The organism is Bacteroides sp. AF25-5LB (genome assembly GCF_003602965.1).
Taxonomy (GTDB): domain Bacteria; phylum Bacteroidota; class Bacteroidia; order Bacteroidales; family Bacteroidaceae; genus Bacteroides; species Bacteroides uniformis.
This window is the reverse complement of sequence record NZ_QTMC01000001.1, coordinates 432,648-489,942: the sequence shown is the minus strand read 5'-3', so window position 1 is coordinate 489,942 and position 57,295 is coordinate 432,648. Positions and strand designations below refer to the sequence as shown.

Sequence of the window (57,295 nt, the reverse complement as noted above, 5' to 3'; positions counted from 1 at the left end):
AGTTCCAGTATGACAAGATGTCCGCCGGCCGTCAGTACGCGGCACATTTCGGACAGTCCTTTATCCAGCCCTTCGAAGTTGCGGATGCCGAACGCTACGGTTACAGCATCGAAACTCTCATCGGCAAACGAGAGAGAGGTGCAGTCCTCCCGGGCAAATGAAATCTTGTCCGAGAGGTGCGCCCGTTTTACTTTTTCGCGCCCCACATTCATCATGCCTTCCGAGATGTCGGTACCAATCAAAGCATCGGGTTGCAGTTCGCGGCATGCAAGGATGGCGAAATCACCGGTGCCGGTAGCTACGTCCATGATACGTCGGGGGTGGAAAGGAAGGAGGTATTTGATTGCCTTCCTGCGCCAGCTGCGGTCAATACCCATGGATAGGGTGTGATTCAGCTTGTCGTAGGCGGGAGCGATGTTGTCGAACATTTCTTCCACTTGTTCGCTCTTCTTACCGTCAGCGCCGTAGGGCTTGATGTGTTCTTGGGGGTAATCCATGATTTTTTTATGTGCTAATGTGCTGATACGCCAATGTGCTAATTGGCTGCGCTATTATGCCGCAAGGTCATTAGCACATTGGCATATTATCACATTAAGTAATTAGTTACATTCTTTTCAATGCGTTCGGCAATGTTGTCGGTATCTTCCTTTACGAACTTCTCGCCAGTGATGTGTTCGTACAGTTCGATGTAACGTTCGCTGATTGAAGTAACGATTTCGTCTGTCATTTCCGGTACCTGCTGTCCTTCCTTACCCTGAAAACCGTTGTCCATCAGCCATTCGCGTACAAATTCCTTGGAAAGTTGTTTCTGCGGTTCGCCTTTGGCAAAACGTTCTTCGTAGCCTTCGGAGTAGAAATAACGGCTGGAGTCCGGGGTATGGATTTCGTCCATCAGATAAATCTTGCCGTCGTGCTTACCGAATTCGTATTTGGTGTCTACCAGAATCAATCCGCGTTCCGCTGCAATCTCTGTACCGCGTTTGAAGAGAGCCATTGTGTATTTTTCCAATACGGCATATTCTTCGGGCGTGGCAAGTCCTTGTGCTAGGATTTCTTCTTTGGAGATGTCGGCATCGTGTTCGCCAATTTCGGCTTTGGTAGTCGGGGTGATGATGGGTTCGGGGAACTTCTGGTTCTCCTTCATTCCTTCGGGCAGTTTCACACCGCAGATTTCACGGACACCGCTTTTGTAAGCGCGCCATGCACTGCCGCAGAGGTAACCGCGTACAATCATTTCTACGGGGAATCCTTCACACATCACGCCTACCGTCACCATCGGGTCGGGAGTAGCCATTTTCCAGTTGGGGCAGATGTCGGTGGTGGCATCCAGAAACTTGGCTGCAATCTGGTTCAGCATTTGTCCCTTGAAAGGAATGCCTTTGGGCAATACTACGTCGAAGGCTGAGATACGGTCGGTAGCTACCATGACCAACTTCTCGCCATTGATGTTGTACACATCACGAACCTTCCCATGATAGACACTTTTCTGTCCGGGAAAGTTGAAATCTGTTTTTGTTAATGCTTTCATCTTTGTAATATTTACGATTTGAGAATTTACTGTTTCTGTTCAATCTTGCTATTGGCTTGTTCGGCCTTGCGTCTTTCGCGCTCCGCTTTCGCTTCTTTGTCAAACTTTTCGTAGGCCTCCACAATTTGGGTGACAAGCTTATGCCTTACGATGTCTTTCTTGTTCAGTTCCACGAAGCTGATGCCTTTCACTCCTTTCAGAATACGGAGTGCCTGCACCAGACCGGATGTCTGGGAGGAAGGCAAGTCAATCTGCGTCATGTCTCCCGTGACAATCATCTTGGTGTTCATTCCCATGCGGGTGAGGAACATTTTGATTTGCTGGGTGGTGGTGTTCTGCGCTTCGTCCAGAATGACGACGGCATCGTTCAGTGTGCGTCCGCGCATAAAGGCGAGGGGGGCAATCTGGATGATGTTCAGCTCCATGTACTCTTTCAGCTTGGCAGCAGGTATCATGTCCTGCAGGGCGTCATAGAGCGGTTGCAGATACGGGTCTATCTTGTCCTTCATGTCGCCGGGCAGGAAACCGAGCTTTTCTCCGGCTTCTACAGCGGGGCGGCTGAGGATGATTTTCTTGATTTCTTTGTTTTTCAGTGCCCGCACAGCAAGCGCGATGGCAGTATAAGTCTTTCCGGAACCGGCAGGACCGATGGCAAACAGCATGTCGTTCTTGGCAAAAGCCTCCACCAGTTTCAGCTGGTTCTCGCTGCGCGGGATAATCGGCTTTCCGGTTACGCTGAATACAATGACATTGCCCGATTTCTCTGCTTGCGGGGCATTGCCTTTGATGATGTCTATAATGACCTCTTCTTTCAAAGAGTTGTACTCGGCACAGTGTTTTTCCAGTTTGGTGATGTTCTCCTCGAATGCACACATTTCCTCCTCATCACCCAATACTTTGATGACATTGCCACGGGCGATGATACGAAGCTTGGGATACAGGGCTTTTATCAGTTGCATGTTGGCGTTGTTTACGCCGTAGAATATTACCGGATCAATATCTTCAAGAACAATCAGTTTTTCTATCATTGATATGCTTTAAAGTTCAATTCGTTCTTTTAGTGAAACGTTTTGCAAATGTAGTGAAACGTTTGGATACTTAAATGGTTCTATCGGGTATTTTTTTTGCAGAGGCTTCGGGTAGATTGCCGGCAATTGTTGCACGACGATGCCGTTTCCTTTTTTTGAGCATCCGATGCGTTGCCGGTTCAGCGTCTGCTCCTTCATGTTGAAGATGATATTGGGGTCGAAGTGCTGGCCGTTGACTCGTGTCTCAAAGTGGAGATGCTCGGTAGAGGCGCGTCCGGTACGTCCGGTCAGTGCGATGGGCTGTCCGGCTTTGACCGTGTCGCCACAATGTACAAGGTTTTTGAAGTTGTGGCTGTATATCGTTTCCAGTCCGAAGTCATGGCGTACGACAACGACATTGCCGTAGGCGCTGTAAGGCTTGGACATCCGTACTACGCCGTTGAAGGCACTCCGTATGGTGTCTTTGGCGCAGGTCTTGATGTCTATGCCGCTGTGGCGTCCCCGCCCCCGTCCGTAAGGGGAGATGACTTTTCCTCCGGGCAGAGGAAAGGAGTATTCCGTGTCCGGAATGTCCTCCAAAGGTAGCTCTATCAGTTCTCTTTGCGAAAACAGTCCTGGAGTGGCAACGCGGATATGGTTGGTTTCCATGGCGGAAAAGACCGCTTTTTTCCCTTGTGCCGTGGCACCAAGGGCTATGAGTAGGAGAGGGACAAGAACGCGTATTCTCATTTATTCAAAATATTGTATGGTCCCACCGGTAGAGGAAGCATATTTCTCCAACAGTCCCAATATCATTTCGGCTGCTTCTTTCAGGCCTTCCTGCCCGTTGTAGCCGTTGACAATGGCAAGGATATGGCGGGTTTCCAGTTTCATCTTGGTGCGTTCGTGGTCACTGGTCGGGGTACCGATACCGCCTATACGGTCGCGGTAGACGGGTAGCCCTTCTATGTTCAGCATGCCACGGCCTATACCCTCGAACGATTCCTCTGCACGTCCTATGCCCAGTTCAAGGTCGGTTCCTTGTATCTCGTCGGCATCAAATCCGCCGATAGAGTGACCCGTACGTAAGGAAACAAGGTTGATAAGGTCTACCAATGTATCTATCTGATAGAGTTCCAATCCGCGTAGCAGTCGTCGTCTCAGTGCTTCGGCCGAGGGACGGTAGCGGCTGGGGTCTTTGCCGCAACGTTTGTAGGCTTCACGGGTGGCGGCAATGACAGGTTGGTACTTGATGCTGTCCGTGGTTTCACGGGCTCTTAGCTCTTGGGTGAAAGTTGCGATTTCCTGCCACAACCCTTCGCTATATGCGGTATTTGTCACTTCGGCAAATACGGCCGCACCACGGAATTCGGAGCAATTCTGTTTGATTTCTTTAGAAAGTGTGATATGATACATTATAATATGCTTGAATATGTTCTTTATCTCAATTTCATTTTAACATGATTCCTGACAGTAATCTTCCGGATTTGATACCCAGCCTGCGTGCGGAGAAGAATTCTTCGTGTCGGGTGTATGTGCAGATGCCTGCCGTCTCCACTTGTGCGGAAGGTACTCCGAAGTCCAGCAGTTGCAGTCGGTTGGCAGCCCATAGGTCGATATGGTATTTGTGGGTGTCGGGTTTCCATTCGGAGATGTAATCCATCTGGAAACCGTTCTTGCGGAATGTTTCATAGACTTCGTCGCCTACCTCGAAGGCAGAAAGGGAGATGCCGGGGCCGATGCAGGCTATCACTTCTTTACCCTCTGTGCCATAGCAGGCACTCATCTTGTCGAGTGTGTGGCCGAGGATGTAATTCACAGTGCCACGCCATCCGGCATGAACAGCGGCTATCACGGCATTCTTCCGGTCGTAGAGCAGGATGGGAATGCAGTCTGCCGTAGAGATGCAGATGCAGCAGCCCGGTTCACGGGTTATCAGTGCATCAATGCCCTGCAACATGGAGTGGCGTTCTTCTGCTGTTGCATGCAGATAAGTTCCGTCAATGACAAGTGCCTTTGTCCCGTGGGTCTGAAACGGGATGACCAGTTCTTGGGGGCGTTGGGGCAGGGAAGAACATACTATTTCCTGGTTGCGGCGTACAGCTTCGGCTTCGTCTCCCGTGTAAGGTGTACAGTTGAGGGAGGCATAGTTACCTTGGCTGCATCCACCGTGGCGGGTGGTTACAAAACAAGAAATGCCGGGATATGAGGCAAGCAGCTCATATCCCAACATTTTCCTATCTTCTGTAAGAGGAATCATTTTTTATCTTCCTCCCAATCTTCTTCGTATTCAAAGTCCTCGAGGTCCTCTATGTCCTTGTCGTCATTGACGTATTCATAGCTGAGGTCCTCGTCCTCACCCTCTTCTTTCAATTCTTCCTGCAGGTGGCTGAGGTCTTTGGCGCGATGGGCAATGCTGTCCACTTTGCCTTCTATCTTATTACTTTCCTTGTTCAGCTCTTCCCAAAGGATGTCTTTCAGCGTAGAGATGCCCATGCCGGAGACAGCAGAGATGAATATATGCGGAATCCCTTCGGGCAGTGTCGGCTCTATCTCGTCCATCAGTTCCTGGTCGAGCATGTCGCATTTGGTGACGGCAAGCACTCTCTGTTTGTCCAGCATTTCGGGGTTGAAAGTGCGAAGCTCGTTCAACAGGATTTCGTATTCCTTACGGATGTCGTTACTGTCGGCAGGCACCATGAACAGCAACAATGAGTTGCGCTCGATGTGGCGCAGGAAACGCAATCCTAAGCCTTTGCCGGCACTGGCTCCTTCGATGATGCCGGGAATGTCCGCCATCACAAACGATTTGCTGTCGCGATAGGACACGATGCCCAGATTGGGTTCCAGCGTTGTAAACGGATAATTGGCGATTTTGGGCTTCGCCGCAGAAACGGATGCCAGTAAAGTGGATTTTCCTGCATTGGGGAAACCTACCAGACCGACGTCTGCCAGCAGCTTCAGTTCCATGATTACCGTCAACTCCTGCATCGGTTCGCCCGGTTGTGCAAAGCGGGGAGCCTGGCGTGTGGCGGTTTTGAAGTGCCAGTTACCCAGACCTCCGCGTCCGCCTTTCAGCAAGATGACTTCTTGTTCGTGCTCGGTGACGTCGCAGATATATTCACCCGTTTCGGCGTTGTACACCACCGTGCCGCAGGGCACTTCAATCACCTTGTCCGCTCCGTCTTTTCCGAAACTGCGGTTTTTGGAACCGGATTCTCCGTGACCTGCCAGGATGTGGCGATCGTACTTCAGATGGAGTAGCGTCCAGTAGTTGCGGTTACCCCGCAGGATGACATGGCCTCCTCGTCCTCCGTCACCTCCGTCGGGGCCTCCGTTGGGTATGTATTTCTCACGCCGCATATGCGTAGAACCTCGTCCGCCCTTTCCGGAGCGGCAATATATTTTTACGTAGTCAACAAAATTCGATTCAGCCATATTCTGTTTTATTGTTATTTCACTGCGTCAATAGCCTTGCAAACATCGGCAAAGATTTCTTCCAATACGCCGAAGCCCTGGATGTGTTGGTATTTGCCGTCCTGCTTGTACCAGTCAATCAGCGGAGCTGTCTGTGAGTGGTAAACCACCAGACGCTTCTTGATTGTCTCTTCATTGTCGTCTGCACGTCCTGATTCTTGTCCGCGCTTGATGAGGCGCTTCATCAGTTCTTCTTCGGGCACGTCGAGGTCGAGCATCACGCTGACTTCCTGTCCGCGTTCGGCGAGCATCTTCTTTAATGCTTCAGCCTGGGCGATTGTTCTGGGGAAGCCGTCGAAAATCACGCCTTTGCTATCCTTGAAGCTGTCGAATACGCTTGCCAGAATATCAATCATCAACTCATCGGGAATCAACTGGCCCTGGTCGATATAACCTTTAGCAGTCTTGCCCAGTTCTGTACCGTTTTTCATTTCAGCACGGAGCACGTCTCCGGTAGAGATGTGGTTAATGCCATACTTTTCTACAATCTTTTCACTTTGTGTTCCCTTACCTGAACCGGGAGCACCAAAAATTACAATGTTCAACATTTGCTTAGTTATTATTTAATGATTTACTATATTATGTCTGTATCAGTCTACTACAGTATAAATGTCGGGATAGTTGCGCCCGAAGCCGTCATAATCCAACCCGTAGCCCACAATGAAGTCGTTCGGAATATTCATGGCCACATATTCTATGTTTAAATCAACTTTCAGCTTATCAGGTTTCACCAGTAGGGAGGCAATATGAATCTCCCTGGGACCGCGAGTGCCGAGGGTGTCCAGTAAGCGTTGCATGGTGAGTCCCGTATCTACTATGTCCTCTACAATGACCACTGTACGGTCTGTGAGGTCTTCATTGATGCCTATTACTTCCTTGATTACCCCGGTAGAGGATACTCCTTGATAAGATGCTAATTTGACAAACGAAATTTCGCAGGGAATCGTGATTCGTTTCAGCAAATCGGCGGTAAACATGAACGAACCGTTCAGTACGCTGAGGAATAGAGGATTCTTTCCTGCCAGGTCGCGGTTGATTTCGTTCGCTACACGGGTTACTTCTTTCAGTATGTCCTGCTCCTTGATGGAGACTGTGAACATCTTGTCTTTTATTTGTATGGTATCCATAGATGGGATGTTTTTAGAAAGTTGCCGCAAAAATACGATTTTTATTCCACTCCATGCATCATCTTCTGTAATTTCTTTGAAAGCAGGAAGAGGATAAGCGATGCCGTGGCAGACATGACGACGAACACCATGAAGAAATCGTACATCGTCTCGATGCGATAACCCAGCAGCGTCTTTACTTTTCCGGCTTCGGGGTAGAGCCCGCTCAGCGTGCCTGCAAACTTATTGGCAGTGGCGGTGGAGAGGTACCATATCCCCATCATCAGCGAGGCGAAGCGGATGGGCGTGAGCTTGTTCACCATGGAGAGCCCGATGGGCGAGAGGCAGATTTCGCCCATGGTATGGATGAAGTAGAGCCCCGTCAGCCAGATGAGACTCACCTTGATGCCCGGCTGAACATCTTTCACCCCAAAGCAGATGACGAGATAGCCCAGTGAAAGCAGTAGCAGGCCGATGGCTTGCTTGGTGGGCGAGGCGGGCTCCATGCCCCGTTTGCCCAGGGCGCCCCATACGCCCGGCATGATGGCGGCAAGTATCACCACAAAGAAGGGGTTGAAGGACTGAATCCAGGAGGCGGGCATTTCCCACCCCAGGATGACGCGGTCGGTCTGCTCGGAGGCGAAAAGCGTGAGCGAGGCGCCTGCCTGCTCGTAGGCCGCCCAGAAGAAAATGACGAAGAAGGCGATGATGTAGATGACGAAGATGCGGTCGCGCTCCGTCTTGGTGAGTGAGCCTTCCAGCAGGATGCTGACGGGAAACACGATGCAGGCGGTGAAGATGCCGATGCTTATCCAATCGCTCCCGAAACACCAGTAGAAGAAACCGGCAAGCGCGATGGCGAGCAGGACGAGCAGCAGGTAGTTGCGCATGGGCCGTCCGTTGGCGTGGGCACTCTTCCGGGCGGTGTTGTCTGCCTGGGGCCGTTCCTTGTGGGCGTCGGGGATGATGCCGAGGGGCTTGCCGTCGGGGCCGATGAGGTACTTGTTCTTCTGGGTTTCGAAGAGGACGACCGTCAGCACGGTGACGATGGCGGCAATGAGGAAGCCCCATCGGAAGTCGTGAGGGTTGCCCGTCTCGCCAAAATAGCCGCAGACCAGCGGGGCGAGGAAGGAACCCACGTTGACACCCATATAGAAGATGGTGTAGGCGGAATCCAGCCGTTTGTCACCCGGCTCGTAGAGCTGCCCCACCAGGGAGGAGACGGTGGGCTTGAAGCAGCCGTTGCCCAATATAAGGAAAGTCAGTCCGCCGTACATCAGCCAATGCGAAAGCTCACGCGCCTCCAGCATCGAGGCACTGGCAAACATCAGGAACTGGCCGACTGCCATCATCATGGCCCCCCAGAAGACGGAACGGCGGATGCCCCAGTATTTGTCGGCGATGTAGCCGCCGATTAAGGGTGTCAGGTACACCAGTCCGGTGTAGCTGCCGTAGATGGAGGCGGCGTGCTCCTTGTCGAAAAGGAGTGCCTGGGTGAGGAACAGAATGAAGATGGCACGCATGCCGTAGTAGCTGAAACGCTCTGCCGTGCTGGTGGCGAAGATGAGGTAAAGACCTTTCGGGTGTCGGGATGTACTCATTGAATATGCTTTTATTGTTTTGGCTTTTATTATATGTTGAGGGTACAAAATTAGTCATTATTTTGCGTAAGTTAATGGGTATAATTAGAAACTTGCCGACAAGCCTGCGGGAACTTGCCGACAAGCTTGTGCAAACTTATCCGTAAGCCTACGCAAACTTAAAACAGAATTTCTGTTTCTGTAAATAAAGCTTTTGTTTATAGAAATAGAGCTTTTGTTTCTAAGAATAAAGGCTTTGTTCTAAGAATCCTTTGCATTGAAGACAACTTTTCCTTACAGAGCAGATATTTTTTCCCGGGGGACAAAGCAACTTGATAAAAAACGTCTTCTCTTTGTACAGTTGAAATCAAAGCCCTATCTTTGCTCTACGATTTTAAGATAATCCTATTATGAAGATATTTCCTACTACAAGCATCAAGCAACTGGATGCAGATACCATAGAGAATGAACCGATTGCCTCCATTGACTTGATGGAACGTGCCTCACGCGCATTGGCCCGTGCCATTGCCGAGCGTTGGGAGCCGGACACGCCGCTCACCGTTTTTGCCGGACCGGGGAACAACGGTGGCGATGCGCTTGCCCTGGCGCGACTGCTGGCCGGGAAGGGCTACCGGCTCGAGGTGTATCTCTTCAATACGAAAGGGACGCTTTCGCCGGACTGCGAGACGAACAAGGAGCGGCTGGCCGACGTGCCGGGCGTGGACTTCCACGAAGTGACCACTCAGTTTGTGCCTCCTGTGCTGACGGCGGACCATGTGGTGATAGACGGCCTCTTCGGCAGCGGTCTGAACAAGGCTCTGAGCGGCGGTTTTGCAGCCGTAGTGAAGTACATCAATGCTTCGCCCGCCACGGTGGTGTCCATCGATATCCCATCGGGACTGATGGGTGAGGACAACACCTACAACGTACATACGAATATCGTCCGTGCCCATCTGACACTGAGCCTGCAATTGCCGAAACTGGCATTTCTCTTTGCCGAGAACGAGCCGTATGTGGGCGAATGGCAGTTACTGGACATCGGGCTCAGTGAGGATGCCATTCATGATATGGAAACGGACTTCTGCCTGCTGGAGCATGAAGATGTGTCTGCCCTGCTGAAGCCGCGCAGCCGGTTTGCCCATAAGGGGAATTTTGGCCGCGCACTGCTGATAGCCGGTTCGCAGGGGATGGCGGGAGCTTCGGTGCTGGCTGCGCGTGCGTGCCTGCGTTCGGGTGTGGGGCTGCTGACGGTACATGTGCCGTTCTGCAACAACTTCATTGTGCAGACTTCCGTGCCCGAAGCCATGACGGAGCTGGACATCAGCGACACCTGCTTTGCCGCCGCTACTGATACGGACGATTATCAGGCCGTGGCGATAGGTCCGGGACTGGGAAAGGCGGCAGAGACCGAGGCGGCTCTGCTGGAGCAGATAGAGATATGCCAGACTCCGATGGTGGTGGATGCTGATGCCCTGAACTTGCTGGGCGAGAAGCGTAACTATATAGGGCGTCTGCCCAAAGGGAGTATTCTGACTCCGCACCCCAAGGAACTGGAGCGTCTTGTAGGCAAATGCCAGAATTCGTACGAACGCTTGATGAAGGCTCGCGAGCTGGCGAAGAGCGCCGGAGTGCATATCATCTTGAAAGGCGCTTATTCTGCCATTGTCACTCCTGCCGGGAAATGTTTTTTCAACCCTACCGGCAATCCGGGTATGGCAACGGGAGGCAGCGGTGATGTGTTGACGGGAGTGGTGCTTGCCTTGCTTGCCCAAGGTTATGAGCCGGAGAAGGCTGCCTGCCTGGCCACGTATGTGCACGGACTGGCGGGAGACATAGCCTGCAAGAAGCAGGGGGCAGTGGGGATGACGGCGGGGGATATGACTGCTTGCTTGCCGTTGGCGTGGAAGATGCTGGAAGAATAATTCTTTTCCGCTTATTTCTCTCTTGTCGTAATGTGGAAGCATCCTTGCTTCAACTCGTACTTGATGTAGCATTTATCGGCTTTCCGCAGGTCACGGAGCACTTCCGAAAGAACCAGCTTTAAGGTATCTGCGCTGACATCCTGCAAAGGGCGTCCATCTTCGTCTTCTATTTTCTGGAAGCGTTTCCAACTGACATCGAATGTCGTTCCGTAAAAATGTGCCGAGTTTGGAGAAGCATTGCCGTTGCGGCGGCGCAGGCGTTTTACATCGTCCTGGGTGCGAAGTACGGAAGTCACAATTATCTTGTTTGGATTCAGTCCTTTGGCGGTCAGTGAATCTAGGAAGTTGTGTCCGATGGTGTCCAGTAGGCTGGCGGCGCCCGGAATGAGATAAGGGATGGAATGCGTCAGTGAATCCACGGCATACAGTTCGTTTGTCGTGATAGGTTGCAGTTGCTCCTTCATCTTTTCTGCTTCCTCGCGGGAGGAAAGCACACGTATGCCGATGGCTTGGGCTACATTGAGATGTTTCTCATTCAAGTCTCCGAATGAGCGTTTGTAGCTGACAACGCCCCGAATGTTGCGCGGTTCGTTCAACTTGAGCGACATGTCTTTCTTCTTGCAGCCGGCAAAGGTGAATGTTGCGGCAGCTGCGACAATTATCAGTATAGGTAGGATTTTGGAAGAATATTTCATGATGTCTGTGAAAAATCTGCGTTAATCTGTGTAATCTGTGGTGAAAAACCTTGCAAAGATAATTCAAACCTTCTTAAATTAGCACTATCTGTGCTGAAAAAGCGAATATAGGCTGCACCTTAACATAACTTTTTCATGCGAGCATGAAAGTTCTGTATTCGGTTTGCACTATCTTTGCACACAAAAAAGACCGTGCAACGATATTTTGTATACCTGGCTTATGATGGCACCGCTTATCACGGCTGGCAAATCCAGCCGAATGGAGCGAGTGTGCAGGAGTGTTTGATGAAGGCGCTGAGTACCTTGCTGCGTCGCGAAGTGGAAGTCGTGGGAGCGGGGCGTACCGATGCCGGGGTTCATGCCTCACTGATGGTAGCTCACTTTGACAGTGATTCTCCTCTGGACACTGTTTTTATGACGGATAAGCTGAATCGTCTGCTTCCTCCCGATATTTCTGTATACCGCTTGCGGGCCGTGAAGTCCGATGCACATGCCCGCTTTGATGCTACGGCGCGTATGTATAAGTATTATGTCACTACCGCCAAGTCTCCTTTCAACCGCCAATATCGCTGCCGTCTGTTCCAAACACCGGACTTTGAACGGATGAATGAGGCTGCCCAAACCTTGTTTGATTATACGGACTTTACCAGCTTCAGCAAACTTCATACAGATGTTAAAACCAATAATTGCAAGATTATGCATGCTGCCTGGACTCGGGTAGACGATGTGACTTGGGTTTTCACCATCCAGGCCGACCGGTTCCTGCGGAACATGGTACGTGCCATTGTCGGCACTCTACTCGAAGTGGGTCGTGGAAAACTTTCTGTTGAAGGTTTCCGACGCGTCATCGAACAGAAGGACCGTTGCCAGGCAGGAACCTCCGTTCCCGGAAATGCATTGTTTCTGGTGGATGTAGCCTATCCGGAAACGACTTTTTTAGAATAAACAGAGGGATGCACTACAAAAACGTACCCCCCCTCCCTTTAATTTTTAATTTTTAATTAACTCTATGTGGTTATTGCTTGCTTTCCTTTCTGCTGCCTTGCTGGGATTTTACGATGTCTTCAAGAAGAAGTCGCTTCGTGATAATGCCGTACTGCCGGTACTTTTCTTGAACACGCTGTTTTCGAGCCTTATATTTCTTCCTTTCATTCTTGTATCTGCCTTTGCGCCGTCAGTGTTGGGAGGTACGATGTTTGATGTTCCCGTGGTGGGGTGGGAGGTGCATAAGTTTATTGTTGTCAAGTCGTTTATCGTGCTTTCTTCCTGGATATTCGGTTATTTTGGGATGAAGCATCTGCCGCTGACCATCGTGGGACCGATTAATGCGACGCGTCCCGTAATGGTGCTTGTAGGTGCTATGCTTGTGTTTGGCGAACGCTTGAACCTTTATCAATGGATTGGCGTGCTGCTTGCCATAGTCTCCTTCTTCATGCTGAGCCGTTCGGGTAAGAAAGAGGGAATCGACTTCAAGCATAACAAATGGATTCTTTTCATCGTGCTGGCTGCCGTTGCTGGAGCTGTCAGTGGGCTGTATGACAAATACCTGATGAAGCAGCTCAACCCGATGTTGGTGCAGTCGTGGTATAATGTCTACCAAGTCTTTATCATGTGTCCCATCATCCTGCTGTTGTGGTATCCCAAGCGAAAAGAAAGTACCCCGTTTCGTTGGGACTGGACCATTATCTGTATCTCCATTTTCCTTTGTGCGGCAGACTTTGTCTATTTTTATGCCCTAAGCTATGAGGACTCCATGATTTCCATTGTTTCGATGGTGCGTCGTGGTAGTGTTGTAGTTTCCTTCCTTTTCGGTGCGCTTTTCTTCCGTGAAAAGAATTTAAAAAGTAAGGCTGTCGACCTCATTTTGGTGTTGATTGGAATGTTCTTCTTATATTTGGGGAGTAAATAAACAAGTGATATATGGCAGAAGACCTATACATAAATGCTGGTAGCAAGACAGAGAAATATCGCGCTTTGCTTCCTCAACTGAAAAATCTGCTGGCAGGTGAAGATGACTTGATAGCCAATCTGGCGAATGCTTCGGCGGCGCTGAAAGAGACTTTCCATTTCTTTTGGGTAGGCTTCTATTTAGTGAAGGGTGAAGAATTGGTGTTAGGACCTTTCCAGGGACCGATAGCTTGTACGCGCATCAGGAAAGGCCGCGGTGTTTGCGGCGCGGCATGGGATAGAGCCGAGACGTTGGTTGTGCCCGATGTGGATGCATTTCCCGGACAATATAGCCTGCAGCTTGCTGTCGCGTTCGGAGATCGTGGTTCCGCTGAAGCGTGAGGACGGTGAAGTGTGGGGAGTATTGGATATTGACAGTGACGATTTGGGCAGTTTTGATGAAACAGATGCCCGTTTCCTTGAAGAAATGATTAAAATGTTATGATAAGAAAACTGAGTGCTTTTTTGATTTTGGCTTTCATCGGATGGGGGTATTTGCAGGCTCAGGAAGCCAAGACGTGTTTTAAGAATATGCCGGATTCTATATGTCCGTTGCTTAGCGCCGTGAACCGTGCGGATTTTATAGACTTTCTGGAAAGTAAGATGAAAGCTGAGGTGACCAACAGCTTTGGTGGTAAATCGGAAATGACGGAACTTTCTCCAGACTATATACATGTGAAGATGACGCCCCAGAGTTCATGGCAGATGAAGCTCTTGCCTACTAACGACAGTACGAAGGTGATTTGTGTGGTTGCTACGGTTTGTGCTCCGGCTTGCGACAGCCATGTCAAGTTCTATACGACAGACTGGAAGGAGCTGGTTGCTTCGTCCTACCTGCCGGTATTGCCCGTTCTGGATGATTTTATCGCTGAGGCTGCGGATACGGTGGATATCTATGAGTATGAGGATGCTCGTCGCCAGGCCGACATGCTGCTGATGAAAGCGGACCTTTCTGCGAAGGACGCCACGTTGGCATTCACTTTTACCACGACCGATTACATGGGTAAAGAAGCGGCGGAAAAACTAAAATCGTTTGTCCGCCGTCCTATTGTTTATACTTGGAATCAAGGGAAGTTCGGGAAATCCTCTACTTCACTTTGATTCTGTCGAATCCCTCTCCATAGACTCCGATGACTGCACTTTGTGATACAAAGGCATTGGGGTCTATGTCTTTTATGAGCCGGAAAATGATGGTGGACTCCCGCTTCTTGGCAAGCACGAACAGCATTTTTATCTCTTTTCCCGTATAGAAGCCCGAGGCATTGATGACCGTTGCACCTCTGTGGGGATATACCTGGATGTGCTTGGCTATCTCCTCATATTTATCGCTGATAATAAAGAATTGTACGGACTGGCGGGCACTGTTCACCACTTGGTCGAGCACGAAGCTGCATATGTATAGAGTAACGTAGCCATACACCACCTTTTCCCAATCTTTTAGAACAAAGTAACTGGACGAGATGATGATAAGGTCACATATCAACATGACTCTGCCCAGCGTGATGTCGCGGTACTTGTTGATTACGGCGGCAATGATGTCCGTGCCGCCAGTACTGCCGTTGTTGGAAAAGGCGATGCCGATGCCGCTACCGCAGAAGGAGGCACCGATGACACAAGCCATGAAAGGCTGGTCGTGCAGGAGGACAACACCCTCAGTCAGTTTTTGGATAATGGAAAGGAAAAAGGTCAGGGTGAATACGGCAAAGATTGTCTTTACGCTGAACTTCCATCCCAACACACGTAGGGCAAGCAATAGAAGCAGGAAGTTGATGGCAAAGTACGTATATTGGACGGGAAATCCTGTGGCAAAATATACGATGGATGCAATGCCCGGTACGCCACCGGTAGTAATATCGTTGGGAAGCAGGAAGACTGTCCAGCCGATACCGTACAAGACCATGCCTAAGGCAATCATCAGATAATCCCGCAGTTCGCGCATAGTGTTCTGTCGGGAGGGAATATTTACTATTGTTTTCATTATAATTTTATGTGGTTGTGAAAATGCGGGGACAAAGATACTGCTTATTTGGGATATAATGTTGAAAAAAAAATGCAGATTTTTGCAACCAAACTTCATCTTTCTGCGTCTAATAAATAAAAAGAGGAGATTATGAATATGAAAATGAATTTTTCCATGAACGAGATTCGTCTTAAAGTAGAAGAGTATATAAAGAAAGGTGGCCGGGCAGCTGGTCGTCCAGTACTGACGGCTTATTATGTGATGACTGCAGACTCTACTCCGGAGAGTGAAAGGACAAATATCATGATTGCTTTGGTGGCCATTGTATTTCCTACCAGTATAGAAGACCTTTTGGGACAAGTCTTTATGGTAGGGAAGGGATTTGCCGCAGTTTATGCTTATAAGAAAGTGAAGAAATACATCACTCCACAGATAAAAGACAAGGTTGAAGCTAAATTGGATGAGTGGTTCCATGAGAATGTGACGGAGGTGGTGGAGCCACTTTATCTGGAATAGCAGTTCGCCACGGAGATTATGCTGATTTGTACGGATTGAATTCATATCGCGTATTTGTATCTGTGCGAATCAGCATAATCTCCGTGACGGACTGTTTATTGTTTTTTGCTCAAGAAGCGTTTAGCCAGATATTTCCGTACCGGTTCATCATAGAATTTCAGGCATAGATAGGCTAACAATATATTCCATGCATAGACGCATAAGGCAACCTGCCAAGTCTGCTCCAACGTGAAGAGCTGGTTCTTGATGAGCCATGCATAGAACAAGTACATAAATGGATAGTGTATCACATAGACAGGATAGGATATATCTCCCAGGAACTTGCATATCTGGGTCGATTTCTTATCCGTTGTGGTACCGGAAGCTCCTAACCAGACAAGAATCGGAAAAGCTATGATGACACAGAACACTTCATAAATGCCATTTGTACAGACCGGCGCCGTACCTTCCAGATAGGGCACTGAGAACAAGGTAATCAATGCAATGGTGCATATCCAGAAAGCGCCTTTCACCTTAATGGGCTTGAAGTTGCGCGATAAAAGCATACCCATGGAGAAAGGGAAAAGCATCCTCAATAATCCTCCGATAAAGTTTATTCCGTCCAGTGTCCAACCTACTCCCATATTGCCATATCCGGAGACATCGAAGATGGCGAATGATGCCAATGCTATTCCCAGCAATATTGTCAGTACGGTCAGTGCTTTGTTTGACAATCGTCGGATGAACAAGGCATAAAGGATGTTGCCTATATACTCAAAGAACAATGACCAGCAAGGACCATTCAAGGGAAACATTTCGCCATTACCACGGACTTCATAGCCTGCTCCCGGCATTGCGGGAATAAAGAATATGGAGCAGAGAAGGGACAGCATAATCATTGATAGGGCAATATGTGTTCCGTCCCATTGTATGCATCCTTGAATGCAGAAGGTGATGGCGCCCAAAACAGCGCCCATAATTACCATCGGATGAAGACGTATCAGACGTCGCTTGAAAAAACTCTTCATGGTGAGGCTCCTGCCCCAACGGTCGTCATAAGCATACCCGATAACGAATCCCGATAGTATAAAGAAGAAATCTACAGCTAAATAGCCGTGGTTGAAGGTTTCGATAATGCCACCACCGGCAAAAGCGTAGCCTTCGAATATATGATACCATATAACCATCAAGGCTGCTACGCCACGGAGCCCGTCGAGAAGGTCATAATGTGCTTTGGTGTCTGAAAAGGCAGAAGATGAAATGTACGACATCTGTTTTTTCTGTTGTTTGGTTAATGTTTTCGGATGTCAAAGATACGCCATGCGAAGCGAAGTTCTTTTGCTTAAAAGCAAAAAAGAACGGTAATCTTCTATTTTTTTGCGCGTACCCGGCTGAGAGTATAGATGGAAATACCCAGGAAAGCTGCCACATATTTTAGCTTCACCCGATTTATCAGTCCGGGGTAACGGCGGTTAAATTGTTCATACCGCTCTTGGGGAGGCAGTTGGAGTCTTTCCACAAACATATGACTGAGCTCCTTGTTTACGTTCTGATGCAGTATTCTGCTCCAGTTGGCTATATCAATATATGTTTCGTAGAGAGCATTTAACTTGTCTATGTGGATAGTATAGATTTTGCAGTCCGAAAGAGTTTCAATGCTTTCTACCGACGGCTGCTGATAGTACAGTGAATCCATTCCGAAGGTTACATCACCTTCCTGGCTGAACCAAGTGGTGGTATCTTGTCCGTCGTGATGAAATACGGAACGGGTGACCCCTTCCTCAATGAAATAAATCAAACGGTCTGTTACTCCCGCTTGTACTATATAAGTTCCTTTAGGATAGTATCTTACCTGCATATTCGTCAAAAGTGCCTGAAGTGCTTCTTCGGAAACCGGATAAATCTGCCTGATTTTATGAATGATGTTGTTCATTGGAGGGGAACTTTTTATTCGTTTACAAACTTACATAATTTTATTAACTAAAACAGAACTTTGATATACAAATGTGTGCGTTGCCTCATAAGCGTTTATGGTATAATGGAATTTTTCTTGTAAAAGAGATGTTTGTTCTTTGAATATTGTATCTTTGTAGAAAACGGTAGCCTATGAATAAAATATTGGTAACATTATTGGCTCTAATCGGAGGCAGCTGCATTTCATTCGCACAGATGGAGACCGGAAGAATTTCCGATACAGCTGAGGATACATTGAGAATAGAAAATGAAATTGTCGCTGTTGATACCGGATTTTACCAGTCAGTAGTCCGCTATGATACGGTGCGCTATAATTTGAAAATGCAGAGTGTTTACAAAAAGGCTTTTCAACTAAAGAATGATGTTTTTGTGGAAAAGATGAAAGAGCCGTGGTTAGATGATATTCTCAGAAATATCTTATTTAAATAACCATGAATTTGTGCTTTGCGGCATTCGGTTGACTTCCAGGTTTAACTCACTCGGTTAAACCACACTAAATTCAGCATTCTCTAAAAACAAAAATCAGATAGAAATCTTGCGATAACTATCTGATTTTCTTAAGAGCGGAAGACGGGGCTCAAACCCGCGACCCTCAGCTTGGAAGGCTAATGCTCTATCAACTGAGCTACTTCCGCAATTTTTTGTGGGCAAAGATGGATTCGAACCACCGAAGGCGTAAGCCAGCAGATTTACAGTCTGCCCCATTTGGCCACTCTGGTATTTGCCCCTTTTGCACTTAAGATTCTATCTCAATTCTCTCATTGAGTAGGTTTGTTTCTCAATTGCGGTGCAAAGATACGACTATTTTTGTAAACTCCAAGCAAAATCTATCATTTTTATTGCAGTAATTGCACATTCGTCTCCTTTATTACCCAGCTTGCCACCGGCGCGGTCTTCTGCTTGCTCCATAGTATTGGTAGTAATTAATCCGTAAATTACTGGTACATCGCCACTTGCGTTTAATTGGGTAATTCCTTGGGTAGCACCCATGCAAACATAGTCAAAATGTGGAGTATCTCCTCTGACTACACAACCAATTGCAATAACTGCATCGACTTCACTGTATTCGATAAGTTGGTTGGCACCGAAAGTCAGTTCAAAACTGCCGGGTACTGTTTTTACCAGGATATTTTCATCTTTGGCTCCATGTTTTTTTAAGGTGTCTATGGCACCTTTTAGGAGAGCACCGGTAATATTATAATTCCACTCAGATACAACGATGCCGAATTTCATTTTTTCCGCGCTGGGTACAGAACTGAAATCGTAGTCTGAAAGATTGTGATAAGCTGTTGCCATAAATAAGGAATTAAGAATTAAAAATTAATAATTGAAAATTAAAGGGAGAGGGGAGATAAAAGAGGCACGGACTGCACGGATTCACGGCTATTGTGTTTTTCCGTGTTTTCCGTGTAATCCGTGCCTGAAATGTCTTTATAATAAAGTATATTACTTCTTCAACAGTTTGGCTTGTTCGATATACTTGTCGATATCCATTGCCTGGTATGAACGGAAGTATTTATCCTTGATAGTGGTATACGCCTGAATTGCATCGTCATATTTACCTTGCTTTACCAGGATTTCTCCGGCTTGCAGCAGGTAGATGGGGCTGAGGGAGTTGTTGTCGGCTTCGTTGGCGGCTTTCAGCAGCATAGAAGCGGCTTTGTCCAGTTGGCCGAGCTGCGCATAGCAGTTACCCATAGCACCTTTCATGGCAGGAGTTACCATTTGGTCGTCTCCGTCAAAGCTGTCCAATGCTTTCACTGCTTCGTCATATTTGCCGAGGTGTGCATAGCAGAGACCCATATAGGCTTTTGCAAGATTGGCTGCTTTTGTGCCGCTGTATTCATCTGCCACTTTTACAAATCCGGCAAAACCGATGCTGTCACCGTTCAGTGCTTGTACATAAGCGTCTGCTTCGAAGTATTCTTGTCCTTTGAATAAGGCAGCTTGTGCTTTTTCTTCACGGGGGTCTGCATAAAGGTTCTTGTACATCACTACACCGGCTATGATGATGATTACTGCTACTACAGCGCCGATGATTGCTTTTTTGTTCTTAATGAAAAAGGCCTCCGATTGTGTCAGTGCATCCTCCACGTTTAAGGCTTCATTCGTCTTTTTTTGTTCTGCCATTTTTATATAATCTTTTTGTTATTATTCTTATTTATCTATTTCGACCCGCAAAAGTAAGTTTTTTATAGCTATCAACGAAATTTAGCAGCATCTTTTTTTGTATTGTATCAGAAAACACTGAAATTATTTCTACTTTTCAATAAGCCGGGCTTCACCTCTGTGTTAAAAATAAGCAGGCTTATTTTGTACTGCTTTTGGTTTTGCATTATCTTTGTAACCGAACTCATCGTTACTATAATGATACTGAAACGTATATCTATACTCAATTATAAGAACTTGGAGCAGGTAGAGCTTACATTCTCGCCCAAGTTGAACTGCTTTTTCGGACAGAACGGCATGGGGAAAACGAACCTGCTGGATGCGGTGTATTTCTTGTCTTTCTGTAAAAGTGCCGGTAATCCCATTGATTCCCAGAATATCCGCCATGATGCCGACTTCTTTGTTATTCAAGGGTTTTATGAGGCTGCCGATGGGACTCCTGAAGAAATCTACTGTGGTATGAAGAGGCGCCAGAAGAAACAGTTCAAGCGAAACAAGAAGGAGTATACGCGTTTGTCAGACCATATCGGCTTCCTGCCTTTGGTCATGGTCTCGCCTGCCGATTCGGAGTTGATAGCAGGAGGCAGTGATGAACGCCGACGTTTTATGGATGTGGTTATCTCGCAGTACGACAAAGAGTATCTGGATGCTTTGATACGATACAATAAAGCTTTGGTGCAGCGGAATACCTTACTGAAGAGTGAACAGCCGGTGGAGGAAGAGCTCTTTCTGGTTTGGGAGGAGATGATGGCGCAAGCCGGCGAAGTGGTGTTCCGCAAACGTGAGGCCTTTATCCGTGAGTTTATTCCTATTTTCCAGTCTTTCTATTCATTCATTTCGCAAGATAGGGAGAAGGTGGGATTAAGCTATGATTCCCATGCCCGCGATGCCTCTTTGCTGGAAGTACTGAAGGAAAGCCGTGTACGCGACCAGATTATGGGCTATTCATTGCGCGGTGTGCACAAGGACGAGCTGAATATGCTTTTGGGAAATTTCCCCATCAAACGTGAAGGATCGCAGGGACAGAACAAGACTTATCTGGTAGCGTTGAAGCTGGCACAGTTTGATTTCCTGAAACGTACCGGGACCACTGTTCCCTTGTTGTTGCTGGACGATATCTTTGACAAACTGGATGCCTCGCGTGTGGAGCAAATCATCAAGTTGGTGGCAGGCGACAGTTTCGGACAGATTTTTATAACCGATACCAACCGCGAACACCTGGACCGTATTCTGCATAAAGTGGGCAGTGATTATAAGATGTTCCGTGTGGAGCAGGGAATAGTTGCTGAGATGAAGGAGGAAGAGGCATGAAGCGAAATAATGCCGAACAGATAGGTGAGCTTATCCGTCATTACCTCAGGCAGGAAAGTCTGGAGTCTCCGCTGAATGAACGGCGGCTTATCAGTGCGTGGCCCGAAGTGCTGGGCCCTACTATTGCCTCCTACACCCGTGAACTTTATATAAAGAACCAGGTACTTTATGTACACCTCACTTCTGCTGCCCTGCGCCAGGAGCTGATGATGGGGCGTGAGTTGCTGGTGCGCAACTTGAACCGTCATGTGGGGGCTCAGGTCATAACGAATATCATATTCAGATGAGCATCCTCAGCTCATCTATTCTTTCAATCTTCAGTTCTTTCAATTCCTGGACTGCCCGGTCATAATACATCGGAGTTTCCAAATCCTTGTTGTCATGCGCATCCAGTCCGATGATAGCTGTACAGCCTTCATTGGCAGCGATTCGCCAGAATTCCGGGCATGGGTAGGTGGATAAGCTGTGCGCTTCATTGTAGGCTACATAGCCTATATTGTATTCCAACGGGACATTCAGGCGTGCAGCAGTGCGGCAGATGTGCCGGCTGATGGTAGTGCAATGGTGGTCGAATCTCGGATAGGAACGCATGAACAAGTCCGGATGGGCAAGGCAAGAGAATAATCCGCTTTCCATACCTTCGATGGCGCTCTCTTCGTAAAGGTCGAGCATATCGCGGCTGTCCGTATGATGGCCGAAGTAGGGGAACTTTTCATCAGTGTGGTAGTGATGGTTTCCGAAGATGATATAGTCCAGTTGGTACTTCTTGATTTGTTCTTTCAGCCAATGGATATATTGGGGGAAGTATTCACATTCAAGTCCTATTCTGATGTCTATCCGGTCGTGGTATTTCTCACGGAGCGTCTTAAGACTCTCCACGTAGCCGGGAAGCTCTTCGGGGAGCATCCGCATGTCGGCTACGTAGTCAGTACGGTATTTCCAGGGAGTGTGGTCCGAAAATCCGAGTATCCGGTAACCGCCTTTGATGGCACTGAGCACATAGTCTTCATCATCTCCGGTGGCATGCATGCAGCGTGTGGTGTGCGTGTGATAATTAGTTTTCATTGCGTTATGATTTCATCCATGCGTATATCAAACGGTTCCGCAGGAACTTCTTCTACGAGTTGAAACGGGAAACAGATGCCGGCTTTGTAGGCTAATGGGATGCGGGGCAGAAGCCGGTCGTAGTAACCTTTACCGCGCCCCAGACGGTTGCCGTTACGGTCGAATGCGACACCGGGAACTACTATGAAGTCAATGTCTGCATAGTCGGTAAATAGCTCGCCGGTTGGTTCTTCAATGCCGTATGCGCCGGGTTTCAGGTCTTCCGGTCCGGTGTACAGCCGCAGTTCCAGGTCGTCGCCTACAACTACCGGAAGCAGTATTCGCTTTTCGCGGCTCCACTTCCGGATAAATTCGTGTGTGTCCACTTCGTCTTTGAGAGAGTGATAAAGCAGTACGGTTGTTGCCGCCCTGAAAGCAGGATGTGCCTCGAGGGCGGCAAGTATTTCAGCAGACTGACGCGTAGTGGAAGAGCTGTGTCGGGTCTTCAACAAAGCTACCTGCCTGCGCAGTTCTTTTTTCCTTTCCATCATCTTTTGTATCCTCTATGATTGGTGTCGCTTCCGGGGCTTTGGGGAATGCCTCGCCACGTTCCAGAATATCCAATGCCTTCTTGACGGTAGCATCGCTCTGGTTGATGTAGCGGATGTATTGCTCCCTTCCCAGTATGTTATAGATAATGTTGCCGTAAAGGCTTCTTTCCAGTAGCTTGTAAGACTTGTGTATAAGCAGGTTGCGCCGCTTTACTCCCTTGGAGTCTGCAAAACGCACAAACTGTTCCACAATACCCTGATGGCGAAGGTACTTCAATAAGTCTTCTTCATTGTCGTATTCACTCAATTTCGTGCGGTTGCGGTCGGTATACTGGAAGCTGAATTGCAGAATCAGTCCCTTGTTGCTTACTTCTATCAGGTAAGAAGATACTCCGGTGGTGTCTTGCGGAACGAATACGTCCGGCATAATGCCACCGCCGCCGTATACGGGTCTGCCCAAGCCGGTAGAGTAACGTAGGTTTTCGTCCAGTTTGATACTGTCTTTGGAGAAGAACTCGCCGTGTTCGTAACGGGTAATCCAGTCCATTTCGTATTTGCTGTCCTTACCGTTCTCATAGGGACGCTGGATGCAACGGCCCGATGGGGTGTAATAGCGGGCAATGGTCAGGCGGATGGCGGAACCGTCGCTGAAGTCGATGGGTTGCTGTACGAGTCCCTTGCCGAAGGAACGGCGTCCTACAATGGTCCCGCGGTCATTGTCCTGAATGGCGCCCGCAAAGATTTCGCTGGCCGAAGCGGAGCCTTCATTCACCAATACTATCAGCGGCAGCTTCTGGCAACTGCCGGTGCCGTTGGCATATTCCTCCATACGGGGATATTTGCGGCCGTGGGTATACACTATCAGCTTTCCTTCCGGCAGGAATTCGTTCACCATGCGCGTGGCGGCTTCCATGTATCCTCCGGTATTGTCGCGCAGGTCGATAATCAGGCCTTTGCATTTCTCGTGGCTCAGTTGGGCAATCGCATTCAGCAGCTCCACGTGTGTGGTGCGTCCGAATTTGCTGATTTGTATATAGCCATAGTCATCATCGAGCATATAGGCTGCATCAATGGTGTTTTGCGGGATGTCACCGCGTGTGATGGTGAAGTCGAGCAACTCCTTTTCCGTGGCACGCTTGACGCCTAACTTCACTTGGCTTCCTTTCGGACCTTTCAGGTTGCGCATAGCCTTTTCGTTTGTCAGGCCTTTGCCTGCAAAAAGACTGTCGTTGACCATCACAATGCGGTCGCCTGCCATCAGGCCCACTTTCTCGGACGGTCCGCCGGGAATCACGCTGTTTACGTGTATCGTGTCTTCCTGAATGGTGAACTGGATGCCTATACCGCTGAAGCTGCCTTCAAGTTCGGAATTAACCTCCTCCAGTTTCTGTGCGGGGATGTAGGTGGAGTGGGGGTCGAGTTCCGCCAATATCTGTGGCATGGCCTTCTCTACCAAATCGGTCATGTTGACGGTATCCACATACTGGTCGTCAATAACACGCAGCAAGGCATTCAGCTTGTTGGACGAGCTATTGATGATTCCCAGTTTATTACCGGCAAAATGCCTGGCATAAAACGTTCCGATAAGGATTCCCGCGACTACGCTGATTGCGATGATAAGCGGCATAAAGCGGGAAGTATTTTTTGTACTCATGATGTTTATTTACTATTAGACTATTTACAATTTACTATTTGGCTGCACATGCAATTTTCAACTTTCTATTATCCATTATCCATTGAAATAAATACCACCTCGATGCCTGCCCGTTTCAAAAGTTCGATACCATCTTCCAGGCGGTATTTCTCGGAGTAGACCACCCGTTTGATGCCTGCCTGGATAATCAGTTTGGCACATTCTATGCATGGGGAGGCGGTGACGTACATGGTGGCACCGTTACTGCTGTTGTTTGAACGGGCTATTTTGGTAATGGCATTTGCTTCGGCATGGAGCACGTATGGTTTGGTGACGTTGTTCTCATCTTCGCACACATTCTCAAAACCGGAAGGAGTACCGTTGTAGCCGTCGGAGATAATCATCTTGTCTTTTACAATCAGTGCACCGACCTGGCGGCGTTGGCAATACGAATTTTCGGCCCAAATGCTTGCCATACGTATATAACGCCTGTCCAATGCTTCTTGTTTGTCTTTTGTAGAATCGTCCATCATATTTATGTTTTATCGTTGCGGGGTGAATCCCATGACTCTGGTTGTCGGTCCGTCTTTAAAATAGAGGGTCAGTGAATTGGCATCCCCTTCATACTTGTACACATTTTGCAGTCCGGAGATGAATGCCTTGGCCAGTGCATCGCTCTCTGCGGACCCCGTAACCTTTACGCTGATGCTGAGCGAGCCTGAAGCTCCGTCGGCTTTCCAAGTGCCGTTGACGCTTGAGTTGATGCCTTGTCCGTTGACGGTGGTGCCCATCAGTTCTCCATCCAGTTCGGTACCTTCAAAATTGAGGGTGAAGGTACTTTTCTGATTATATAGCTTGTCCAGACTCTTCTTCATCTCTTCCTCATTGTTGTTCCAAAGGTTTGGATAGAATTGGGCATTGCTGCCTTTATTGGTGAGTCGGCTGAGCTTCCATGTCTTCCCGGTGAATATCCCGACAACATCGTCTTCATTGTCGCAACCGCTTAACAGGGGAAGCAACGACAACATGAGCAGTATGCAACAGATGTTCCTTATAAGTCTCTTCATTTCTTTATTCCATTTCTGATTAATAATGCGTCGATTGTAGGCTCTTGTCCGCGGAAGCGTTTATAGAGCGTCATCGGATGTTCCGTTCCACCTTTGGAAAGGATATTCTCTCGGAAGGAGGCGGCAGTCTCAGGGTTGAAGATGCCCGTCTGCTTGAATAGCGAGAATGCATCTGCATCCAGCACCTCTGCCCACTTATAACTATAGTATCCGGCAGAATATCCTCCGGAAAAGATATGGGAGAATTGTGTGCTCATGCAGGCTTCTGCCACAGAAGGCAGAATCTGTGCTTTTTCCCAAGCCTTCTTTTCATAGGCTTTCACGTCACCTTCAAACGGGGTGTTACGTGTGTACCAAGCCATATCAAGCAGGCCGAAGCTAACCTGGCGGAGGCAGGCGTATGCCGCGTTGAAGTTGGAGGAATCCACAATGCGCTGTACCAGTTCGTCCGGTATCAGTTCACCGGTTTGGTAATGGCGGGCAAACGTATGCAGGAATTCCTTTTCGATAGCGAAGTTCTCCATGAATTGGGAGGGGAGTTCCACAAAGTCCCAATACACATTGGTCCCACTCAGGCTTCCGTAGGTGGAATTGGCAAACATACCATGCAGGCTGTGTCCGAATTCGTGCAGGAAGGTTTCTACTTCACCGAAGGTCAATAGGGCGGGTTTGTCTTGTGTCGGTTTGGTGAAGTTCATCACGATGGATATGTGGGGACGGCTGTTCTCGCCGGTCTTCTCGTCAATCCACTGCTCCTTGTAGCTGGTCATCCAGGCTCCCGAGCGCTTGCCTGCCCGGGGGTGGAAGTCGGTATAGAACACAGCCAGGAATTTTCCGTCTTTGTCGAATACCTCGTAGGCGTCCACATCCTTGTGATAAACGGGAATATTTGGGTTCTTCTTGAAGGTGATGCCATACAGTCTGGTTGCCAGGCTGAATACACCTTCCTTCACGTTGTTCAGCTCAAAGTAAGGGCGGAGCAGCTCATCGTCGATATTGAACTTCCGGTCTTTCAGTTTATGGGAATAGTACGCCCAGTCCCACGGCATCACGACGAAGTCTTCTCCTTCCGCTTGGCGTGCCAGGGCTTGCACTTCTGCATATTCTTGTTTGGCGGTAGGCGTGTAAGCCTCCAGCAGTTGGTCCAGCAGCTTATACACGGACTCACTGTTTTGTGCCATGCGCTCCTGGAGGTTGTATTCGGCGAAGTTGTCATAGCCTAGGAGTTGGGCAATCTCCATACGGACATTGGCCAGTTTCTTTACAATTTCCAGGTTATTGCTGGCGTTGTCATGCGTACACTTCGTATTGTAGGCCATATATAGCTCACGGCGCAGGTCACGGCTGTCTGCGTAGGTCAGGAAAGGGCCATAGCTGGGAGCCTGCAAGGTGAATACCCAGCCTTCGACGCCTTTTTCCCCGGCTGTCTCTGCAGCGGCTTCTACCGCGCTCTCGGGTAGCCCGGCCAGTTGTGACTTGTCGGTGATGACAAGCTTGTAGTCGTTCGTTTCTTTCAGGTTGTTTTCACTGAACTGCAGCGTCAGCAGACTGAGCTCTTTGCATAAAGCCCGGTATTTCTCCTTGGCTTCTCCCTGGAGGTTGGCTCCATTGCGTACAAAGCCATTGTAAATATCTTCCAGCAGCTTGTGCTGTTCCGGGTTCAGCGTCTCTTTGTCTTGCTGCTCGTAAACCGCTTTGATGCGTGCAAACAGCTCTTCGTTCAGGCTGATGTTGTTTTCATGCTCGCTCATCATAGGCATGATTTCCTTGGCCAGTTCCTGCAGGTCATCGTTCGTTTCTGCGCTGAGCAGATTGCCGAATACGGTACCGACACGGTGGAGCATTTCGCCGGACTTCTCATAGGCCAGCACTGTGTTGGCAAATGTCGGGACTTCCGGATTGCGGATGATGGCATCTATTTCCGCATTCTGGCGGCGGATGCCTTCGTGGATGGCGGGTACATAGTCTCCGGTCTTAATCTTGTCGAACGGGACAGTGCCGTGTGGCGTGGAGTATGTTTCAAAAAAAGGATTTTGAGACGATATAGTGTTCATAAAGCAAAGCAATATTAGAGTTAGTATAATCTTCATCATCATTAAAGAAGCTGATAAAAAACGTACTAGCTGCAAAATTGCAAAAAAAATAGGCGACTTCTGCAGAAGCCACCTATTTTTTATTATTTTCTAACTGTATATTAGCAGTTAACTGATGCCATGTGAGCAATCAGGTCAAGAACCTTGTTAGAATAACCGATTTCGTTATCATACCAAGATACAACCTTAACGAAAGTATCAGTCAAAGCGATACCAGCCTTAGCGTCGAAGATAGAAGTGCGAGTGTCACCCAAGAAGTCAGAAGAAACAACTGCATCTTCAGTGTAACCCAGAACACCCTTCAATTCGCCTTCAGAAGCTTCCTTCATGGCAGCGCAGATTTCAGCGTAAGTAGCGGGCTTAGCCAAGTTAACTGTCAAGTCAACTACAGATACGTCCAAAGTCGGAACACGCATAGACATACCAGTCAGTTTACCGTTCAATGCCGGGATAACTTTACCTACAGCCTTAGCAGCACCGGTAGAAGACGGGATAATGTTGCCAGAAGCAGCACGACCACCTCTCCAGTCTTTCATAGAAGGACCGTCAACTGTCTTCTGAGTAGCAGTTGTAGAGTGAACAGTAGTCATCAAACCGTCAGTGATACCCCATTTGTCGTTCAATACCTTAGCGATAGGAGCCAAGCAGTTAGTAGTACAAGAAGCGTTAGATACGAATTGAGTACCCTTAACGTAAGTCTTTTCGTTAACACCGCAAACGAACATCGGAGTGTCGTCCTTAGAAGGAGCAGACATTACAACATATTTTGCGCCAGCTTCGATGTGAGCTTGAGCTTTGTCTTTGCTCAGGAACAAGCCAGTAGATTCAACAACGTATTCTGCCTCTACTTCGTTCCATTTCAAGTCAGCCGGATTTTTTTCTGCAGTGATGCGGATAGCCTGACCGTTAACGATCAATTTGCTGTTTTCAACGTCAGCTTCGATAGTACCGTCGAATTGACCGTGCATAGTGTCATACTTCAGCATGTAAGCCAAGTAGTCTACCGGGCAAAGGTCGTTGATACCTACGATCTGAATATCGTTTCTCTTCATTGCAGCGCGGAATACGAAACGTCCGATACGTCCGAATCCATTAATACCTACTTTAATCATTTTGTTTAAACTTTTAAGGGTTTTATAATGTTTAAAAATAAACTTTCGCTTACTAATTGCATTTCTTTCTGATTTGCGGTGCAAAAGTAAGAAAATGTTTTTATATTCGTAACCAAAATCATAATTAAATAATTGAAAAGATGGGAAAAAGTTCATTTTTACAGGAATTTAAGGCTTTTGCCATGAAGGGCAATGTGATAGACATGGCCGTCGGTGTGATTATCGGTGGGGCATTTGGAAAAATCGTCTCTTCCATCGTGGCAGATGTGATTATGCCTCCTATCGGGTTACTGGTGGGCGGTGTCAACTTTACAGACTTGAAGTGGGTGCTGAAACCTGCCGAAATGGTGGATGGGAAAGAGGTTGCTGCCGTGACCTTGAATTACGGTAATTTCTTGCAGGTCACTTTCGACTTTCTGATTATAGCATTCTCTATCTTCATGTTTATAAAGTTGTTGACCAAACTGACTGAAAAGAAGAAAGAAGAGGCGCTTGCCGTTCCTCCGGCTCCCCCCGTACCGAGCAAGGAAGAGGTGCTGCTGACCGAAATCCGTGACTTGCTGAAAGAAAAGTAATATCGAAGCAGAACTTCATAATGTGGTTAATGTGCCGGTTGGCATATTAATTACATTGGTACCTTTAACTCTTCCCGACACTGCCGGAAACTGTTCCTTTTTGTGCTAAGCAATAATCTTACCACAGCTGTGGTAAGAAAATAACATTGCTGTGGTAAGCAAGTTGCATAGCTGTGGTAAGAAAACAACACGGCTGTGGTGAGAATAGCTTTTCGTATATTTGTGGATAGTGTTTGCCTGAATTTAAAGCTGTTTTTAGTAAAAAAGCGTTTTTCTGTCACATTATCCCTAATAATTCCTTTACTTTTTCTACTTTTGCAAATCATTTATTAAAGTCTATACGGATTTATATGCAAGAGAAGATTATTATTCTTGATTTCGGTTCGCAAACCACGCAGCTCATAGGCCGCCGGTTGCGCGAACTGAATGTCTATTGCGAGATTGTACCTTACAACAAATTTCCATACGGAGATGAGAGTGTAAAAGGAGTTATCCTTTCGGGTAGCCCCTTTTCTGTTTATGATAAGAGTGCATTCAAGGTAGATTTGAGCGGGATTCGTGGGAAATATCCCATTCTGGGTATCTGCTACGGTGCACAGTTTATCTCCTACAGCAACGGTGGACGGGTGGAGCCGGCAGGAACCCGCGAGTACGGACGTGCCCATCTCGGTTCTTTCGATTCGGAGAATGTCCTTTTCAAAGGGGTAAGGAAGAATACCCAAGTATGGATGAGCCACGGAGACACGATTACAGCCATTCCCGACAATTTCAAGATTATAGCTTCTACGGACAAGGTAGCGATTGCTGCTTACCAGGTGTCCGGCGAGGAGATGTGGGGAGTGCAGTTCCATCCGGAAGTGTTTCATAGCGAGGATGGTACGCAGATGCTACGCAACTTCGTGGTAGACGTCTGCGGTTGCAGTCAAAGCTGGAGCGCCGCATCGTTTGTAGATACCACTGTGGCCGAACTGAAGGAGCAGCTTGGCAACGATCGCGTTATCTTGGGACTGAGTGGCGGTGTAGACTCTTCGGTAGCCGCCGTGTTGCTGCATCGTGCCATCGGTAAGAACCTGACCTGCATCTTTGTAGACCACGGACTGCTTCGCAAGAATGAGTTCAAGAATGTGATGCACGACTACGAGTGTCTGGGGTTGAATGTGATTGGTGTGGATGCCAGTGAGAAGTTCTTCAAGGATTTGAAGGGAGTGACCGAGCCTGAGCAGAAGCGTAAAATCATCGGCCGCGATTTCATCGAAGTCTTCGATGCCGAGGCGCACAAAATTACCGATGCCCGTTGGTTGGCACAAGGCACCATTTATCCCGACCGCATCGAGAGCTTGAACATTACGGGCAAGACCATCAAAAGCCATCACAACGTGGGCGGTCTGCCCGAGGAGATGAACCTCCGTCTGTGCGAGCCGTTGCAGTGGCTGTTCAAGGACGAAGTACGCCGCGTAGGACGCGAATTGGGAATGCCCGAACATCTGATTACTCGTCATCCTTTCCCTGGCCCGGGACTGGCTGTCCGCATTCTGGGGGATATAACACGAGAGAAAGTACAGACCTTGCAGGAAGCCGACGATATTTTCATCCAGGGCTTGCGTGATTGGAAAGTGAAGGATGCCGCCGGCAACGAGACATCGCTCTACCATCAGGTCTGGCAGGCGGGCGTCATTCTTCTGCCCGTACAGAGTGTGGGCGTGATGGGTGACGAACGTACCTATGAACGTGCGGTGGCCTTGCGTGCTGTTACTTCCACCGATGCCATGACGGCCGACTGGGCGCATCTGCCCTACGAATTTCTGGGCAAGGTGTCCAACGACATTATTAATAAAGTGAAAGGTGTGAACCGCGTAACCTATGACATCTCTTCAAAACCGCCCAGCACAATAGAATGGGAATAAGACCGACTGAAATTATTAACTTAAAAACAATATAGAAGAATGAAGCAGGATATGATTGTGATTCTGGATTTGGGAAGCCATGAGAACACAGTGCTTGCCAGAGCGATTCGTGCGTTGGGAGTATATAGCGAAATATACCCGCACGATATTACCGCTGCCGAACTGAAGGCTTTGCCGAATGTGAAAGGTATCATCATCAACGGTGGTCCCAATAATGTGGTTGATGGGGTATCTATCGATGTATTGCCCGAGATTTACGAAGCAGGGTTCCCCGTGATGGCCGCCGGACACGACAAGGCGTTGTGTGAAGTGAAGCTGCCGCAGTTTACGGATGATGTGGAAGCCATCAAGGATGCTGTGAAATCTTTCGTATTCGATACTTGTAAGGCTGAGGCTAATTGGAACATGACGAATTTCGTCAACGACCAGATAGAATTGATACGCCGTCAGGTAGGCGACCGTAAGGTGCTGCTGGCACTGTCCGGTGGTGTGGATAGCTCCGTGGTGGCTGCTTTGCTGCTGAAAGCTATCGGCGACAAGCTGGTTTGCGTACACGTGAACCACGGGTTGATGCGTAAGGGCGAATCGGAAGCCGTGGTGGAAATCTTTGGCAAGGAGCTGAAGGCTAACTTGATATACGTGGATGCCACAGACCGTTTCCTCTCCAAGCTTGAAAACGTGGCCGACCCCGAACAGAAGCGCAAGATTATCGGCGGAGAGTTTATCCGCGTCTTTGAGGAAGAAGCCCGTAAGCTGGACGGCATCGACTTCCTTGGACAGGGTACCATCTATCCCGACATTGTAGAGAGTGGTACAAAAACAGCCAAGATGGTGAAGTCTCATCACAACGTAGGCGGTCTGCCCGAGGATTTGCAATTTGAACTGGTGGAGCCGTTGCGCCAGTTGTTCAAGGACGAAGTACGTGCATGCGGTGTAGAGCTTGGATTGCCGTACGAGATGGTTTACCGTCAACCGTTCCCCGGTCCCGGATTGGGAGTGCGTTGTCTGGGAGCCATTACCCGCGACCGTTTGGAGGCTGTACGCGAGTCGGATGCCATTCTGCGTGAGGAATTCCAATTGGCAGGCCTGGATAAGAAGGTATGGCAGTATTTCACTGTGGTGCCCGATTTCAAATCTGTAGGTGTACGCGACAATGCGCGCTCTTTCGACTGGCCCGTCATTATCCGTGCCGTCAATACGGTGGATGCTATGACCGCTACCGTCGAGCCGGTAGACTGGCCCATCCTGATGAAGATTACAGACCGTATCCTCAAGGAAGTGAAGACCGTCAACCGTGTTTGCTACGATATGTCTCCGAAACCCAATGCGACAATCGAGTGGGAGTGAGACTGGCCAATGATAATGATAGCCTCACCTTAAAAATGGTGGGGCTGTTTTTTTATGACAAAAACAACAAAGAATAGAACAATGAAACTTTTATGTATGATTGCTGTCTTTTTGTGCATACCTTGGGTAGCCTCTGACGCGCAGAAGCAGGATTGGGGAAATTTGAAACGTTATGCAGAGGCAAATAAGGAACTGGTACGGAAGGGAAAGCAAAAGGACCGGGTGGTTTTTATGGGCAACTCAATCACAGAAGGATGGGTGGCAAATGATGCCGCTTTCTTTGAAAAAAATGGCTATGTGGGCCGTGGTATAAGTGGGCAGACTTCTTCCCATTTCCTGCTCCGTTTTCGTGAGGATGTCATCAAGCTTGCTCCGGCGCTGGTCGTGATAAATGCAGGTACCAATGACGTAGCGGAAAATGCAGGCGCTTATAATGAAGAATACACTTTTGGAAATATAGTGTCTATGGTTGAGTTGGCACGGGCTAATAAGATAAAGGTGATTTTGACATCTGTGTTGCCTGCCGCTGCTTTTGGCTGGAATTCTTCGGTGAAGGATGCTCCGCAAAAGATAATGCAGCTGAATGCCAGAATACGGGCATATGCTAAGGAGAACAAGATTCCTTATGTCGACTATTACAGTGAGATGGTAGAGGCGGAAGACGGCAATAACGCCTTGAACCCCTTGTATACTAAGGACGGGGTACACCCCACTCTGGAAGGGTATAAAGTGATGGAATCCTTGATAAAGAAAGTGATAGACAAGGTGTTGTAGGAAATCTCGGTTCAGGTGGTTATAAGAGTTTTTCTGCGTTGGGAATCATCATCTCGCCTCTGTGCAGTTCGAGCAGACCTTTCTCCTGCATGCTGTTCAGCGCTCTCGATACTCCCACGCGGGTATCATTGACCACCTGGGCCAGTTCTTCCATTTTTATTTTCAGCGTTTTCCTGCCTGCCGGACGTTCGATGTGTGTTAGGATAAAGTTGCCGATACGTCTTTCAAGGTTGTCGGTGTTTTCTGCCCAAAGGCGGTTGCTCAGACTTTGCGCGCGGTTGCTGATGATATTCATGTAATTCAGGCGGAATATATCATATTTAAACAATTCGCTCATGACGAAAGCCTTGCTTATGCTAACAGTGTGGGTCTCAGTTTGGGCGGTATAGGTCGAGACATAGGAGGTGCTCATCCCGAATAGGGATTGTGGCTCGATGACATAAGGCGCTTGAAAATATTCCGTGAAGCTGTATGAGGTATTAGCGGATGAAGTACATGAGGAGATTTCACCTTTCAATACGAATATCAGTTGACTGCATGTGTCACCGGCTTTCACGATAACTTCGCCGGCTTTATGCTTTGTAAAGTTCAGCTTGACTTTTCCTAGGATATTGGTAAAGTCTTCTTGTGCGAGTCCTTGAAAGAGTGGCAGTTGCAATAATGTATCAAACATTGTATTCATGATGCTTTTTCTTCTTGTTTTGAAACAAAAGTAGACATTATCAAGGTGTACTGTAAACTCTTTGCCCCTCTTTTTGTTTTTTTTATTGTTTCTTAAACGTGCTGTTGTCCTCTTCTGCCTTGTGGTCCGAATCCTCTTTTTCTGAATCCTCTTCTTCCGTGTCTTCCTCTTCCTCCTCTCCGGCAAACGGATCAGGCCGTTGTGGTCCGTATCCCATAAAGCATATGGCGCATAGCGTGCCTGCTATGGCTCCGCTAAGGTGTCCTTCCCAAGAAGTGGTGGCCTTTGCAAATTGTGGGAACATATTCCATACCAGGCCGCCATATAGGAACGTTATCAACAGTGAAATGGCGATAAGCGGTACATGTTTGCGCAGTATGCCGCTGAAGAACAGAAAGAAAGCCAGTCCGTATATAATGCCACTGGCTCCGATATGCCATCCCGGTTTCCCTATAAGAAAGGTAAGTGTACCGCATCCTATCCAAATGGCAAAGAAAATGTAGGGGGCTATATGGCGGTAGAAATAGAACAGACACCACATCAGGAAAAAGAGTGGAATCGTATTGGCGAGCAGATGCTTGAAGCTGCTGTGCACCAGTGGATGTGCGAAAATTCCGAACATACCCCGCTGTTCCATCGGATATACTCCCAGTTGTGTGAAGTTCCAGTCCATGCCTATCTCCAAAAACTTCAAAATGTATAAAATGAATAGCAGGAATAGGGGTATAACCGCCGCCAATGCCATTCTGCGTATATCATGCTTCATATTTCGTACAGTGATTGCTATTTTTGTACAATACTACGGAATATTTGACGAAAACCGAAAAAAAACTGACTTTTTATTTTGCCTATAAGCTTTAATTCGTATTTTTGGGCATCGCTACATGGCTTGTAGCGCATATACCGAAATAATTAACCTTTAAATAATGCACAACTATGAGTTATTTACGATTTGACAAGACCCTGATGATTAATCTGCAAGAATCTTTGCCAAGGGAGATATTGCGGACGAATAGGTCGGGAGCCTATCATTGTACAACAATTGTAGATTGTAACACACGCAAATATCACGGTCTGTTGGTGATACCGGTCCCCAACCTTGATGATGAAAACCATGTGCTGCTGTCTTCTTTGGATGAAACTGTAATTCAGCACGGTGCGGAGTTCAACCTGGGGTTGCATAAGTATCAAGGGAACCACTTCAGTCCTAACGGACACAAGTACATTCGAGAGTTCGACTGTGAAAATATCCCCACAACTACCTATCGTGTAGGAGGTGTCATCCTTCGTAAAGAAAAGATTTTCGTACATCATGAAAATCGGATTCTGATTCGTTATACCTTGGTCGATGCCCATTCGGCAACTACACTCAGATTCCGCCCTTTCCTGGCATTCCGCAGTGTGCGCGAGTACACGCACGAAAATGCGCAGGCAAGCCGCGACTATCAGTTGGTAGAGAATGGCATTAAAACCTGCATGTATCCTGGTTATCCGGAGTTGTTCATGCAGCTCAACAAAAAGAATGAGTTCCACTTCCAGCCTGACTGGTATCGTGGTATTGAGTATCCTAAAGAACAGGAACGCGGATATGACTTCAATGAAGACCTTTATGTGCCGGGATATTTTGAAGTTGATATAAAGAAAGGGGAAAGCGTTGTCTTCTCCGCCGGTATTTCCGAGATTTCCCCCCGCAAGCTGAAGCAGACTTTTGAGTCCGAGGTGGCCGACCGCACTCCGCGTGACAGCTTTTACCACTGTCTGAAAAACTCGGCGCACCAGTTCCACAACAAGCAGGGAGAGGAGCATTATGTGCTTGCAGGTTATCCTTGGTTCAAGTGCCGTGCCCGTGACTTGTTCATCTCCCTGCCGGGTCTTACTTTGGCCTTAGGCGAACAAGATGAATTTGAAGACGTGATGAAAACAGCCGAAAAGGCTATCCGTGAATTTATCAATGGAGAACCTTCTTCCTATAAGATATACGAGATGGAGCATCCGGATGTGCTGCTGTGGGCTGTCTGGGCTTTACAGCAGTATGCTAAGGAGACTTCGCGTGAAAATTGCCGGCAGATGTACGGTAATCTCCTTGAAGAGATTGTTGACTATATCCGTGAACGCAGGCATGGCAATCTCTTCCTGCACGAAAATGGATTGTTGTATACCAATGGTACCGAGAAAGCGGTTACCTGGATGAACTCTACCGCCAATGGCCGTCCGGTTATTCCGCGTACGGGCTATATTGTGGAAGTGAATGCACTGTGGTACAATGCCCTGCGTTTTGTAGCCGATATGGTGCGGGAGGGAGGCAATGAAATTCTTGCTGATACACTGGACGCTCAGGCAGAAGTTACCGGAAAGTCTTTCGTAGACGTATTCCGCAATGAGTATGGCTATCTGTTTGACTATGTGGATGGTTATATGATGGATTGGAGTGTACGTCCCAACATGATATTTACTGTTGCTTTTGACTATTCTCCGTTGGATAGGGCCCAGAAAAAGCAGGTACTCGATATTGTGACGAAAGAACTGTTGACTCCGAAGGGTTTGCGTACACTGAGCCCCAAGAGTGGCGGATACAATCCGAATTATGTAGGTCCTCAGATTCAAAGAGATTATGCCTATCATCAGGGTACGGCATGGCCGTGGCTGATGGGTTTTTACATGGAAGCATATCTGCGTATCTATAAAGTGAGTGGCGTGTCGTTTGTAGAAAGATACCTCATCGGTATGGAAGATGAAATGACTTCCCATTGTATTGGCGCATTGCCCGAACTCTTCGATGGTAATCCTCCGTTTGTAGGAAGAGGGGCGGTGTCATTTGCCATGAATACGGCAGAAATCCTGCGTATCTTGAAGTTATTGTCTAAGTATAATTTATAAAAGGAGGAACGAAGATGAAAGTTTTAATGTTTGGATGGGAATTTCCTCCCAAAATATATGGTGGTCTTGCGGTTGCTTCTTATGGAATAACTAAAGGATTAAGTTTGCAGGGCGATGTGGAAACTACTTTCTGCATGCCCAAGCCGACGGGTGAAGAAGAGGACTTCTTGAAGATAGTAGGCATGAACCAGGTGCCTATCGTGTGGCGTGATGTCGATTACAATTATTTGAAGTCGAGGCTGACGCGCAACATGACGCCGGAAGATTATTATTCTTTCCGCGACCATATCTATTCGGATTTCTCTTATATGCACGTCAATGACATAGGCTGCATGGACTTTGCCGGCGGTTATCCCGGCAACCTGCACGAAGAGATAAACAACTTCTCGGTGATTGCCGGAGTAGTGGCTCGCCAGCAGGAATTTGATATTATTCATGCCCACGACTGGCTGACGTATCCTGCCGGAGTGCATGCCAAGATGGTGAGCGGAAAGCCGCTCTGCATCCATGTGCATGCTACGGACTTTGACCGTTCACGTGGAAAAGTCAATCCTACCGTCTATTCTATGGAGAAGAACGGTATGGATTATGCCGACTGCATCATGTGCGTGTCCGAACTGACCCGTCGCACGGTTATTGAGCAGTACCATCAGAATCCCAAGAAGGTGTTTGCCATGCACAATGCCGTCTATCCTCTCTCGCAGGAATACCAGGACATTCCACGTCCCGACCATTCCAAAGAGAAGATTGTGACATTCCTTGGCCGCATCACCATGCAAAAGGGACCGGAATACTTTGTGGAAGCTGCTTCACTGGTATTGCAGCGTGCCCGTAACATCCGCTTTGTTATGGCCGGTTCGGGAGATATGATGGATGCCATGATTAATCTGGCAGCCGAGCGGGGCATCGCCGACCGGTTCCATTTCCCGGGCTTCATGAAGGGAAAGCAGGTATATGAGGTTTATAAGAACAGTGATGTATTCGTTATGCCTTCCGTTTCCGAACCTTTCGGTATTGCTCCGCTGGAAGCTATGCAGTGTGGAACTCCTTCCATCATTTCAAAGCAGTCGGGATGCGGTGAAATTCTTGATAAGGTCATCAAGACCGATTATTGGGACATTCATGCAATGGCCGATGCCATTTACTCTCTCTGCACTAATCCCGCTCTCTTCCAATATCTGCAGGAGGAAGGCAAGAAGGAAGTGGATGGAATCACGTGGGAAAAAGTAGGCTTGAGAATCCGCGCCCTCTATGAGGATGTGTTAAGAAACTATGGTAAATAACAAAAACAATAATAGAAATGAGAACTATCTGTCTTTATTTTGAAATACATCAAATCATTCATCTGAAACGTTACCGTTTCTTTGATATAGGTATCGATCATTATTACTACGATGATTATGCCAATGAAACCAGTATCAATGATGTAGCCGAACGCTCTTATATCCCGGCATTGAACACTCTGATTGAAATGGTGAAGAATTCCGGAGGTGCGTTTAAAGTGGCTTTCTCCATTTCAGGGGTTGCGCTGGAGCAGTTGGAAATATATGCACCGGCTGTCATCGACTTGTTGCACCAGCTGAATGATACTGGTTGCTGTGAGTTCCTTGCCGAGCCTTATTCTCATGGCCTTTCTTCTCTGGCCAACGAGGATTGCTTCAAGGAAGAGGTGATGCGTCAGAGCGCTAAGATGAAGCAAATGTTCGGTAAGGCGCCGAAGGTGTTTCGTAATTCCAGCCTGATTTATAATGACGAGATTGGTGCGATGGTGGCAGCTTTGGGATTCAAGGGCATGCTGACGGAAGGAGCCAAGCATGTTTTGGGTTGGAAGAGTCCGCACTATGTATACCATTGCTCCATGAATCCTAACTTGAAGTTGCTGTTGCGTGACTTTAAGCTGTCTGACGACATCAGCCTACGCTTCTCCAACTCCGAGTGGAACGAGTATCCTTTGTTTGCCGACAAGTACATCAACTGGATTGATGCTTTACCGCAGGAAGAGCAGGTCATCAACATCTTTATGGAACTCTCTGCTCTGGGCATGGCACAGCCGTTGTCTTCCAATATTCTGGAATTCCTGAAGGCACTTCCATACTGTGCCAAAGAAAAGGGGATTACTTTCTCCACACCGACGGAAATCGTTACTAAACTGAAATCTGTTTCCCAGTTGGACGTTCCATATCCGATGTCTTGGGTGGACGAAGAAAGAGATACCAGCTGCTGGCTGGGTAACGTGATGCAGCGTGAAGCATTCAACAAGTTGTATAGTGTTGCCGAACGTGTCCATCTCTGTGATGACCGTCGTATCAAGCAAGACTGGGATTATCTGCAGGCAAGTAACAACTTCCGTTTCATGACTACCAAGCAAAGCGGTGTCGGTTTGAACCGTGGCATTTATGAATCTCCTTTTGATGCTTTCACCAATTATATGAATATTCTTGGTGACTTTATCAAACGTGTCGATTCTCTTTATCCGGTAGATATAGATAATGAAGAACTGAATGCATTGCTGACCACTATCCAAAACCAAGGTACCGAGATAGAGGAACTTCATAAGGAATTGGCGAAAGCGCAGACCAAACTGGAGAAGATAAAGGCTGCGGAAAAGAAAGAGGGCAAGGCTACAGCTAAATCTGCCGCAGAAAAAACGGCAAAGGCCAAGGCTTCTGCCAAAAAGCCTGCTGCAAAGAAAACAACTAAAAAGGCTGCTGAATAATATCGGCAGCTTTCCCATCAATCATAAAAAAGCCTTCCGCTCATCGTAGAGCGGAAGGCTTTTTTATGGAATATCTGTCAGTTACTTGTTGAAACTGGTGTATGTAACTTCTATCTTCAGAGGCGATTCCACTTCGCCTTTTGCATTCTCTTTCGGACCGCCTTTCAGTTTGGCATATCCCGGCTTGAGGTCGTTTTGGATACCGGTTATGGTTTTGTTGCCGCTACTGCTTGTACTGTTGTCATAGGTAATGGAAACCGGAATCAGCAATACCTTATCCCAGTCTTCATTTTCTTTGTTCCAAGTTTTTTCCCACTCTGTCTCATTCCAAGAACTGCCGGCCTTTTCTTTGGCGGCTTTCTTGGCAGCTTGTTTTTCGTTGATGCAAGTGGTAACCAACCGGGCGATGTTGCTGAATACATATTGGTTAGTGGCAAATGCATTGTGGGTGGTTGTAAATGAGGTAATATTATCCATGACTTTGTTCTCTTCAAAGAAGCTTTTCAAGTCTTGTTTACGTATCAACAGCACGTCATTGGGAGCACTCATGCTATATTCATAGTCACTGTTTATATTATAATTCGTGAAAGTTAACTTCACGGCATTCAAGGTGTCATTGGTCAGTTTATTGTATATTGAATCGTATGGCATGGTAGCTTGAGTGAAGATACCGGCAGGAGATTTGATATAGGTATGTTGAGTTTCGGCAGCCTTTGCTTTTATCAAATCAGAATTCAGAAACTGGTTTGCCTGGATAACCTCTTTGGTAGAGGCGAATACAGTTTGCATGCTATAGAACAAAGAGTCTGTACCATCTTTTTTCTTCAGTGCTACACCGGTAGTATCATTTACGTGGTGGAAACGGAATTGCATTTGCAGAGCCACATAATCCACATAGAGGATGGTTCCATCTCCATAATCGCTCTTCACGTATACTCCTTTGAAAATCTTGTCTATGAAAGTTGCGGCGTCTTTAAAGTATTCGGGATGCTCGCGATAAACCTTCAATATTCTGTCTTCGCCGAAGGTTTTCTTGTCCAATGGGAACGTTACATTGGGATAGAAAGTATAATAACCGTTATTGTCCTTTTCAAATCTCACAGAGTCTGGAACAGACGTGTCGAAAGCTGAATAGGCCTTACGTCCGAGCAGGGACTTGGGGTCATACTTATTGTAGTACTCCTCTGGATTGATGTTGGTATAGCGATTTTTGTCCAGCTTCTTGTCCAGTTCATAGACACTCATTCGGCATGCATTCAGGGAATCGCCGAACCAACTGGAATAATAGACTGCTAGTTGTACTGAAACTACCGAGTCGGCAGTCATTGTACCTGTTGCCTTGATTGGATTTCCTTCACTGTCCCATTCGGTCACTTTATACACTTCCGGAAGTGAGAAGTTCTCCGTACAGTTCAGCTCCGTAAGGAAACTTGTTTCGTAATAACCGAATTCCGGGTCGGAAAACTTGCCTATATAGCCGGTACTCGTTTTGGCAAATACGGAATCAACGGGAAATGAACATGTTGTTACATTAAAAGTAGCAGTATGCGCTGACATGCCGTCAGAATCGGGCAACATACCCAGGCCTAATGTGCCGGTGTTGTCATCGCATCCAAAGAAAGTCAGGACTGCCAAAAGTAATGTTCCCAGATATCTTACTTTCATAGTTTTAACTGTCTAAATCGATTTTATTTTTGTTCTGTTTTCCATACCTTGTCGTAGAAGTCGTTGCAGGCTTCAGCAAAGTTTTCGGGAGATTGATATTCCAATACGGGCTTTCCGGATTCGCGGGCATAGTTCAGTACTTCCTCATTGACGTGTTCGCTTTGCTGTATAATGCCGTCGGAGAAGTCAGCAGCCAGTTTGCAAAGTGCTGTGTAGTCAATGGGTTCCTTCAATCCTGCAATATCTTTTTTGGCAATGCCTTTCAACAATAGCTTGTTAGAAAAGTCTGTGTGGAAAGCTTGTTTGAAGTCATCTTCATAAAGGGAAAATATGACTTTGGCATCTCTGAAAGAAGGTTCGTCTTTATAGGCTTTCTTGATGTACAGAGGCGCTAAAGCGGTCATCCAGCCGTGGCAGTGGATGATGTCGGGACACCAACGCAGTTTCTTCACCGTTTCCAGTACGCCGCGGGCATAGAAGATGGCACGGGCATCATTGTCTTCATACTCTTCACCATTTTCGTCTGTTACCTGCAAGCGGTTCTGGAAGTAGTCATCGTTGTCGATGAAGTATACTTGCATACGTGCAGACTGGATAGAGGCAACCTTGATGATGAGCGGGTGATCGGTATCGTCAATGATGAGGTTCATGCCGGAGAGTCGTATCACCTCATGCAGCTGGTTTCTGCGTTCGTTGATATTTCCCCATTTTGGCATAAACGTTCTGATTTCTCTGCCTTTTTCTTGAATAGCCTGAGGTAGGTTTCTGCCTACGAGGGACATTTCGGATTCTGAAACGTAAGGGGTAATTTCTTGGGTTATAAATAAAACCTTGTTCGCCTTTGTCATAATAACAATGTTCTCAATTATTCTGCAAAGATATAAAAAAAATCGGGCAATAAAGCAAACAGAGCCCGTCTATAATTCCTTATGAATTGTTAACTGATTGTTGTTCAGTGAGAAATCTTCTTTTGGAATTGTCGGAAAGTGTACTGAGTTTTGCATTAATTTGTGATATTTCTTCTTTATATGCTAAATAATGGTTTATTTTGCACCGCTTTTGAGAACAACCAAGTTATTATATAACCAATTAAAATGGAAATAGTACATACTATCAAGGACTTGCAGGCCGGACTTTCGGCTTTGAGAGCCCAGGGAAAGAAGATAGGTCTGGTACCTACGATGGGTGCCTTGCATGCCGGTCATGCCTCATTGGTGAAACGTTGTGTGGCAGAAAATGACGCTGCCGTAGTAAGCGTTTTTGTAAATCCGACCCAGTTTAATGACAAGAATGATTTAGTGAAATATCCCCGTACGCCGGAGGCTGATTGCCGTTTGCTGGAGGAGTGTGGAGCGGCATTTGTCTTTGCTCCTTCGGTGGAGGAGATGTATCCGGAACCGGATACCCGCCGTTTCAGCTATGCACCGCTGGACACAGTGATGGAAGGGGCATTCCGTCCGGGACATTTTAATGGTGTTTGCCAGATTGTGAGCAAACTGTTTGATGCTGTGCAGCCGGATCGTGCCTACTTCGGCGAGAAAGATTTCCAGCAGCTGGCAATTATTCGCGAGATGGTCCGCCAGCTGAAGTATCCTTTGGAAATTGTAGGCTGTCCCATTGTTCGTGAGGAAGACGGGTTGGCTCTGAGCAGCCGCAATGCCCGTTTATCTGCCGAAGAACGCAAAAATGCACTGAGAATTTCGCAGACTTTATTTGAAAGTCGTACCTTTGCAACCTCGCATACGGTAACTGAGACACAGAAGTTTGTGGAAGACACCATCGCAGCCACCCCCGGATTGCGTTTGGAATACTTTGAGCTGGTGGATGGCAGTACCTTACAGAAGATTGCCGATTGGGAGGAAACCTCTTATGCTGTGGGTTGTATCACGGTGTTCTGCGGGGAAGTCCGTCTGATTGACAATATCAAGTACAAAGAGCCTGCTGCCTTGTAATTTATAATTAGTAATTCGTAATTTATAAAGATATGATGATTGAAGTGTTGAAGTCGAAAATCCATTGTGCCCGCGTCACGGAAGCAAACCTGAACTATATGGGAAGCATTACGATTGATGAGGATTTGATGGATGCTGCCAACATGATTGCCGGCGAGAAGGTGTATATAGCCGACAATAATAACGGTGAACGTTTTGAAACCTACATTATTAAGGGCGAGCGCGGCTCTGGAAAAATTTGCTTGAACGGTGCGGCAGCCCGCAAGGTGCAACCTGATGACATCGTTATTATCATGTCCTACGCGCTGATGGACTTTGAAGAAGCCAAGTCATTCAAGCCGACGGTGATTTTCCCCGACCCGGCAACGAACAAGGTGGTGAAGTAGTCTCTTTATTGAAATATGGAAATAAAGCCCCGTTTGCAATTTTTCTGTAAACGGGGCTTTGTTTTTACTTCTGATTCTTCCCCGCAGGGTTCGTATGAGAATGAGGAGCCGATTTAATCTTATCGAGTAAATACAGAATCTCAGTTTGGACATCGAAATTATATCTTTGGTAGTCCTGATAGGTGGGCATCAAGTCCGGATAAAGTGTGTGGGCACACCGGTCTTTGCCCGGAAAGCATATTTGTATGGAGTTGGAGATAGAGCCTTGCATGCCGGTATAAGGTAACCGGAATAAGGTTTGTTCCATATAGGTATTGGGGGCTTGTCCACTGGGTATTCCTGCAAGGGTAGCACCCATTTTCCACAGATAGAAAGTGTAGTGGAAAGCTGCACTGAAGGTACGTTCGTTGGTAATGACGTAAATGTGTTCCGGAGTATAGAGCGCCTTTCCTTGTTGCTTTCTCAGTTCTTCCGGTGCACTGGACATACAGTTCTCGATGAAGTCGGCCCGTCGCTGTTCTATGTTTGTGGTATCTGCTTCGTCCGTACTAAAAGTGTAGTCACCGTAGGTATAGTCTGTTCCGTATGTTTGGTTGAAATCCTGCAAGTTTGTCTGTAGTTTTTGCATGTAGAGGGGAGAGATGATACGATAGAATTTTATATCCATATCCGTTTGCAGGAAGTGGTCACCGAACAGTTGGTAAAGTGTGGGTAGGACAATCGGAGTCCAGCCGCCGCTATTGTTGCGCAAATCTATGATGAGAGTGGAGGAGGCTTCCTTCTTCATCTCTTTCAACATATGGGCGAAAACTTCGGAAAGGGACGGGAGTTGCCGAATGGCTTGCAGGGTATCGGCGGGCATATCTTGTTTCAAGATATCCCGATAATAGAATCCTATTTGCCGGTATAAATCTTTCAGCCCTTGTTTTTGCATATACTCAAAATTATCCCGTGCCATGATACTGTTGATATTGATGAGCATTATTTGCTTGTCGTTGTCTACGAACTGATAGGTCAGTTGTTTGTCTGTATAAGCTTTCCAACTGTTATTGTGTTGCATGGGTGTGTTTTGCACTTCCTGCCTTGACAATAAGGGAAGGGTTAATCCTCTTGATTTGCCGTCGGGAGTAAGAAGTGAGAGGTGAAGGTTGTCTTTCATTTCAGGGAAAAGCTGTCTCAAGAAATGTTCCGTAGGCATGGACTTGCATAGATTGGCATAACGGTCATATAGGTTTTCACTGGCTTGGATAGCGGCAGTGCGGGCCAGTACCTCTTCTAAAGAATCTCCGTTGATGGTTGTGATACGGCTACCTAACAAGTCTTTGTACGTTTCAGGGATTCCTTGAAGTATAATGCCGTCGGGGATGGTGCGTACTTCCAGTGCCAGGTAACGCTGCTTTGCTTGTTGATTGGCTGTGGGAGGTAAAAGGTAGGTGTGTCCGTCTTGCAGATTGGATAGGAAAATGCTTACCTTGTCAAAAAAGGTCTGTTTCGTACTGGGAGTCCGGCGTAACTCGTTCTCCAGATGGAAAGCTTGTTCGTAGAAGAATACTTTTCCTCCGAAGCCGCTATAAGGGTCAGGATGGGTTGCTGTCAGTTCTTTTACCAGATACCGAAAGTCTGAAGCAAGGGAATCCCCGTTTAGGGGCTCTTGGGCGCTTGCCAATAGGGAAGCCAGACAGAGAAGGAAGGATAGATGAATATGTTTCATATTCTTGAAATATTAAGTTGTATGTTAGAAGGGGAAAGTAGAAGGAGAGGTTGTAGTAGAATAAAAAAGGTGGAGTTCGTATGTCTCCACCTTTCATGACAGATTCTTATTTTTTTAGCTGTTCGTTCATCGCTGCTGCTGCCTTTCGTCCGTCTCCCATGGCAAGGATTACGGTAGCACCTCCGCGGACAATGTCTCCTCCGGCAAAGATGGTCGGGATGGACGACTGCATGTTATCGTTGACGGCAATCGTTCCTTTCCGGCCCAATTCCAGTCCCTTGATGGAGCTTGGGACAATCGGGTTGGGAGATACACCTACGCTGACGATGGCAAGGTCAATGTCGATGGTTTCCGTGGCTCCGGGGATGGGTACGGGACTGCGGCGTCCGCTGGCATCCGGTTCACCCAGTTCCATTTTCTGAAGCACCACTTGTTTCACTTTTCCTTGTTCGTCGGCAATGTATTCGATTGGGTTGTGGAGGGTCAGGAATTCTACACCTTCTTCCTTGGCATGTTTCACCTCCTCGATACGTGCCGGCATTTCTTCTTCCGAACGACGGTAGATAATTAGGGCGCGCGCTGCACCGAGGCGGCGTGCAGTACGCACGGAGTCCATGGCAGTATTACCGCCGCCTATCACGGCTACACATTTGCCGAAGGGAACCGGTGTATCGGAATCTTCACTTGCCGCATCCATCAGGTTGACACGGGTCAGGTATTCATTGGACGAGAGGATATTGATGGAGTTCTCGCCGGGGATGTTCATAAAGTTGGGCAGTCCTGCACCGGAAGCTACGAATATGCCTTTGAAGCCTTCCTCTTCCAGTTGTTCCATGCTGAGCGTCTTGCCGATGATACAGTCCTTGACGAATTCTACTCCCATTTTGGCAAGGTTGTCAATTTCCACATCCACCACTTTGTTGGGCAGGCGGAACTCAGGAATGCCGTATTTCAATACACCACCAATCTCGTGCAGTGCTTCGAAAACAGTCACGTCATAGCCATACTTCGCCATATCTCCGGCAAATGACAGACCGGCGGGACCTGAACCGATGACAGCTACTTTGATACCGTTCTTTTCCTTGATTTTAGGTATGGAGATTTGTCCGCTCTCTCGTTCGTAGTCAGCGGCAAAACGTTCCAGATAGCCGATGGCTACCGGCTTTTCGTTCATCTTCAGATGGATACATTTGGATTCGCACTGTTTCTCTTGCGGACAGACGCGACCGCAGACGGCAGGCAGCGCACTGGTTTCTTTCAGTGTCTTGGCCGCTTCGAGGAATTCACCGCGCTCAATGTTCTTGATGAAGCGGGGGATGTCGATACCTACCGGACAACCTTCCGTACATCCGGGGTTGGCGCAGTCCAAGCAACGTTTGGCCTCTGTCAGCGCTTGTTCTTTCGTTAACCCTTGGTTGACTTCCTCCTTGCGGCTGTGCGAGCGGTATTCTGCATCGAGCTCGTTCATCTCCACGCGTGGAATGGCAGTCCGTTCTTTGGCTTTCATGGATTTGCGTAACTCCTGACGCCATGCAGCATTACGGCTTTTCTCATCTTCCATGTTTTCACCGGTAGCTTGGCAGGTTTGAGGTTCTTCCAGCTTGTGCATCTCCTCGCGTTCGATGCTTTTAAAAGCGCCCATACGCTTCAGCATCTCATCGAAGTCCACTTGATGTCCGTCGAACTCAGGGCCGTCCACACATACAAATTTGGTCTTTCCTCCGATGGTGATTCGGCAGGCGCCACACATGCCGGTACCGTCAACCATAATCGTATTCAGGGATACATCCGTGGGGATTTCGTATTTCTTTGTCAGCAAACAAACAAATTTCATCATGATGGCGGGGCCGATGGCGAAACACTTGTTCACCTTCTCGCGCTTGATGACTTCTTCTACGCCTTCCGTCACCAGACCTTTTCGTCCGTAGGAGCCGTCGTCGGTCATGATAATGACTTCGTCGGAGCTTTCGCGCATCTCCTTTTCAAGGATGATCAGTTCTTTGGTACGTCCTGCCAGTATGGTGATGACGCGGTTGCCGGCAGCTTTCAGCGCTTGCACGATAGGGAGCATGGGAGCTACGCCTACACCACCTCCGGCACAGACCACAGTACCGAAGTTGTCAATGTGTGTAGCTTGTCCCAACGGACCGACAACATCCGTAATGTAATCGCCTTCGTTCAGTTCGCAAAGACGGGTAGAGGAGAGCCCGACTTCCTGAACCACCAGTGTGATGGTTCCCTTTACCGGGTCGGCTTCCGCAATGGTAAGCGGCATACGTTCGCCTTTTTCGCCCACACGTACAATGACAAAGTGCCCTGCCTTACGTGATTTGGCAATCAATGGTGCTTCAATGACTAACTTAAAGACCTTTTCAGAAAAGTGTTCTTTGCTAATGATTTTATTCATTATCTAATAATTTTGTTGGTGTAATTACGCAATTACTGTCAGATTGATAGATTTTGCAAAGATAGGGGTTATTTGGTAATATCAAAAGAAGAATAGGGTAAAACTGCATGTTGTCACTGGATAACATCCCTTTGTCACTATAATTTGTTCACTTTCTACAGCCTGCCTACTTTTGAAATAAAAAATGAGGAAGAGTATGTATCGAAATGTTTTTTTAGGGGCAATTTTATTGAGTATGCCTTTGGTGGTTTGGTCGCAGCAGGATACGATTGCCGACCAGCGTTTGGAAGAAATTATGGTAACTGCTAAACTCCCGTTGGTAGAAATATCTGCCGGTAAAACAAGTTATCGGATGGATGCATCTGTCACTCAAAGTACGGGCAGTCTTTATGATGTTCTTGCTTCCCTGCCGGGAGTCGTGATAGATTCCAATGGCAATATTTTGTTGAACGGACAAAGCGGTGCAACGATTCTGATGGATGGCAAGCCTACTTATCTTTCGGGAGATGAATTGATGAGTCTGTTGAAATCTACTCCTGCAACTAATGCTGATAAGATAGATTTGATAACCCAGCCTTCCGCACGCCACGATGCGGCGGGAAGCTCCGGGTTGATTGATATACGTACAAGAAAAATAAGGCTGCGCGGTGTGAATCTGGCCTTGAACGGCAATGGCAGTCTTGGACGGACGGGTGGCGGTTATGGCGGCGTTTCCATGAATGTCAGGGAGAATAAGTTCAATCTTTATTTGAATTATTCGTATTATCAGGGAAAGGATGTCATAGACTTGTTTATCGACCGTGCGTTCGAACGGGATGGAGGAAGAATGATGCAGGACTCTTACCGGAAGCGTAGGAATTATTCGCACTATTTTCGTACCGGATGTGATTATTATCTCAATGAACGGACAGTTTGGGGAGTCTCGTTGGGTGGAAACTTTTCCCGGCAAAAGGAAAATGCAGGCATGTTTACGGAAATCCAAGAAATCGGAGTTGCGGGAAATACTTATAGCTATGCGGAGCAAAACCGGAACAATCTTTCTGCCGGGACCAGTATGGTGCATAAGCTTAAAAGAGAAGGGGGAGAACTCAGCGCTTCTTTTGATTATTTCCATTATTACCGTGTTGGAAACCAGTTGATGGATAGTTTTAAGCCCGATACATTGAAAGGGGACATGAAGGGAAATACCGACTTATATGTCGGACAGATAGATGCGGTTTATCCATTAAGTGAGGTTTGGAAGTTGCAGGCCGGAGTCAAAACCTCATTTGTTACGATAGACAATACGGCAGGTTATATGCGTCCGTCGGCTTCCGGCTGGCTGCCGGACGGGGCGCTTGGTTCCCGATTTGTATATGATGAAAATATCAATGCCTCCTATCTGCAAGCCGGCTATGAGAAAGACCGCTTGAAAATCTCAGCGGGTCTAAGGTTGGAACATACCCATGTACACGGGGACTTTGGAGGAAATACACAACAGAAAGACTCTTCGTTTACAACGAATTACTTCCATTTGTTTCCTACCATTGCTTTGCAATACGGTTTGACTTCGGAACATTTGTTTCAGTTTTCGTATGGCAGGCGTATTACCCGCCCCAATTATGGTGATTTGAATCCTTTTACCTACATATTCGATGACTATACCCATGAAGGAGGAAATACAAAACTGCATCCTTCCTTTTCTGATAATATAGAGTTGGGGTATGTGTATCGTGACTGGTTTCAGACGGTTCTCTTTTTCTCGTATACAGATGATGCTATCATGAAGAGCTATCGCGAACAAGAGGAACGGCGTATCTATGTAATGCCTCAGAATCTGTCTTCCTATGTACAGACGGGTGTGCGTGTACATGCTGCCAACCTCTCACCTGCTTCTTTTTGGAAAGTGAATCTGACCGCTATCGGTATTTATAATAATTATGGTTGGACGGAACAAGGGCAGAAAATGAAAAACCGTATGTTTACCCCGATACTCGGCTGCATGAACCAGTTTGCTTTCGCTTCAGTATGGTCGGCCGAACTTTCGGCAAATTATAATGGGCGAATGGCCTACGGACAAGCCACTGTACATCCGGTGCTGGAGGTGAACATCGGTATCCAAAAGAAGATGTTCCGTAACAGATGCACCGTTACCTTGTTTGCCAAGGATGTATTCAACACCAATTATCAAAAAGTAGATATTCGGTCTCCCGGTGTGCAGGCGTTTGTTGACGAACGGCACAACAAACGTGTGCTGGGTATTGCTTTCTCTTGGCGTTTTCAAAAAGGCAGCGATACAAAAGAAAGCAGAAGGAAAAAAGAAATAAATGAAACAAAAAGAGTAAATTTGTAACTACTATGGGCAGACTGTGGAACAAATGGCTGATGCCGGCATTATTTGCCGTGATTCTTTTTCTATGTATTCGTGTGGCGAATGATATTCCGAAACATGAATACTATTGGGAAAGTAATGAGTGGAATTTCATGTTGAAGGATATGCTTGTGGTACTCTTCATGTCTTACCCTATCTTTTTTCTATTGAAGTATTGGCTTTGTTTGTGCCGGAAGCGGAAGTTGGTGTGGTGGCAGGAATACGGGGTGGTTGTCCTGACAGCTCCCGTCTGGTGTCTTCTGACGATGTGGGTTATCCGCTTTTTGATGGGGGTAAGTCTTGATTTATACGATGTGCCTATTCCCGCCATAGTCAGTATGTTGCTTGGCGGCTTCTTCTATATATTCTTGCGTAATCAGATGATACAGAAGGAAAACGAAGCTCAACGCCTGCAATTGGAGAAGATAAAAAATGACCAGCTCCAGACAGAGCTGAAATTCCTTAAAGCACAATATCATCCACACTTTCTTTTTAATGTACTCAATACGGTTTATTTTCAGATAGATGAGAATAATGAGGCTCCACGGCATACTCTTGAGCAATTGTCCGATTTGCTTCGTTACCAATTATACAATGACGGGGAGAAAGTGCAAGTTCGTGTGGAAGTGGAATATCTGAAACAATACATCAGCCTATGTAAACTTCGTGCTACGAAGCGGCTGCAGTTGCAGGTGCATTTCGATGAAATGGAGGCGCAGGTTGAGATTTATCCATTGTTGTTTGTACCGTTGGTGGAGAATGCTTTCAAATATGTGGGAGGGAACTATTTTATAGCTATGGATATGTGTCTGAAAGAAGGCAAGTTGTGTTTTAGTATTGAAAATTCTATACCGGAACCATTAGTGCACCAGAAAGGAAAACATGGAATCGGCATAGAAAATCTGAGGCGCAGGCTGGAGCTGCTATATCCGGAGCGTCATACGCTGGACATAAATAGAGGAGATACTTTGTTTAGAGTAAAACTTGTGATAGAATTATAGGATGAAACAGGTAAAATGTGTAATAACCGATGACGAGCCTACTGCATGTGAAGGATTGCAACGCTATGTGGAAAAGGTGGATTTCCTTTCTTTAATGGGTGTATGTGAAGATGCTATGCAGTTGAACACTCTTTTGCAGACTGAGCAGCCGGACTTGTTGTTTCTGGATATTGAAATGCCTTATCTTTCGGGGCTTGAACTCTTGGCATCTCTTGCCCATCCGCCTCATGTGATTATCACTTCCGCTTATGAGCAGTATGCATTGAAAGGTTATGAACTTGATGTTACGGACTATCTGTTGAAACCGATTTCGTTTGACCGGTTCCTGAAAGCGGTGAATAAAGTACATGGTCTTTTGCAGCAGGAGAAATGGCCGGATGAAGCTAATAATTTTATATTTGTCCGTTCAGACCGTCAGATGCATAAGGTGTTGTTTAAGGATATTCTGGTGGTGGAGGGGCTGGAAAATTACGTCTGTATTTATACGGAAAGCACAAAGCTGCTTGTACGTTCTACCATGAAGCGTATGATAGAGGCTCTTCCTGGTGGAGTATTTCAGCAAGTCCATAAATCATATCTGATAAATTTGGAAAAGATTGAGATGATAGGTGGCAATCGGATTATAGTTGGGAGGCATACTGTTCCGGTGGCACGTAATTTCCGCGAGGAGGTGTTTGCACGTATTTTGAAGAATACTTTGTAGTTGCGCAGGAGAAGCTTGTCATGATAAAACTCTGGGCACGAATTACATGGATTTCACGTTTTTTGCTAACCGCAACTGTGAAATTCATGTAATTCGTGCCCGAAAGAAAGTGTCAAAGGCGTATTGCTGCACGTGACTATTATGGCCTTAGTCTATTATTTCAAATCCCGTATACGGAACCAATGCCTTTGGTATGCGGATTCCTTCTGGAGTCTGGTTGTTTTCCAGCAAGGCGGCAACGATGCGTGGCAGAGCGAGTGCGGAACCGTTCAGCGTATGGCAAAGCTCTGTTTTCTTTTCTGCCGTACGGTAGCGGCATTTCAGACGGTTGGCTTGATAAGTGTCAAAATTAGAGACGGAACTTACTTCCAGCCAGCGTTTCTGTGCTTCGGAATACACCTCAAAGTCAAAACAGAGGGCAGCCGTGAAGCTCATATCGCCACCGCAAAGGCGCAGGATGCGGTAGGGGAGTTCCAGTTTTTGAAGCAAACCTTCTACATGGTCCAGCATTTCCTGATGAGACTGTTTGGAGTGTTCCGGCTTGTCGATGCGCACCAGTTCTACTTTGGAGAATTCGTGCAGACGGTTCAGACCACGTACATCTTTTCCGTATGAGCCGGCTTCGCGACGGAAACATTGAGTATAGGCGCAATTCTTGATGGGCAACTGTTTTTCGTCCAGAATCACATCGCGGTAGATGTTTGTTACCGGAACTTCGGCTGTAGGAATCAGATATAAGTCGTCCACTTCGCAATGGTACATTTGTCCTTCTTTATCGGGAAGTTGCCCCGTGCCATAGCCGGAAGCGGCGTTCACCACTGTCGGCGGCATTACTTCTGTATAGCCGGATTTGCGTGCCTCGTCCAGGAAGAAGTTGATGAGCGCGCGTTGCAGTTGTGCACCTTTGCCTTTGTATACGGGGAATCCGGCACCGGTAATCTTAACGCCCAGGTCAAAGTCTATCAAGTCATATTTCTTGGCCAGTTCCCAGTGGGGCAGGGCATCTTTGGGCAATTCGGTTTCCATGCCGCCCATCTTCTCTACCACATTGTCGTCGGCACCGACGCCTTCGGGTACACTGTCATAGGGAACGTTGGGGATGGTGTAAAGTAAAGTCTGCAAATCGTTGGCAGCCTGCTCCATATTGGCTTGCAAGTCTTTGTTGACTTCTTTCAGCTCGGCCACGCGGCTTTTGGCGGCTTCTGCTTCTTCTTTCTTACCCTCCTTCATCAGTTGTCCGATGGATTTGGAGAGTGAGTTGGCTTCTGCCAAGTTTTTATCTAAGATGGTTTGATTGGCTTTTCTTTTGTCATTGAAGTCCAGCACTTGTGCAATGGTTTCTTTCGCATTCTTGAAGTGCTTCTTTTCCAGTCCGCGGAGAACCGCGTCGGTATTTTCTGTAATTTGTTTGATGGTAAGCATATCTTATACTTGTTTTTATGTTATTCGGTTTTGTGAGTGCAAAGATATGGAAAAAACAAATAAAGTGTTGCTTTTGACATGAAAGAAAGGGATGCAATCCATTCGGATTGCATCCCTTTTCCTTATTTCTTGTTCGGAAACTTATGCTTCTGCGTTTTCTGCGGGGATAACAGAAACTGAACGTCTGTCTTCCTTGCCTACTTTGAACTTTACAGTTCCGTCTACTAAAGCGAAAAGAGTGTGGTCTTTTCCCATGCCGATGTTCTCACCCGGGTGGAATTCAGTACCTCTTTGACGAACGATGATGTTACCTGCCTTGCAAGCTTCGCCACCAAATATCTTAACGCCTAATCTCTTGCTCTGTGATTCGCGGCCGTTCTTAGAACTACCGACACCTTTTTTATGTGCCATTTTTTCTTACTGTTTTAATTGATTAAGCTACTACTTCTGTAATTGTTAACTCTGTGAATTGTTGACGGTGACCGTTCAACTTACGATAACCTTTTCTTCTTTTCTTATGGAAAACGAGAACTTTATCGCCTTTTACCATGTTTGATACGACCTGGCAAACAACCTTTGCACCCTCTACTGTGGGAGCACCTACGGTGATGTTGCCGTCTTTGTCTACCAAAAGAACCTTGTCAAACTCTACTGTTGCACCGTTTTCTGCATTCTGGATGTGGTGTACAAACAGTTTTTTGCCAGCTTCTGCTTTGAATTGCTGACCGTTAATTTCTACAATTGCGTACATTTCTTATATTAATGTATAAGTTAGCTCCGTCGGGTGGTCTCTAATCACTTAGAAAGCACTTGGTCGAACCCGGTGCGGAATAATCGGGCACAAAAGTACTCTTTTTATTCTAAATGGGCAAATGTTCTTTTGCTTTTTTATTCTTTTAGTGCAGATTGTACTTTTGGCCTATTGGAGAAAAACTGTTTCATCAAGAAGAGACAATTTATGTAGGGATGGTTGTTGTTACAAGATGAATTTCAGTACATAGATACCGGCCAGCATTAGTGCCATGACGAGGCATGCAAATATGACGAGTAGCACAAGACTGTAAGTCAGCATGAGGATAGTGCGCCAAAAGCTTCTCCACCAGGTGCAGCGGTACAATTGTTTGTAATCGCAACAGAATAGGAAGAAAATAAGCCATAAAGGCAGCTCATACAAATCGTCTACCTTTGCATACCCGTTGAAAGGCAGCACGATGATGCTTAGCAGGAGTATCTGGCAAGCTATGTAGGCTTGTATGAATACATGCTCCGTGGTATTGTAGTTTAACTTATATTTCCGGCGTCGGAAGGCAAGTTGGGTAGCAAGTGCAAACAGAGGCAGTGTGGCAATGATGCGGAATGCTTTGTTTCCGTGTCCCCAGCTCTTCATCAGATTCCATACTTTCATTAGGAAAGGAGAGTTCTGGAAGACTTTTTCCAGTCTGTCTCCCACCTCCGAGGTGTCGTTTACAAACTCATCGATGAGGTCGCCATCATCGCTGTTCGATTCGGATACCTGTGTGGCAGAAGTGGAGGCGTTCTTCTCTTCCAGTTTGTTCAGGCTTTTCTCCAGGCTTTTTATAGTGATGGCGAGGGCTCGCTTTTCCTCTTTGCTATAGGTTTTCTCCATCTTTTGGGTAAGCTTCTCTTTAGCGGCAATGATTTCTTCTTTGTCTGTCTGCTCTGTCTTTTCCGTCTTTGCTTTTTTGCTCAGAGCTTCCGGGTCTACCAGTTGCACAGCCATGATATAAAGAGCTGCAAGAATGAAGAGTGTCTGGAACGGGCGAAAATACTCTATACGCTTACCACCGATGAAGTCTCTAATCATGTATCCCGGACGGTAGAGGAGTTCCAGAAGGGTACGTCCAAAACCATTGTCTATATTGAAGAAGCCTCCGGCAATGTTTTTAAGGGCGTTGCTTAGCCGGTAACGTGGAGTGTTTCGGCTTTGTCCGCAACGGTTACAGTAGTTGCCGGTATAGGTGGTGCCACAATTCAGGCAAGTGCAGGTTTCGGTACTCGCAGGAGGAGTTTTCCTTCCTTGTATCAGCTTGATGTGGAATGCACGCAGGCGTACTGCGTAGGGGTGCCACCATGAGTCGATGAAAGTTCTTGCTTTGTTGGGCAGTATCCTTCTTTTTTGGAGGATGCCCCACAATGTCAGTATGAAGACAACCGGGAAGAAGTTGCTGTCGTCGGTCATGTCCAGCTCTTCAATAGCCAACCAAAAGAGTGTCAATAGAAGGAGGATTTGCCAGGCATTTATCCTTTTCTGTTTCCGGGGAGAAGTGGCATACATATTTTCCGGTCGGATGGGGCTTTCAATCTTGAATATGGAGGGATGCTCCTCCTGAACTGCCAGCAGTTCTTCCAAAGTGCTCATTATTTTCCGGTGTGGGTACTTTTCCAATTCTTTGGCAGTGGTTACTCCGTGGGTGACCCCGGCAAAGTCTACTCCGGCCGCTTGGGCTGTTTCCGCATCTATCGTGCTGTCACCTATATAGAGGGTATCGGTTTTGCTGACATGTAGCCGCTTAATGGCAAGGAGTAGCCCTTCGGGAGATGGCTTGGCGGTTTTCACGTCTTCACCACCCACGATGATGTCTATAAAATCTTCAGGAAAATGCTGGTCGAGGAGTTCCTTGATGCGGAATCGGTATTTGGTCGAGATGATTCCGATGCGGGCGCCAGAGTCCTTTAGTGCAGTCAGTACAGACTTGGTTTCCAGGAAAAGCACCGTATTGACAGTCATATGCGTATCGGCCTCTTTTCGGTATTCTGCCTTGAATCCTGCCAGTTGTCCGGCATCTGTCACGCCGGTGAGGATGGAAAAAGAGTTTTCCAGAGTCTTGCCGATGGTACGTTTGATGTCGTCATCTGTAACCTCTGTATATCCGTGACGGGTCAGTACGTTGCGGAAACAAGTGACGATTCCGCGGGAAGAATCAGCAAGCGTATAGTCAAAGTCGAAAAGATAGGTCGTGTAATTCATTGTGACTTTTTGTGGCAAAGATAGTGTAAAGTATATTTTTACAAAATAAAAAAGAGGATTAATCGGAATTTTGTATTACTTTTGTTTGCATGAATTCTGTTGAAAAAGTGACAAGATGTGTAAGTGTTTTATCCGGTTAGGTTGTTATACTATACACGTTAACCCTATAATGTTATGAATTTGATAAAATCTTGTTGTTTGTTTGTGGTCTTTTCATCCTTTCTGGCATGTACCCCACAAGTGTCGGATGTGAAGAGTGTGTCTTATACAGAGTTCGTGAACCCCTTTATCGGTACAGATTTTACTGGAAACACCTATCCGGGTGCCCAGGCACCGTTTGGCATGGTGCAACTCAGTCCTGACAACGGACTGCCGGGCTGGGACCGTATTTCCGGATATTTTTATCCAGACAGTACCATTGCAGGCTTCAGCCATACCCATCTCTCCGGAACCGGCGCTGGTGACTTGTATGATATCTCTTTTATGCCGGTGACATTGCCTTATAAGGAGGCGGAAGCTCCGCTCGGCATTCACTCTTTGTTCTCTCATTCGGAAGAGTCGGCAAGCGCCGGATATTACCAGGTGCGTCTGAAAGATTATAATATCAATGTAGAGTTGACGGCCACCGAGCGTTGTGGCATTCAGCGGTATACTTTCCCCAAAGCCGATGCTGCCGTTTTCCTGAATTTGCGGAAAGCCATGAATTGGGATTTTACCAATGATTCTCACATAGAAGTCGTCGATTCGGTAACGGTGCAAGGTTACCGTTACTCTGACGGTTGGGCACGCGACCAGCGCCTCTACTTCCGTACCCGTTTCTCCAAACCGTTTGTTGTGATGCAGCTCGATACAGCTGCCATAGAGAAAGATGGCAAGCGGATAGGGACATCCGTCATTGCACGATTCGACTTTCAGACTAAGGAAGGAGAACAGATTCTTGTTAGTACTGCCATCTCCGGTGTGAGTATGGAAGGGGCGGCACGTAATTTGGCAGCCGAAGTACCCGATGATGATTTCGACAAATACCTGGCAGCTGTGCAGGATGATTGGAACAAACAATTGTCCCGGATAGAAATAAAATGCGATGACCGTGATGAGAAAGTCAAGTTCTATACGGCTTTGTATCATTCGATGATTGCTCCTACCATTTACAGTGATGTGGA

54 protein-coding genes, 2 tRNA genes and 1 pseudogene (2 of these 57 only partly in view) are annotated in these 57,295 nt (G+C 47.1%); 22 read left to right on the top strand and 35 right to left on the bottom strand.

What is annotated here, in order from left to right; all coding sequences use genetic code 11:
• The 10 genes from ubiE to DWY57_RS02025 all read right to left on the bottom strand — a co-directional run.
• A protein-coding gene (gene ubiE / locus DWY57_RS02070; protein WP_098032550.1) for a bifunctional demethylmenaquinone methyltransferase/2-methoxy-6-polyprenyl-1,4-benzoquinol methylase UbiE crosses the window boundary here: on the bottom strand, positions 1-497 show its 5' portion. It extends 241 nt beyond the left edge of the window; only the first 497 of its 738 coding nucleotides appear in the window; the start codon lies at positions 495-497; its stop codon lies off the left edge, out of view.
• Between the two features lie 89 nt (positions 498-586).
• Positions 587-1,528 (bottom strand): phosphoribosylaminoimidazolesuccinocarboxamide synthase, encoded by a 942-nt coding sequence (locus DWY57_RS02065; protein ID WP_117599425.1) that lies wholly within the window; start codon positions 1,526-1,528, stop codon positions 587-589.
• 26 nt (positions 1,529-1,554) lie between these two features.
• Positions 1,555-2,556, bottom strand: a complete 1,002-nt coding sequence (locus tag DWY57_RS02060) for a PhoH family protein (RefSeq protein ID WP_117599426.1) — start codon at positions 2,554-2,556, stop codon at positions 1,555-1,557.
• A 9-nt stretch (positions 2,557-2,565) separates the two neighbouring features.
• Positions 2,566-3,285, bottom strand: coding sequence for a M23 family metallopeptidase (locus DWY57_RS02055; RefSeq protein WP_117599427.1), 720 nt, complete (start codon positions 3,283-3,285; stop codon positions 2,566-2,568).
• Positions 3,286-3,951, bottom strand: a complete 666-nt coding sequence (locus tag DWY57_RS02050; protein ID WP_117599428.1) for a phenylalanine--tRNA ligase beta subunit-related protein — start codon at positions 3,949-3,951, stop codon at positions 3,286-3,288.
• A 34-nt stretch (positions 3,952-3,985) separates the two neighbouring features.
• The gene (gene pgeF / locus DWY57_RS02045) at positions 3,986-4,795 is read right to left on the bottom strand and encodes a peptidoglycan editing factor PgeF (RefSeq protein ID WP_117599429.1); all 810 of its coding nucleotides are present in this window, start codon (positions 4,793-4,795) and stop codon (positions 3,986-3,988) included.
• Positions 4,792-5,973 carry a GTPase ObgE gene (gene obgE / locus DWY57_RS02040; protein ID WP_119961261.1) on the bottom strand — a complete coding sequence of 394 codons (1,182 nt, stop codon included), beginning with the start codon at positions 5,971-5,973 and terminating at the stop codon, positions 4,792-4,794. Before obgE ends, pgeF begins: the two co-directional genes overlap by 4 nt.
• Positions 5,974-5,987: 14 nt before the next feature.
• Positions 5,988-6,560 carry an adenylate kinase gene (locus tag DWY57_RS02035; RefSeq protein WP_005823672.1) on the bottom strand — a complete coding sequence of 191 codons (573 nt, stop codon included), beginning with the start codon at positions 6,558-6,560 and terminating at the stop codon, positions 5,988-5,990.
• A gap of 42 nt (positions 6,561-6,602) precedes the next feature.
• Positions 6,603-7,139, bottom strand: coding sequence for a hypoxanthine phosphoribosyltransferase (hpt, locus tag DWY57_RS02030; protein WP_005823670.1), 537 nt, complete (start codon positions 7,137-7,139; stop codon positions 6,603-6,605).
• Positions 7,140-7,180: 41 nt separating this feature from the next.
• Positions 7,181-8,719, bottom strand: a complete 1,539-nt coding sequence (locus DWY57_RS02025) for a peptide MFS transporter (RefSeq protein ID WP_117599431.1) — start codon at positions 8,717-8,719, stop codon at positions 7,181-7,183.
• A 389-nt stretch (positions 8,720-9,108) separates the two neighbouring features.
• Between DWY57_RS02025 and DWY57_RS02020 the strand changes: the two genes are divergently transcribed.
• The gene (locus DWY57_RS02020) at positions 9,109-10,620 is read left to right on the top strand and encodes an NAD(P)H-hydrate dehydratase (protein WP_119961260.1); all 1,512 of its coding nucleotides are present in this window, start codon (positions 9,109-9,111) and stop codon (positions 10,618-10,620) included.
• An 11-nt stretch (positions 10,621-10,631) separates the two neighbouring features.
• On the opposite strand, the gene DWY57_RS02015 is transcribed toward DWY57_RS02020, so the two are convergent.
• Positions 10,632-11,315: a DUF5715 family protein gene (locus DWY57_RS02015; RefSeq protein ID WP_117599433.1), complete on the bottom strand. Its 684-nt coding sequence runs from the start codon at positions 11,313-11,315 to the stop codon at positions 10,632-10,634.
• A gap of 192 nt (positions 11,316-11,507) precedes the next feature.
• On the opposite strand from DWY57_RS02015, the gene truA reads away from it, so the two are divergent.
• The 4 genes and pseudogenes from truA (at position 11,508) to DWY57_RS01995 (ending at position 14,363) form a co-directional block, all read left to right on the top strand.
• Positions 11,508-12,260, top strand: a complete 753-nt coding sequence (gene truA / locus DWY57_RS02010) for a tRNA pseudouridine(38-40) synthase TruA (RefSeq protein WP_117599457.1) — start codon at positions 11,508-11,510, stop codon at positions 12,258-12,260.
• A gap of 64 nt (positions 12,261-12,324) precedes the next feature.
• Positions 12,325-13,224: a DMT family transporter gene (locus DWY57_RS02005; protein WP_016272603.1), complete on the top strand. Its 900-nt coding sequence runs from the start codon at positions 12,325-12,327 to the stop codon at positions 13,222-13,224.
• A gap of 11 nt (positions 13,225-13,235) precedes the next feature.
• A pseudogene (locus tag DWY57_RS02000) lies at positions 13,236-13,707 on the top strand (GAF domain-containing protein).
• Positions 13,704-14,363 carry a DUF3256 family protein gene (locus tag DWY57_RS01995; RefSeq protein ID WP_117599435.1) on the top strand — a complete coding sequence of 220 codons (660 nt, stop codon included), beginning with the start codon at positions 13,704-13,706 and terminating at the stop codon, positions 14,361-14,363. Before DWY57_RS02000 ends, DWY57_RS01995 begins: the two are co-directional and overlap by 4 nt.
• Here DWY57_RS01995 and DWY57_RS01990 read toward each other — a convergent pair.
• Positions 14,350-15,240 (bottom strand): YitT family protein, encoded by an 891-nt coding sequence (locus DWY57_RS01990; RefSeq protein WP_005835428.1) that lies wholly within the window; start codon positions 15,238-15,240, stop codon positions 14,350-14,352. The two genes, DWY57_RS01995 and DWY57_RS01990, sit on opposite strands and share 14 nt — an antisense overlap.
• A gap of 132 nt (positions 15,241-15,372) precedes the next feature.
• On the opposite strand from DWY57_RS01990, the gene DWY57_RS01985 reads away from it, so the two are divergent.
• Positions 15,373-15,738, top strand: coding sequence for a hypothetical protein (locus DWY57_RS01985; RefSeq protein ID WP_117599436.1), 366 nt, complete (start codon positions 15,373-15,375; stop codon positions 15,736-15,738).
• 95 nt (positions 15,739-15,833) lie between these two features.
• On the opposite strand, the gene DWY57_RS01980 is transcribed toward DWY57_RS01985, so the two are convergent.
• Together DWY57_RS01980 and DWY57_RS01975 are read right to left on the bottom strand one after the other, a co-directional pair.
• On the bottom strand, positions 15,834-16,988 hold the full coding sequence (locus DWY57_RS01980) for an acyltransferase (protein ID WP_119961259.1): 1,155 nt from the start codon (positions 16,986-16,988) through the stop codon (positions 15,834-15,836).
• A 98-nt stretch (positions 16,989-17,086) separates the two neighbouring features.
• A complete protein-coding gene (locus tag DWY57_RS01975) occupies positions 17,087-17,650 on the bottom strand; it encodes a cyclic nucleotide-binding domain-containing protein (RefSeq protein WP_119961258.1) in 564 nt (187 codons plus the stop codon).
• A 173-nt stretch (positions 17,651-17,823) separates the two neighbouring features.
• On the opposite strand from DWY57_RS01975, the gene DWY57_RS01970 reads away from it, so the two are divergent.
• Positions 17,824-18,120, top strand: coding sequence for a hypothetical protein (locus tag DWY57_RS01970; RefSeq protein ID WP_117599439.1), 297 nt, complete (start codon positions 17,824-17,826; stop codon positions 18,118-18,120).
• A gap of 133 nt (positions 18,121-18,253) precedes the next feature.
• Here DWY57_RS01970 and DWY57_RS01965 read toward each other — a convergent pair.
• The 4 genes from DWY57_RS01965 to DWY57_RS01950 form a co-directional block, all read right to left on the bottom strand.
• A tRNA-Gly gene (locus DWY57_RS01965) sits at positions 18,254-18,326 on the bottom strand.
• A 9-nt stretch (positions 18,327-18,335) separates the two neighbouring features.
• Positions 18,336-18,418 (bottom strand) — tRNA-Tyr (locus tag DWY57_RS01960).
• A gap of 74 nt (positions 18,419-18,492) precedes the next feature.
• Entirely contained in the window at positions 18,493-18,987 is a 495-nt protein-coding gene (ribH, locus tag DWY57_RS01955; protein ID WP_005823623.1) for a 6,7-dimethyl-8-ribityllumazine synthase, read from the bottom strand.
• A 150-nt stretch (positions 18,988-19,137) separates the two neighbouring features.
• Positions 19,138-19,821 (bottom strand): tetratricopeptide repeat protein, encoded by a 684-nt coding sequence (locus tag DWY57_RS01950; protein ID WP_119961257.1) that lies wholly within the window; start codon positions 19,819-19,821, stop codon positions 19,138-19,140.
• 237 nt (positions 19,822-20,058) lie between these two features.
• Between DWY57_RS01950 and recF the strand changes: the two genes are divergently transcribed.
• Positions 20,059-21,171, top strand: coding sequence for a DNA replication and repair protein RecF (gene recF, locus DWY57_RS01945; protein WP_119961256.1), 1,113 nt, complete (start codon positions 20,059-20,061; stop codon positions 21,169-21,171).
• Complete coding sequence (locus tag DWY57_RS01940) at positions 21,168-21,458, top strand: DUF721 domain-containing protein (protein WP_005823615.1); 291 nt, start codon at positions 21,168-21,170, stop codon at positions 21,456-21,458. Before recF ends, DWY57_RS01940 begins: the two co-directional genes overlap by 4 nt.
• On the opposite strand, the gene DWY57_RS01935 is transcribed toward DWY57_RS01940, so the two are convergent.
• The 7 genes from DWY57_RS01935 to gap form a co-directional block, all read right to left on the bottom strand.
• Positions 21,451-22,236 carry a histidinol-phosphatase gene (locus DWY57_RS01935; protein WP_119961255.1) on the bottom strand — a complete coding sequence of 262 codons (786 nt, stop codon included), beginning with the start codon at positions 22,234-22,236 and terminating at the stop codon, positions 21,451-21,453. The two genes, DWY57_RS01940 and DWY57_RS01935, sit on opposite strands and share 8 nt — an antisense overlap.
• Positions 22,233-22,763 carry a 5-formyltetrahydrofolate cyclo-ligase gene (locus DWY57_RS01930; RefSeq protein ID WP_119961254.1) on the bottom strand — a complete coding sequence of 177 codons (531 nt, stop codon included), beginning with the start codon at positions 22,761-22,763 and terminating at the stop codon, positions 22,233-22,235. Before DWY57_RS01930 ends, DWY57_RS01935 begins: the two co-directional genes overlap by 4 nt.
• Positions 22,681-24,420, bottom strand: coding sequence for a S41 family peptidase (locus DWY57_RS01925; protein ID WP_117601145.1), 1,740 nt, complete (start codon positions 24,418-24,420; stop codon positions 22,681-22,683). Before DWY57_RS01925 ends, DWY57_RS01930 begins: the two co-directional genes overlap by 83 nt.
• A gap of 68 nt (positions 24,421-24,488) precedes the next feature.
• Positions 24,489-24,929, bottom strand: coding sequence for a dCMP deaminase family protein (locus DWY57_RS01920; protein WP_022401703.1), 441 nt, complete (start codon positions 24,927-24,929; stop codon positions 24,489-24,491).
• A gap of 12 nt (positions 24,930-24,941) precedes the next feature.
• Positions 24,942-25,466, bottom strand: a complete 525-nt coding sequence (locus DWY57_RS01915) for a DUF4847 family protein (RefSeq protein WP_119961253.1) — start codon at positions 25,464-25,466, stop codon at positions 24,942-24,944.
• Positions 25,463-27,520, bottom strand: coding sequence for a M3 family metallopeptidase (locus tag DWY57_RS01910; protein ID WP_119961252.1), 2,058 nt, complete (start codon positions 27,518-27,520; stop codon positions 25,463-25,465). Before DWY57_RS01910 ends, DWY57_RS01915 begins: the two co-directional genes overlap by 4 nt.
• A gap of 140 nt (positions 27,521-27,660) precedes the next feature.
• Positions 27,661-28,671 (bottom strand): type I glyceraldehyde-3-phosphate dehydrogenase, encoded by a 1,011-nt coding sequence (gene gap / locus DWY57_RS01905; protein ID WP_117601142.1) that lies wholly within the window; start codon positions 28,669-28,671, stop codon positions 27,661-27,663.
• A 140-nt stretch (positions 28,672-28,811) separates the two neighbouring features.
• Between gap and mscL the strand changes: the two genes are divergently transcribed.
• From mscL to DWY57_RS01880, 4 genes are all read left to right on the top strand, one after another.
• Positions 28,812-29,246 (top strand): large-conductance mechanosensitive channel protein MscL, encoded by a 435-nt coding sequence (mscL, locus tag DWY57_RS01900; RefSeq protein ID WP_119961251.1) that lies wholly within the window; start codon positions 28,812-28,814, stop codon positions 29,244-29,246.
• Positions 29,247-29,596: 350 nt separating this feature from the next.
• Positions 29,597-31,150: a glutamine-hydrolyzing GMP synthase gene (gene guaA, locus DWY57_RS01890; protein ID WP_117601139.1), complete on the top strand. Its 1,554-nt coding sequence runs from the start codon at positions 29,597-29,599 to the stop codon at positions 31,148-31,150.
• 39 nt (positions 31,151-31,189) lie between these two features.
• Complete coding sequence (gene guaA / locus DWY57_RS01885; protein WP_117601138.1) at positions 31,190-32,497, top strand: glutamine-hydrolyzing GMP synthase; 1,308 nt, start codon at positions 31,190-31,192, stop codon at positions 32,495-32,497.
• 81 nt (positions 32,498-32,578) lie between these two features.
• Positions 32,579-33,271: an SGNH/GDSL hydrolase family protein gene (locus DWY57_RS01880; protein WP_117965899.1), complete on the top strand. Its 693-nt coding sequence runs from the start codon at positions 32,579-32,581 to the stop codon at positions 33,269-33,271.
• Positions 33,272-33,290: 19 nt separating this feature from the next.
• On the opposite strand, the gene DWY57_RS01875 is transcribed toward DWY57_RS01880, so the two are convergent.
• Positions 33,291-33,953 (bottom strand): Crp/Fnr family transcriptional regulator, encoded by a 663-nt coding sequence (locus tag DWY57_RS01875; protein WP_117601136.1) that lies wholly within the window; start codon positions 33,951-33,953, stop codon positions 33,291-33,293.
• An 82-nt stretch (positions 33,954-34,035) separates the two neighbouring features.
• Positions 34,036-34,719, bottom strand: a complete 684-nt coding sequence (locus DWY57_RS01870; RefSeq protein WP_117965902.1) for a rhomboid family intramembrane serine protease — start codon at positions 34,717-34,719, stop codon at positions 34,036-34,038.
• Positions 34,720-34,889: 170 nt separating this feature from the next.
• Here DWY57_RS01870 and DWY57_RS01865 point away from each other — a divergent pair, with 170 nt between their 5' ends.
• The 3 genes from DWY57_RS01865 to DWY57_RS01855 are packed head-to-tail and all read left to right on the top strand — an operon-like array spanning position 34,890 to position 39,546.
• Positions 34,890-36,830: a glycogen debranching enzyme N-terminal domain-containing protein gene (locus DWY57_RS01865; protein ID WP_117601134.1), complete on the top strand. Its 1,941-nt coding sequence runs from the start codon at positions 34,890-34,892 to the stop codon at positions 36,828-36,830.
• 14 nt (positions 36,831-36,844) lie between these two features.
• Positions 36,845-38,113 carry a glycosyltransferase family 4 protein gene (locus DWY57_RS01860; protein ID WP_008666090.1) on the top strand — a complete coding sequence of 423 codons (1,269 nt, stop codon included), beginning with the start codon at positions 36,845-36,847 and terminating at the stop codon, positions 38,111-38,113.
• A gap of 17 nt (positions 38,114-38,130) precedes the next feature.
• On the top strand, positions 38,131-39,546 hold the full coding sequence (locus DWY57_RS01855) for a glycoside hydrolase family 57 protein (RefSeq protein ID WP_117601133.1): 1,416 nt from the start codon (positions 38,131-38,133) through the stop codon (positions 39,544-39,546).
• An 81-nt stretch (positions 39,547-39,627) separates the two neighbouring features.
• Here the strand turns inward: DWY57_RS01855 and DWY57_RS01850 are convergent, their stop codons facing one another.
• On the bottom strand, positions 39,628-41,211 hold the full coding sequence (locus DWY57_RS01850) for a DUF4270 domain-containing protein (RefSeq protein WP_117601132.1): 1,584 nt from the start codon (positions 41,209-41,211) through the stop codon (positions 39,628-39,630).
• Positions 41,212-41,234: 23 nt separating this feature from the next.
• A complete protein-coding gene (locus DWY57_RS01845) occupies positions 41,235-42,059 on the bottom strand; it encodes a glycogen/starch synthase (protein WP_117601131.1) in 825 nt (274 codons plus the stop codon).
• A 246-nt stretch (positions 42,060-42,305) separates the two neighbouring features.
• Between DWY57_RS01845 and panC the strand changes: the two genes are divergently transcribed.
• Positions 42,306-43,163, top strand: coding sequence for a pantoate--beta-alanine ligase (gene panC, locus DWY57_RS01840; RefSeq protein ID WP_117965911.1), 858 nt, complete (start codon positions 42,306-42,308; stop codon positions 43,161-43,163).
• 32 nt (positions 43,164-43,195) lie between these two features.
• A complete protein-coding gene (panD, locus tag DWY57_RS01835; RefSeq protein WP_005823568.1) occupies positions 43,196-43,549 on the top strand; it encodes an aspartate 1-decarboxylase in 354 nt (117 codons plus the stop codon).
• Positions 43,550-43,613: 64 nt separating this feature from the next.
• Here panD and DWY57_RS01830 read toward each other — a convergent pair whose 3' ends face one another.
• Complete coding sequence (locus DWY57_RS01830) at positions 43,614-45,260, bottom strand: S41 family peptidase (protein ID WP_119961250.1); 1,647 nt, start codon at positions 45,258-45,260, stop codon at positions 43,614-43,616.
• A 106-nt stretch (positions 45,261-45,366) separates the two neighbouring features.
• Positions 45,367-47,667: a bifunctional dihydroorotate dehydrogenase B NAD binding subunit/NADPH-dependent glutamate synthase gene (locus DWY57_RS01825; protein ID WP_119961249.1), complete on the bottom strand. Its 2,301-nt coding sequence runs from the start codon at positions 47,665-47,667 to the stop codon at positions 45,367-45,369.
• 196 nt (positions 47,668-47,863) lie between these two features.
• Here DWY57_RS01825 and DWY57_RS01820 point away from each other — a divergent pair, with 196 nt between their 5' ends.
• Genes DWY57_RS01820 through DWY57_RS01810 form a run of 3 tightly spaced genes read left to right on the top strand, consistent with a single transcriptional unit; the run spans position 47,864 to position 51,721 of the window.
• On the top strand, positions 47,864-49,999 hold the full coding sequence (locus DWY57_RS01820) for an outer membrane beta-barrel family protein (RefSeq protein WP_227186385.1): 2,136 nt from the start codon (positions 47,864-47,866) through the stop codon (positions 49,997-49,999).
• Positions 50,000-50,004: 5 nt separating this feature from the next.
• The gene (locus DWY57_RS01815) at positions 50,005-51,018 is read left to right on the top strand and encodes a histidine kinase (RefSeq protein ID WP_009037054.1); all 1,014 of its coding nucleotides are present in this window, start codon (positions 50,005-50,007) and stop codon (positions 51,016-51,018) included.
• 1 nt (position 51,019) lies between these two features.
• Positions 51,020-51,721: a LytTR family DNA-binding domain-containing protein gene (locus DWY57_RS01810; protein ID WP_119961247.1), complete on the top strand. Its 702-nt coding sequence runs from the start codon at positions 51,020-51,022 to the stop codon at positions 51,719-51,721.
• Between the two features lie 147 nt (positions 51,722-51,868).
• Here DWY57_RS01810 and serS read toward each other — a convergent pair whose 3' ends face one another.
• The 4 genes from serS to DWY57_RS01785 form a co-directional block, all read right to left on the bottom strand.
• The gene (gene serS, locus DWY57_RS01805) at positions 51,869-53,143 is read right to left on the bottom strand and encodes a serine--tRNA ligase (protein ID WP_119961246.1); all 1,275 of its coding nucleotides are present in this window, start codon (positions 53,141-53,143) and stop codon (positions 51,869-51,871) included.
• A gap of 141 nt (positions 53,144-53,284) precedes the next feature.
• Entirely contained in the window at positions 53,285-53,554 is a 270-nt protein-coding gene (rpmA, locus tag DWY57_RS01800) for a 50S ribosomal protein L27 (protein WP_117601126.1), read from the bottom strand.
• 22 nt (positions 53,555-53,576) lie between these two features.
• The gene (gene rplU, locus DWY57_RS01795) at positions 53,577-53,894 is read right to left on the bottom strand and encodes a 50S ribosomal protein L21 (protein WP_005828892.1); all 318 of its coding nucleotides are present in this window, start codon (positions 53,892-53,894) and stop codon (positions 53,577-53,579) included.
• Between the two features lie 225 nt (positions 53,895-54,119).
• The gene (locus DWY57_RS01785; protein ID WP_119961245.1) at positions 54,120-56,132 is read right to left on the bottom strand and encodes an HAD-IA family hydrolase; all 2,013 of its coding nucleotides are present in this window, start codon (positions 56,130-56,132) and stop codon (positions 54,120-54,122) included.
• Positions 56,133-56,306: 174 nt separating this feature from the next.
• Here DWY57_RS01785 and DWY57_RS01780 point away from each other — a divergent pair, with 174 nt between their 5' ends.
• Positions 56,307-57,295: the start of a GH92 family glycosyl hydrolase gene (locus DWY57_RS01780; RefSeq protein WP_117601123.1), read on the top strand. The gene runs 1,243 nt beyond the window's last position; the window shows 989 of its 2,232 coding nt (coding positions 1-989); its start codon is at positions 56,307-56,309; its stop codon lies off the right edge, out of view.

Coding starts and splice junctions, on each gene's coding strand:
- DWY57_RS02020 (WP_119961260.1), top strand. CDS start 9,109: ATGAAGATATTTCCTACTACAAGCATCAAGCAACTGGATGCAGATACC.
- DWY57_RS02025 (WP_117599431.1), bottom strand. CDS start 8,719: ATGAGTACATCCCGACACCCGAAAGGTCTTTACCTCATCTTCGCCACC.
- mscL (WP_119961251.1), top strand. CDS start 28,812: ATGGGAAAAAGTTCATTTTTACAGGAATTTAAGGCTTTTGCCATGAAG.
- DWY57_RS01880 (WP_117965899.1), top strand. CDS start 32,579: ATGAAACTTTTATGTATGATTGCTGTCTTTTTGTGCATACCTTGGGTA.
- DWY57_RS01820 (WP_227186385.1), top strand. CDS start 47,864: ATGTATCGAAATGTTTTTTTAGGGGCAATTTTATTGAGTATGCCTTTG.
- DWY57_RS02005 (WP_016272603.1), top strand. CDS start 12,325: ATGTGGTTATTGCTTGCTTTCCTTTCTGCTGCCTTGCTGGGATTTTAC.
- DWY57_RS01910 (WP_119961252.1), bottom strand. CDS start 27,520: ATGAACACTATATCGTCTCAAAATCCTTTTTTTGAAACATACTCCACG.
- DWY57_RS01975 (WP_119961258.1), bottom strand. CDS start 17,650: ATGAACAACATCATTCATAAAATCAGGCAGATTTATCCGGTTTCCGAA.
- DWY57_RS01985 (WP_117599436.1), top strand. CDS start 15,373: ATGAATATGAAAATGAATTTTTCCATGAACGAGATTCGTCTTAAAGTA.
- DWY57_RS01995 (WP_117599435.1), top strand. CDS start 13,704: ATGATAAGAAAACTGAGTGCTTTTTTGATTTTGGCTTTCATCGGATGG.
- guaA (WP_117601138.1), top strand. CDS start 31,190: ATGAAGCAGGATATGATTGTGATTCTGGATTTGGGAAGCCATGAGAAC.
- DWY57_RS02065 (WP_117599425.1), bottom strand. CDS start 1,528: ATGAAAGCATTAACAAAAACAGATTTCAACTTTCCCGGACAGAAAAGT.
- DWY57_RS01935 (WP_119961255.1), bottom strand. CDS start 22,236: ATGAAAACTAATTATCACACGCACACCACACGCTGCATGCATGCCACC.
- DWY57_RS01815 (WP_009037054.1), top strand. CDS start 50,005: ATGGGCAGACTGTGGAACAAATGGCTGATGCCGGCATTATTTGCCGTG.
- rpmA (WP_117601126.1), bottom strand. CDS start 53,554: ATGGCACATAAAAAAGGTGTCGGTAGTTCTAAGAACGGCCGCGAATCA.
- DWY57_RS01855 (WP_117601133.1), top strand. CDS start 38,131: ATGAGAACTATCTGTCTTTATTTTGAAATACATCAAATCATTCATCTG.
- DWY57_RS02055 (WP_117599427.1), bottom strand. CDS start 3,285: ATGAGAATACGCGTTCTTGTCCCTCTCCTACTCATAGCCCTTGGTGCC.
- DWY57_RS02060 (WP_117599426.1), bottom strand. CDS start 2,556: ATGATAGAAAAACTGATTGTTCTTGAAGATATTGATCCGGTAATATTC.
- DWY57_RS01865 (WP_117601134.1), top strand. CDS start 34,890: ATGAGTTATTTACGATTTGACAAGACCCTGATGATTAATCTGCAAGAA.
- DWY57_RS02015 (WP_117599433.1), bottom strand. CDS start 11,315: ATGAAATATTCTTCCAAAATCCTACCTATACTGATAATTGTCGCAGCT.
- DWY57_RS01970 (WP_117599439.1), top strand. CDS start 17,824: ATGAATAAAATATTGGTAACATTATTGGCTCTAATCGGAGGCAGCTGC.
- DWY57_RS01980 (WP_119961259.1), bottom strand. CDS start 16,988: ATGTCGTACATTTCATCTTCTGCCTTTTCAGACACCAAAGCACATTAT.
- DWY57_RS01915 (WP_119961253.1), bottom strand. CDS start 25,466: ATGAAGAGACTTATAAGGAACATCTGTTGCATACTGCTCATGTTGTCG.
- DWY57_RS01830 (WP_119961250.1), bottom strand. CDS start 45,260: ATGAAACATATTCATCTATCCTTCCTTCTCTGTCTGGCTTCCCTATTG.
- guaA (WP_117601139.1), top strand. CDS start 29,597: ATGCAAGAGAAGATTATTATTCTTGATTTCGGTTCGCAAACCACGCAG.
- DWY57_RS01850 (WP_117601132.1), bottom strand. CDS start 41,211: ATGAAAGTAAGATATCTGGGAACATTACTTTTGGCAGTCCTGACTTTC.
- DWY57_RS01930 (WP_119961254.1), bottom strand. CDS start 22,763: ATGGAAAGGAAAAAAGAACTGCGCAGGCAGGTAGCTTTGTTGAAGACC.
- panC (WP_117965911.1), top strand. CDS start 42,306: ATGGAAATAGTACATACTATCAAGGACTTGCAGGCCGGACTTTCGGCT.
- serS (WP_119961246.1), bottom strand. CDS start 53,143: ATGCTTACCATCAAACAAATTACAGAAAATACCGACGCGGTTCTCCGC.
- DWY57_RS01990 (WP_005835428.1), bottom strand. CDS start 15,240: ATGAAAACAATAGTAAATATTCCCTCCCGACAGAACACTATGCGCGAA.
- DWY57_RS01860 (WP_008666090.1), top strand. CDS start 36,845: ATGAAAGTTTTAATGTTTGGATGGGAATTTCCTCCCAAAATATATGGT.
- DWY57_RS01825 (WP_119961249.1), bottom strand. CDS start 47,667: ATGAATAAAATCATTAGCAAAGAACACTTTTCTGAAAAGGTCTTTAAG.
- ribH (WP_005823623.1), bottom strand. CDS start 18,987: ATGGCAACAGCTTATCACAATCTTTCAGACTACGATTTCAGTTCTGTA.
- hpt (WP_005823670.1), bottom strand. CDS start 7,139: ATGGATACCATACAAATAAAAGACAAGATGTTCACAGTCTCCATCAAG.
- DWY57_RS01925 (WP_117601145.1), bottom strand. CDS start 24,420: ATGAGTACAAAAAATACTTCCCGCTTTATGCCGCTTATCATCGCAATC.
- DWY57_RS01785 (WP_119961245.1), bottom strand. CDS start 56,132: ATGAATTACACGACCTATCTTTTCGACTTTGACTATACGCTTGCTGAT.
- DWY57_RS01810 (WP_119961247.1), top strand. CDS start 51,020: ATGAAACAGGTAAAATGTGTAATAACCGATGACGAGCCTACTGCATGT.
- DWY57_RS01950 (WP_119961257.1), bottom strand. CDS start 19,821: ATGGCAGAACAAAAAAAGACGAATGAAGCCTTAAACGTGGAGGATGCA.
- obgE (WP_119961261.1), bottom strand. CDS start 5,973: ATGGCTGAATCGAATTTTGTTGACTACGTAAAAATATATTGCCGCTCC.
- DWY57_RS01940 (WP_005823615.1), top strand. CDS start 21,168: ATGAAGCGAAATAATGCCGAACAGATAGGTGAGCTTATCCGTCATTAC.
- panD (WP_005823568.1), top strand. CDS start 43,196: ATGATGATTGAAGTGTTGAAGTCGAAAATCCATTGTGCCCGCGTCACG.
- DWY57_RS02050 (WP_117599428.1), bottom strand. CDS start 3,951: ATGTATCATATCACACTTTCTAAAGAAATCAAACAGAATTGCTCCGAA.
- DWY57_RS01845 (WP_117601131.1), bottom strand. CDS start 42,059: ATGACAAAGGCGAACAAGGTTTTATTTATAACCCAAGAAATTACCCCT.
- DWY57_RS01870 (WP_117965902.1), bottom strand. CDS start 34,719: ATGAAGCATGATATACGCAGAATGGCATTGGCGGCGGTTATACCCCTA.
- DWY57_RS02035 (WP_005823672.1), bottom strand. CDS start 6,560: ATGTTGAACATTGTAATTTTTGGTGCTCCCGGTTCAGGTAAGGGAACA.
- recF (WP_119961256.1), top strand. CDS start 20,059: ATGATACTGAAACGTATATCTATACTCAATTATAAGAACTTGGAGCAG.
- rplU (WP_005828892.1), bottom strand. CDS start 53,894: ATGTACGCAATTGTAGAAATTAACGGTCAGCAATTCAAAGCAGAAGCT.
- gap (WP_117601142.1), bottom strand. CDS start 28,671: ATGATTAAAGTAGGTATTAATGGATTCGGACGTATCGGACGTTTCGTA.
- DWY57_RS01920 (WP_022401703.1), bottom strand. CDS start 24,929: ATGGACGATTCTACAAAAGACAAACAAGAAGCATTGGACAGGCGTTAT.
- pgeF (WP_117599429.1), bottom strand. CDS start 4,795: ATGATTCCTCTTACAGAAGATAGGAAAATGTTGGGATATGAGCTGCTT.
- DWY57_RS01875 (WP_117601136.1), bottom strand. CDS start 33,953: ATGAATACAATGTTTGATACATTATTGCAACTGCCACTCTTTCAAGGA.